54 protein-coding genes (1 of these 54 only partly in view) are annotated in these 56,349 nt (G+C 67.3%); 20 read left to right on the top strand and 34 right to left on the bottom strand.

The window, feature by feature from the left end; translation table 11 throughout:
- Positions 1-396: 396 nt before the first annotated feature.
- Positions 397-813 (bottom strand): ElaB/YgaM/YqjD family protein, encoded by a 417-nt coding sequence (locus AC3FNH_RS21050; RefSeq protein WP_276099145.1) that lies wholly within the window; start codon positions 811-813, stop codon positions 397-399.
- A gap of 42 nt (positions 814-855) precedes the next feature.
- A complete protein-coding gene (locus AC3FNH_RS21055) occupies positions 856-1,020 on the bottom strand; it encodes a DUF1328 domain-containing protein (protein ID WP_211946877.1) in 165 nt (54 codons plus the stop codon).
- Between the two features lie 297 nt (positions 1,021-1,317).
- Between AC3FNH_RS21055 and AC3FNH_RS21060 the strand changes: the two genes are divergently transcribed.
- Positions 1,318-2,724: a sensor histidine kinase gene (locus tag AC3FNH_RS21060; protein ID WP_488721440.1), complete on the top strand. Its 1,407-nt coding sequence runs from the start codon at positions 1,318-1,320 to the stop codon at positions 2,722-2,724.
- 27 nt (positions 2,725-2,751) lie between these two features.
- Here AC3FNH_RS21060 and AC3FNH_RS21065 read toward each other — a convergent pair whose 3' ends face one another.
- The 5 genes from AC3FNH_RS21065 to AC3FNH_RS21085 all read right to left on the bottom strand — a co-directional run bounded on the left by AC3FNH_RS21065 (position 2,752) and on the right by AC3FNH_RS21085 (position 8,610).
- Positions 2,752-3,162, bottom strand: coding sequence for a response regulator (locus AC3FNH_RS21065; protein ID WP_276099143.1), 411 nt, complete (start codon positions 3,160-3,162; stop codon positions 2,752-2,754).
- 69 nt (positions 3,163-3,231) lie between these two features.
- Positions 3,232-3,864: a response regulator gene (locus AC3FNH_RS21070; protein WP_276100871.1), complete on the bottom strand. Its 633-nt coding sequence runs from the start codon at positions 3,862-3,864 to the stop codon at positions 3,232-3,234.
- Positions 3,865-4,169: 305 nt separating this feature from the next.
- On the bottom strand, positions 4,170-4,529 hold the full coding sequence (locus AC3FNH_RS21075; protein WP_488721441.1) for a hypothetical protein: 360 nt from the start codon (positions 4,527-4,529) through the stop codon (positions 4,170-4,172).
- A 260-nt stretch (positions 4,530-4,789) separates the two neighbouring features.
- Positions 4,790-7,537, bottom strand: a complete 2,748-nt coding sequence (metH, locus tag AC3FNH_RS21080) for a methionine synthase (protein ID WP_488721442.1) — start codon at positions 7,535-7,537, stop codon at positions 4,790-4,792.
- A gap of 17 nt (positions 7,538-7,554) precedes the next feature.
- On the bottom strand, positions 7,555-8,610 hold the full coding sequence (locus tag AC3FNH_RS21085; protein ID WP_488721443.1) for a homocysteine S-methyltransferase family protein: 1,056 nt from the start codon (positions 8,608-8,610) through the stop codon (positions 7,555-7,557).
- 165 nt (positions 8,611-8,775) lie between these two features.
- Here AC3FNH_RS21085 and AC3FNH_RS21090 point away from each other — a divergent pair, with 165 nt between their 5' ends.
- A complete protein-coding gene (locus AC3FNH_RS21090) occupies positions 8,776-9,168 on the top strand; it encodes a rhodanese-like domain-containing protein (protein ID WP_276099139.1) in 393 nt (130 codons plus the stop codon).
- Positions 9,169-9,244: 76 nt separating this feature from the next.
- Here AC3FNH_RS21090 and AC3FNH_RS21095 read toward each other — a convergent pair whose 3' ends face one another.
- The 4 genes from AC3FNH_RS21095 to AC3FNH_RS21110 all read right to left on the bottom strand — a co-directional run bounded on the left by AC3FNH_RS21095 (position 9,245) and on the right by AC3FNH_RS21110 (position 12,515).
- Complete coding sequence (locus AC3FNH_RS21095; RefSeq protein WP_011296306.1) at positions 9,245-9,502, bottom strand: BTH_I0359 family protein; 258 nt, start codon at positions 9,500-9,502, stop codon at positions 9,245-9,247.
- Between the two features lie 214 nt (positions 9,503-9,716).
- Positions 9,717-10,565: an alpha/beta fold hydrolase gene (locus tag AC3FNH_RS21100; RefSeq protein WP_488721444.1), complete on the bottom strand. Its 849-nt coding sequence runs from the start codon at positions 10,563-10,565 to the stop codon at positions 9,717-9,719.
- Positions 10,566-10,621: 56 nt separating this feature from the next.
- Positions 10,622-11,596, bottom strand: coding sequence for a DUF3108 domain-containing protein (locus AC3FNH_RS21105; protein ID WP_488721499.1), 975 nt, complete (start codon positions 11,594-11,596; stop codon positions 10,622-10,624).
- Between the two features lie 85 nt (positions 11,597-11,681).
- Entirely contained in the window at positions 11,682-12,515 is an 834-nt protein-coding gene (locus AC3FNH_RS21110) for an IclR family transcriptional regulator (RefSeq protein ID WP_488721445.1), read from the bottom strand.
- Between the two features lie 247 nt (positions 12,516-12,762).
- On the opposite strand from AC3FNH_RS21110, the gene AC3FNH_RS21115 reads away from it, so the two are divergent.
- The 7 genes from AC3FNH_RS21115 (at position 12,763) to rfaE2 (ending at position 19,912) form a co-directional block, all read left to right on the top strand.
- Positions 12,763-13,776, top strand: a complete 1,014-nt coding sequence (locus tag AC3FNH_RS21115) for a Bug family tripartite tricarboxylate transporter substrate binding protein (RefSeq protein ID WP_276099136.1) — start codon at positions 12,763-12,765, stop codon at positions 13,774-13,776.
- Positions 13,777-13,851: 75 nt separating this feature from the next.
- Positions 13,852-14,832, top strand: a complete 981-nt coding sequence (locus tag AC3FNH_RS21120; protein WP_276099135.1) for a fumarylacetoacetate hydrolase family protein — start codon at positions 13,852-13,854, stop codon at positions 14,830-14,832.
- 128 nt (positions 14,833-14,960) lie between these two features.
- Entirely contained in the window at positions 14,961-15,794 is an 834-nt protein-coding gene (locus AC3FNH_RS21125; RefSeq protein WP_488721446.1) for an enoyl-CoA hydratase/isomerase family protein, read from the top strand.
- Between the two features lie 73 nt (positions 15,795-15,867).
- Positions 15,868-16,644, top strand: coding sequence for a PhaM family polyhydroxyalkanoate granule multifunctional regulatory protein (locus AC3FNH_RS21130; RefSeq protein ID WP_276099133.1), 777 nt, complete (start codon positions 15,868-15,870; stop codon positions 16,642-16,644).
- 41 nt (positions 16,645-16,685) lie between these two features.
- Positions 16,686-17,984, top strand: coding sequence for a patatin-like phospholipase family protein (locus tag AC3FNH_RS21135; RefSeq protein ID WP_488721447.1), 1,299 nt, complete (start codon positions 16,686-16,688; stop codon positions 17,982-17,984).
- Between the two features lie 194 nt (positions 17,985-18,178).
- Positions 18,179-19,036 (top strand): ferritin family protein, encoded by an 858-nt coding sequence (locus AC3FNH_RS21140; RefSeq protein ID WP_276099132.1) that lies wholly within the window; start codon positions 18,179-18,181, stop codon positions 19,034-19,036.
- A gap of 381 nt (positions 19,037-19,417) precedes the next feature.
- The gene (gene rfaE2, locus AC3FNH_RS21145) at positions 19,418-19,912 is read left to right on the top strand and encodes a D-glycero-beta-D-manno-heptose 1-phosphate adenylyltransferase (protein ID WP_276099131.1); all 495 of its coding nucleotides are present in this window, start codon (positions 19,418-19,420) and stop codon (positions 19,910-19,912) included.
- A 67-nt stretch (positions 19,913-19,979) separates the two neighbouring features.
- Here rfaE2 and AC3FNH_RS21150 read toward each other — a convergent pair whose 3' ends face one another.
- The 3 genes from AC3FNH_RS21150 to AC3FNH_RS21160 all read right to left on the bottom strand — a co-directional run bounded on the left by AC3FNH_RS21150 (position 19,980) and on the right by AC3FNH_RS21160 (position 22,494).
- Positions 19,980-20,732 (bottom strand): SPOR domain-containing protein, encoded by a 753-nt coding sequence (locus AC3FNH_RS21150; RefSeq protein ID WP_488721448.1) that lies wholly within the window; start codon positions 20,730-20,732, stop codon positions 19,980-19,982.
- A gap of 83 nt (positions 20,733-20,815) precedes the next feature.
- Positions 20,816-21,637 carry a type III pantothenate kinase gene (locus tag AC3FNH_RS21155; RefSeq protein ID WP_488721449.1) on the bottom strand — a complete coding sequence of 274 codons (822 nt, stop codon included), beginning with the start codon at positions 21,635-21,637 and terminating at the stop codon, positions 20,816-20,818.
- Positions 21,634-22,494, bottom strand: coding sequence for a biotin--[acetyl-CoA-carboxylase] ligase (locus AC3FNH_RS21160; protein ID WP_488721450.1), 861 nt, complete (start codon positions 22,492-22,494; stop codon positions 21,634-21,636). The genes AC3FNH_RS21155 and AC3FNH_RS21160 overlap by 4 nt, the downstream gene beginning before the upstream one ends.
- A gap of 188 nt (positions 22,495-22,682) precedes the next feature.
- On the opposite strand from AC3FNH_RS21160, the gene AC3FNH_RS21165 reads away from it, so the two are divergent.
- The 5 genes from AC3FNH_RS21165 to AC3FNH_RS21185 are packed head-to-tail and all read left to right on the top strand — an operon-like array spanning position 22,683 to position 27,547.
- The gene (locus AC3FNH_RS21165) at positions 22,683-23,819 is read left to right on the top strand and encodes an MlaE family ABC transporter permease (protein WP_488721451.1); all 1,137 of its coding nucleotides are present in this window, start codon (positions 22,683-22,685) and stop codon (positions 23,817-23,819) included.
- Positions 23,816-24,685, top strand: a complete 870-nt coding sequence (locus AC3FNH_RS21170; protein ID WP_276099126.1) for an ABC transporter ATP-binding protein — start codon at positions 23,816-23,818, stop codon at positions 24,683-24,685. The genes AC3FNH_RS21165 and AC3FNH_RS21170 overlap by 4 nt, the downstream gene beginning before the upstream one ends.
- The gene (locus AC3FNH_RS21175) at positions 24,682-25,623 is read left to right on the top strand and encodes an MlaD family protein (RefSeq protein WP_276099125.1); all 942 of its coding nucleotides are present in this window, start codon (positions 24,682-24,684) and stop codon (positions 25,621-25,623) included. The genes AC3FNH_RS21170 and AC3FNH_RS21175 overlap by 4 nt, the downstream gene beginning before the upstream one ends.
- 37 nt (positions 25,624-25,660) lie before the next feature.
- Positions 25,661-26,287: an ABC-type transport auxiliary lipoprotein family protein gene (locus tag AC3FNH_RS21180; RefSeq protein WP_488721452.1), complete on the top strand. Its 627-nt coding sequence runs from the start codon at positions 25,661-25,663 to the stop codon at positions 26,285-26,287.
- A 12-nt stretch (positions 26,288-26,299) separates the two neighbouring features.
- On the top strand, positions 26,300-27,547 hold the full coding sequence (locus AC3FNH_RS21185; RefSeq protein WP_276099123.1) for a VanZ family protein: 1,248 nt from the start codon (positions 26,300-26,302) through the stop codon (positions 27,545-27,547).
- A gap of 112 nt (positions 27,548-27,659) precedes the next feature.
- Here the strand turns inward: AC3FNH_RS21185 and pcp are convergent, their stop codons facing one another.
- The 9 genes from pcp to AC3FNH_RS21230 form a co-directional block, all read right to left on the bottom strand.
- Positions 27,660-28,310: a pyroglutamyl-peptidase I gene (pcp, locus tag AC3FNH_RS21190; RefSeq protein WP_488721453.1), complete on the bottom strand. Its 651-nt coding sequence runs from the start codon at positions 28,308-28,310 to the stop codon at positions 27,660-27,662.
- 14 nt (positions 28,311-28,324) lie between these two features.
- Positions 28,325-29,275, bottom strand: coding sequence for a DUF979 domain-containing protein (locus tag AC3FNH_RS21195; RefSeq protein WP_488721454.1), 951 nt, complete (start codon positions 29,273-29,275; stop codon positions 28,325-28,327).
- 3 nt (positions 29,276-29,278) lie between these two features.
- On the bottom strand, positions 29,279-30,007 hold the full coding sequence (locus AC3FNH_RS21200; RefSeq protein WP_276099120.1) for a DUF969 domain-containing protein: 729 nt from the start codon (positions 30,005-30,007) through the stop codon (positions 29,279-29,281).
- Between the two features lie 99 nt (positions 30,008-30,106).
- Positions 30,107-30,847: a 5-oxoprolinase subunit PxpA gene (gene pxpA, locus AC3FNH_RS21205; protein ID WP_276099119.1), complete on the bottom strand. Its 741-nt coding sequence runs from the start codon at positions 30,845-30,847 to the stop codon at positions 30,107-30,109.
- Positions 30,848-30,858: 11 nt separating this feature from the next.
- Positions 30,859-31,884, bottom strand: coding sequence for a 5-oxoprolinase subunit C family protein (locus AC3FNH_RS21210; protein ID WP_488721455.1), 1,026 nt, complete (start codon positions 31,882-31,884; stop codon positions 30,859-30,861).
- Positions 31,881-32,531 (bottom strand): 5-oxoprolinase subunit PxpB, encoded by a 651-nt coding sequence (gene pxpB, locus AC3FNH_RS21215; protein ID WP_488721456.1) that lies wholly within the window; start codon positions 32,529-32,531, stop codon positions 31,881-31,883. Before pxpB ends, AC3FNH_RS21210 begins: the two co-directional genes overlap by 4 nt.
- Positions 32,532-32,742: 211 nt before the next feature.
- Positions 32,743-33,738 carry a lipoyl synthase gene (gene lipA / locus AC3FNH_RS21220; protein WP_224082877.1) on the bottom strand — a complete coding sequence of 332 codons (996 nt, stop codon included), beginning with the start codon at positions 33,736-33,738 and terminating at the stop codon, positions 32,743-32,745.
- Positions 33,739-33,785: 47 nt separating this feature from the next.
- Positions 33,786-34,496: a lipoyl(octanoyl) transferase LipB gene (lipB, locus tag AC3FNH_RS21225; RefSeq protein ID WP_276099116.1), complete on the bottom strand. Its 711-nt coding sequence runs from the start codon at positions 34,494-34,496 to the stop codon at positions 33,786-33,788.
- Positions 34,497-34,659: 163 nt separating this feature from the next.
- Positions 34,660-35,028 (bottom strand): DUF2917 domain-containing protein, encoded by a 369-nt coding sequence (locus tag AC3FNH_RS21230; protein WP_276099115.1) that lies wholly within the window; start codon positions 35,026-35,028, stop codon positions 34,660-34,662.
- A 203-nt stretch (positions 35,029-35,231) separates the two neighbouring features.
- Between AC3FNH_RS21230 and AC3FNH_RS21235 the strand changes: the two genes are divergently transcribed.
- Positions 35,232-36,191 carry a transcriptional regulator GcvA gene (locus AC3FNH_RS21235; protein ID WP_488721457.1) on the top strand — a complete coding sequence of 320 codons (960 nt, stop codon included), beginning with the start codon at positions 35,232-35,234 and terminating at the stop codon, positions 36,189-36,191.
- 4 nt (positions 36,192-36,195) lie between these two features.
- Here the strand turns inward: AC3FNH_RS21235 and xerC are convergent, their stop codons facing one another.
- The 7 genes from xerC to AC3FNH_RS21270 all read right to left on the bottom strand — a co-directional run bounded on the left by xerC (position 36,196) and on the right by AC3FNH_RS21270 (position 44,214).
- Positions 36,196-37,239: a tyrosine recombinase XerC gene (gene xerC, locus AC3FNH_RS21240; protein ID WP_488721458.1), complete on the bottom strand. Its 1,044-nt coding sequence runs from the start codon at positions 37,237-37,239 to the stop codon at positions 36,196-36,198.
- Positions 37,240-37,267: 28 nt separating this feature from the next.
- Positions 37,268-37,939, bottom strand: coding sequence for a DUF484 family protein (locus tag AC3FNH_RS21245; RefSeq protein ID WP_488721459.1), 672 nt, complete (start codon positions 37,937-37,939; stop codon positions 37,268-37,270).
- Between the two features lie 83 nt (positions 37,940-38,022).
- Entirely contained in the window at positions 38,023-39,165 is a 1,143-nt protein-coding gene (gene rodA, locus AC3FNH_RS21250; RefSeq protein ID WP_276099111.1) for a rod shape-determining protein RodA, read from the bottom strand.
- An 11-nt stretch (positions 39,166-39,176) separates the two neighbouring features.
- The gene (gene mrdA, locus AC3FNH_RS21255) at positions 39,177-41,489 is read right to left on the bottom strand and encodes a penicillin-binding protein 2 (RefSeq protein ID WP_488721460.1); all 2,313 of its coding nucleotides are present in this window, start codon (positions 41,487-41,489) and stop codon (positions 39,177-39,179) included.
- Positions 41,490-41,520: 31 nt separating this feature from the next.
- Positions 41,521-42,033: a rod shape-determining protein MreD gene (gene mreD, locus AC3FNH_RS21260; protein ID WP_488721461.1), complete on the bottom strand. Its 513-nt coding sequence runs from the start codon at positions 42,031-42,033 to the stop codon at positions 41,521-41,523.
- The gene (mreC, locus tag AC3FNH_RS21265) at positions 42,030-42,989 is read right to left on the bottom strand and encodes a rod shape-determining protein MreC (protein WP_488721462.1); all 960 of its coding nucleotides are present in this window, start codon (positions 42,987-42,989) and stop codon (positions 42,030-42,032) included. The genes mreD and mreC overlap by 4 nt, the downstream gene beginning before the upstream one ends.
- Before the next feature lie 181 nt (positions 42,990-43,170).
- On the bottom strand, positions 43,171-44,214 hold the full coding sequence (locus AC3FNH_RS21270; RefSeq protein ID WP_011296266.1) for a rod shape-determining protein: 1,044 nt from the start codon (positions 44,212-44,214) through the stop codon (positions 43,171-43,173).
- Between the two features lie 626 nt (positions 44,215-44,840).
- Here AC3FNH_RS21270 and gatC point away from each other — a divergent pair.
- The 5 genes from gatC (at position 44,841) to gatB (ending at position 49,823) form a co-directional block, all read left to right on the top strand.
- Positions 44,841-45,140: an Asp-tRNA(Asn)/Glu-tRNA(Gln) amidotransferase subunit GatC gene (gatC, locus tag AC3FNH_RS21275; RefSeq protein ID WP_488721463.1), complete on the top strand. Its 300-nt coding sequence runs from the start codon at positions 44,841-44,843 to the stop codon at positions 45,138-45,140.
- Positions 45,141-45,223: 83 nt separating this feature from the next.
- Positions 45,224-46,729, top strand: coding sequence for an Asp-tRNA(Asn)/Glu-tRNA(Gln) amidotransferase subunit GatA (gene gatA / locus AC3FNH_RS21280; protein ID WP_276099106.1), 1,506 nt, complete (start codon positions 45,224-45,226; stop codon positions 46,727-46,729).
- Between the two features lie 2 nt (positions 46,730-46,731).
- Positions 46,732-47,196 (top strand): hypothetical protein, encoded by a 465-nt coding sequence (locus tag AC3FNH_RS21285; protein ID WP_276099105.1) that lies wholly within the window; start codon positions 46,732-46,734, stop codon positions 47,194-47,196.
- An 11-nt stretch (positions 47,197-47,207) separates the two neighbouring features.
- Positions 47,208-48,278: a dienelactone hydrolase family protein gene (locus AC3FNH_RS21290; RefSeq protein ID WP_488721464.1), complete on the top strand. Its 1,071-nt coding sequence runs from the start codon at positions 47,208-47,210 to the stop codon at positions 48,276-48,278.
- An 87-nt stretch (positions 48,279-48,365) separates the two neighbouring features.
- Positions 48,366-49,823: an Asp-tRNA(Asn)/Glu-tRNA(Gln) amidotransferase subunit GatB gene (gene gatB, locus AC3FNH_RS21295; protein WP_488721465.1), complete on the top strand. Its 1,458-nt coding sequence runs from the start codon at positions 48,366-48,368 to the stop codon at positions 49,821-49,823.
- Positions 49,824-49,919: 96 nt separating this feature from the next.
- Here the strand turns inward: gatB and AC3FNH_RS21300 are convergent, their stop codons facing one another.
- The 4 genes from AC3FNH_RS21300 to AC3FNH_RS21315 all read right to left on the bottom strand — a co-directional run.
- Positions 49,920-50,846 (bottom strand): alpha-E domain-containing protein, encoded by a 927-nt coding sequence (locus AC3FNH_RS21300; RefSeq protein ID WP_488721466.1) that lies wholly within the window; start codon positions 50,844-50,846, stop codon positions 49,920-49,922.
- Positions 50,847-50,909: 63 nt separating this feature from the next.
- Positions 50,910-51,821: a transglutaminase family protein gene (locus AC3FNH_RS21305; protein ID WP_488721467.1), complete on the bottom strand. Its 912-nt coding sequence runs from the start codon at positions 51,819-51,821 to the stop codon at positions 50,910-50,912.
- Positions 51,818-54,457, bottom strand: coding sequence for a circularly permuted type 2 ATP-grasp protein (locus AC3FNH_RS21310; RefSeq protein WP_488721468.1), 2,640 nt, complete (start codon positions 54,455-54,457; stop codon positions 51,818-51,820). Before AC3FNH_RS21310 ends, AC3FNH_RS21305 begins: the two co-directional genes overlap by 4 nt.
- A gap of 57 nt (positions 54,458-54,514) precedes the next feature.
- Positions 54,515-56,349: the 3' portion of a transglutaminase family protein gene (locus AC3FNH_RS21315; protein ID WP_488721469.1), read on the bottom strand. Its footprint extends 1,618 nt past the window's final position; the window shows 1,835 of its 3,453 coding nt (coding positions 1,619-3,453); its start codon lies beyond the right edge, outside the window — the gene reads right to left on this strand; its stop codon occupies positions 54,515-54,517.

The raw sequence follows: 56,349 nt of genomic DNA on the forward strand, positions 1-56,349 counted from the left end.
CAGCAGGGACCACGGACAGTTTCGGGGCTCGTTCAATCAGCGCTCTAATCCTGCCCACGGACGTGCACCACGCGGCAGGCAGCCAGGCACACTCTGAAGTTCATACCCGTACAACACCCGCAGCACACTACGATCAATATTCGCCCGCTAGGGCAAGTAAACGCGCTTTTTGGTTACTTTTTGTCGCTCGGACAAAAAGTGACTCGCCGGCTACGCCGGCGAAACAGCAGCGCCCGCCAAGCACGACAACCTCATCATTACCCATTCCACCAAACAACCAAAAAAAATGCCCGACACCGCCACAGCGGAGCCAGGCTTCCGGAACGTGAATGCCATCCGGACAAGGGGGGAATGTCACCGTGGCCGTCGCACCTGCCCGCGGACGGCCGCAGCGTGCTACTCCCGGTGACGAGTCGCCAGCAACAAGCCGATCAGCGCACCGATCGCGGCGGCCAGCCCCACTGACTTGAGCGGGGATTCGGCCACCCGCTGCTGCGCCTGCACCACCGCTCCGTCCATGCGTTCGCGCACGTGGGTGACGCTGTCTCCGGCCTGCGCACGCAGGCGGTCGGTCATCTCGGCGGCACGTTCGCGCAGGCGGCGCCCGGCGTTCAGGCTCTGCTCCGATCCTTCGCTCGCCAGCACCTCGATGGTGTGCTGAAGCTGGGCGATCAGGGATCTCACCTCGTCCGAGATCGGTCCTGCCGCTTCGCGCGTGTCGCGCGCCGCGTGCCGGATCCGGCGAATGGTGCTGTCTGCGCTGTCGGCAAGGTGGTTGATTTCCTTCCGGACATTCGGGTTCTGCGTCAGCATAGGACTACTCCTCAGGGCACAGTTAGGGGGCGCGGATGCGCGTCACCGTCTGCGGACCAGACCCATGACGGCCGCGACCAGTGCCACGATCAGGAAGATGAAGAACAGGATCTTTGCGATCTCTACGGCGCCGGCAGCAATACCGCCAAAACCGAAAACCGCGGCGATCAGCGCAATAACGAAAAAGACGAGTGCATATTGCAGCATGACTGGAACTCCCGATGGTGGCGCCTGCCCGCCTGACGGACAGGTCGCCGGTTAGGGCTTGCGCGGTGACGGACAAGCTCATAGCCTCATCGTAGGAAGCCGTCCCCGGCACAGACACCGACAGCGGGCCGATTCCGCTGTCAGCCGAGTCCTACAGTGCCGTCCGGCGGCGGCACGCGCGCATCACGACCGCCCTGCGCGACGTGGCCGTGGTCACAATTGCTGGTTGACCCCACCCCTGGGATGTGATCCCATGACCACACCCCGGCGGCAAGCGCCTCACCGAGGAATTGCCTCATGTTCAAGCAGTTCAAGCAGTCTTTCCTGCCCCATACCCTGCTGCTCGCTGGCGGCATCCTGCTGACCCTGGCGGTACTGGTCGCCTCCGAGACCGGCAATATCCGCCTGCGCGAGAGCTACAACGATGTCATCCGCTCACAGCGCGTGCAGACGCAGCTGGCCGCGCTCAACGGCGAGCTGGTCAATGCCGAGGCCGGCGAACGCGGCTTCCTGCTGACCGGCAAGGACAGCTATCTGGAGCCCTACTACCAGGCGCTGCCGCGCATCAACGACTTGATGGCGCGCATCCGCGCGGACTACGCCAACGATGCCGAAGGTCTCAAGCTGTTCGGCGAGACCTCCAAGCAGATCAGCAGCAAGCTCAATGAAATGGCGCTGACGCTGCTATACGGCAAGCGCGACCTGGCGGTGGCGCTGGACCTGGTGCGCACCGACTATGGCAAGCAGACCATGGACAACGCGCGCCGCGGCCTGGACGCGCTGCAGGCGCGCGAAGCCGAAACCGTCGCGCATCGGCTGGAGGGCGCCGAGCGCGATGTGCAATTGTCGCGTTACGGCATCGCCCTGCTGACCGCCATCAATATCGTGTTACTGATCGCCGTTGGCCTGGGCCATGCCAAGCGCCTGACCTTGTCCGAAGCAGGACGCACGCAGGCCGAGGAGGAAGGCGTCCGGCTGGACCGCAAGGTGCGCGCGCGCACGCGCCAGCTATCGGCGCTCGCGGGCCACCTGCAACGCGTGACGGAAGACGAGAAGACCCGCCTCGCGCGCGAACTGCACGACGAGCTCGGCGCCATCCTCACCGCGATCAAGCTGGACCTGCACTGGGTCCGCCGGCGCGTGCAGGAAAGCCAGCCGGAAGCCGCGGACAAGCTGACGCGGGTCATGCTCCACGTGGACCAGGGCATCCAGATCAAGCGCCGCCTGATCGAAGACCTGCGCCCCACCGTGCTGCTCAATCTCGGCCTGCGGGCCGCGTTGTGCCAGCTCGTCGAGGACGTCGCGGGGCGCAATCACTGGGAGTCCGAAGTCGACGTGCCGGAAGACCTGCCGCGCCTGAGCGACACCGCCGCGATTGCGCTCTATCGCATCGCCCAGGAATCCCTCACCAACGCCAGCAAGTATTCGCAGGCGACCCATATCCGCCTGTCGCTGGGCTGCACGGACGAGCAGCTCACGCTGACGATCCACGACGACGGCAAGGGCCTGCCGCCTGATTTCGATGCCGGCAGCACCGCCGGCCACCATGGCCTGCTGGGCATGGAACAGCGCGTGACGGCGCTTGGCGGCAGCATGGAGATCGTGTCCTCGCCCAACACCGGGGTGAGCATCCGCGTCGAGGTGCCGCTCGCCGCGTCGATCCTGGCACCTGCGGAAGAACCGGCCGAAGTCCAGCCGGAATAGAGGAAAAGGCGGAATAGAGGAAAAGGGTCAGGAACCGGCGGCCGCGCGTTCCTCGATGACGCGGAACACCTGTTCGAGCTCCAGCGACTTGTCGAAGAAGTAGTCGGCCCCGGCGTCGGCGCACTGGCTGCGGTACATCGACACCTGCGCGTGGTTGGTATAAACGATGCGCAGGCCCGGCAAGCCTTCGCGCTGCATCGCGCGCAGCACGTTGATGCCGTTGCCCTGGCGCAGCTGCAGGTCGACGATCACCACGTCATAGGGCATGTCGCCGCTCACCATGCGCAGCGCCATGGCCTCGGTATCGGCCCAGTCGACGCTGCGCACATACGGGAAGTCGCTCAGGTATTCGAGGAGCATGCCCCGCAGCACTGCCGAATCCTCGATCAGCAGAACGCGCAGTGCCCGGTGGGGGGAGTTCGAAGCCTGCTCCGACATTCTTCTACGTTCAGTGGGGTGGTTGCAGCCGGCCCGCCATGCGGTCTGCGCAGCGGGTTCGCCTGTCCGTCATTCGACCAGGCCGTTCTTGATGGCGTAGTAGGTCAGGTCGGCATTGGTCTTCATGCCCATTTTCTCCAGGATGCGCGAACGGTAGGTGCTGACGGTCTTCACGCTCAGGAAAAGCTCATCCGCGATCACCGAGACCGACTGGCCGCGCGACAACTTGCAGAAGATCTGGAATTCACGCTCCGACAGCATCTGGTGCACCGGCTGCTCGGTCGGCTTGTCGAGCCCGCCGATCAGCAAGTCCGCCACGGCCGCGCTGACATAGCGGCGGCCCTGGGCCACGGTGCGGATGGCCTTGACCAGGTCGTCCGGATCGCTTTCCTTGGTGAGGTAGCCCGAAGCCCCCGCGCGAATCAGGTTGATTGCGTACTGGTCTTCGGGATAGGTCGAGAGGATCAGCACAGGCAGGTCCGGCTTGCGCTGGCGGATCAGCTTGAGCACATCGATGCCGTTGCGTTCGGGCATCGAAATGTCGAGGACCAGCACGTCGAACTCGCCGTCGCGCAATTGCGCCATGACTTCGTCGCCACTGCCGGCCTCGCCGGTGACCTGGATATCAGGCTCATCAGCAAGAAACTGGCGCAGCCCTGCGCGAACAATCTCGTGATCATCGGCGATCAGGACGCGGATCATCATGGGCTCCACTGGTAGGGCTTTCGCCCAGTCAACTCGGGTGCAGGCGGAACCGCTTGCTGTGTTTGCATTGTAGTGCCGCAAGCGGCTGCAGACTGTCGGTGTCAGGCTGACATTGATGCGCCGGCGCAAAAGACACCGGCACGAGAGAGGAAGGGACAAGTGCGGCACAGATAGCGCTACTGCCGCGCCGCATGGACGGCCGAGAGCACAAAAGCAAAGCGGGACGGCTGGAGGTCCGTCCCGCTCTGCTGCGATGCATCAGGCCGCATCGGCCCCGTCGGGCCAGATGCGGCCGGCCCGGCTTACTGGGCCTTGGCGCCCGCTTCGGCGCCCGCGCTGGCGCCCAGGCTGGCGTCGGCCTTGTCCTTCTTGTGCGACTTCGCGCTGTGCTTGCTCTTGGCCTTGGTGCCGGCATCTGCACTGGCGGCACTGCCCATGTCGACCGAGGTGGCCGATGTGGCCGCCGCGCCCTTGTCCAGCGAAGTCGATGCGCCCACACCTGCTTGCGCGCCACCTGCAGCCGGAGCCGGCGCGTTCACCGCGGCGCCGACGTCGGCCCTGACCCCGGCGTTGCCCGTGGCGGTGCCAGTGCCTTGCGCCATGGCCAGCGACGAAGCAGCAGCGATCGACAGGGCGGACAGGGAGATCAGCAGTTTCTTCATGGAAAGGCTCCTTTCAGGGTGATCCGCGGCGAAACATTCGCTGCGGCATCCACGCTGTTGTTCACGTGAACTTGGAGCCAGTCTAGGGGCGCGTCCGGCCCCGGTCTGTGAGCGATTGCAATGCAGTGTAAGGAGTTGTGAAGCGGCGCGAACAGCGCTTGCGCCCCTCCATGCTGCGATGCAAGGCGGATTTCCTGCCGCATCAAGGACCTGCGCCACGCGGGCGCCGCGCGATCGCGGCGCTCGGGCGACGCATGCAGTTACAGGTTGGGTGCCAGCGCCCGTGCGACGGCGTTGCGGTCCTCGTGGCGGCGGGCCGCCATGTCGTCGAGCTGGTCCTGGCCGATCTTGCCGATCGTGAAGTAGGTCGAGTCCGGATGCGACAGGTAGAATCCGCTGACCGACGCGGCCGGCGTCATCGCCAGCGATTCGGTGATGCCCATGCCGATCTCGGCCGCATCGAGGAAGCTGAACATCGGGCCCTTGACGGTGTGCTCCGGGCAAGCCGGGTAGCCGGGCGCCGGACGGATGCCACGATACTGCTCGGCGATCAGCTCGTCGTTGGAAAGCTGCTCCGCCGCGTCATAGCCCCACAGGTCCTTGCGCACGCGCTCGTGCAGGCACTCGGCGAAAGCCTCGGCGAGGCGGTCGGCCAGCGCCTTGAGCATGATGGCGCTGTAGTCGTCGTGGTCGGCCTCGAACTGCGCTTCCTTCTTGTCGACGCCGATGCCGGCGGTGACCGCGAACAGGCCGATATAGTCCGCCACCCCAGACGACTTCGGCGCGATGAAGTCGGCCAGGCAGCGGTTCGGACGGCGCACGCCGTCGACCACCGGGCGCTCGCTCTGCTGGCGCACGTTGTGCCAGGTCAGCGCGACCTTGCTGCGGGTTTCGTCGGTATAGATCTCGATATCGTCGTCATTGACGGTATTGGCCGGCAGCAGCGCCATGACGCCGTTGGCGGTCAGCCAGCGGCCCTGGATCAGGCGCGACAGCATGCTCTTGCCGTCCGAGAACACGCGGCGCGCGGACTCGCCGACGATCTCGTCGTTGAGGATGTCCGGGAATTTGCCGGCCAGGTCCCAGGTCTGGAAGAACGGGCCCCAGTCGATGAAGTTGGCCAGTTCCGCCAGGTCATAGTTGCGGAACACGCGCCGGCCGATGAACTTGGGCTTCGGCGGCACATAGGCGCTCCAGTCGATCGGCGTCTTGTTGGCGCGCGCCTCGGCCAGCGTCACCATCGGCGTGGCCTTCTTGCCGGCGTGCTGCGTGCGGATGCGCTCGTAGTCGGTCTTCAGCTCGTCGAGATACTTCGCCGCGCCTTCGTCCGACAGCAGGCTCGACGCCACGCTGACCGAGCGCGAAGCGTCCGGCACGTACACCACCGGGCCTTCATAGTTCGGCGCGATCTTCACCGCCGTATGCACGCGCGAAGTCGTGGCACCGCCGATCAGCAGCGGGATCTTCTTCACGCGGAAATAGTCGTCGCGCTGCATTTCCGAGGCCACGTAGGCCATCTCTTCGAGCGACGGCGTGATCAGCCCCGACAGGCCGACGATGTCCGCGCCCTCGACCTTGGCCTTGGCCAGGATCTCGTTGCACGGAACCATCACGCCCATGTTGACCACTTCGAAGTTATTGCACTGGAGCACCACCGACACGATGTTCTTGCCGATGTCGTGCACATCGCCCTTCACGGTGGCGATCACGATCTTGCCGCGCGAGCGCACATCGCCACCGGCCTCGGCCAGCAGTCGCTTCTCTTCCTCGATGAAGGGCAGCAGGTGAGCCACCGCCTGCTTCATGACGCGCGCGCTCTTGACCACCTGCGGCAGGAACATCTTGCCGGCGCCGAACAGGTCGCCGACGATGTTCATGCCGTCCATCAGCGGGCCTTCGATCACCTCGATCGGACGTCCGCCGCGCGCCGCGATTTCCTGGCGCGCCTCTTCGGTATCGTCGACGATGAAGTTGGTGATGCCGTGCACCAGCGCATGCGCCAGGCGCTGCGCGACCGGCACGGGCTGCTCCGGCGTGCCGCGCCAGGCAAGGTTCTCTTCCTTCTTCGCGCCGCCGCCCTTGAAGCGGTCGGCGATTTCCAGCAGGCGGTCGGTGGCGTCGTCGCGGCGGTTGAGCACCACGTCTTCCACGCGCTCGCGCAGTTCGGGGTCGAGCTGGTCGTACACGCCGAGCTGGCCGGCGTTGACGATGCCCATGTCCATGCCCGCCTCGATGGCGTGATACAGGAACACGGTGTGGATCGCTTCGCGCACCACGTCGTTGCCGCGGAACGAGAACGACACGTTCGACACGCCGCCGCTCACCTTCGCATACGGCAGGTTCTGCTTGATCCAGCGCGTGGCTTCGATGAAGTCCACCGCGTAGTTGTTGTGTTCCTCGATGCCCGTCGCCACCGCGAAGATGTTCGGGTCGAAGATGATGTCCTCGGGCGGGAAGCCGACCTCGTTCACCAGGAAGTCATAGCTGCGCTTGCAGATCTCGGTCTTGCGCGCGAACGTGTCGGCCTGGCCTTTCTCGTCGAAGGCCATCACCACGGAAGCCGCGCCGTAGCGGCGGATCAGCTCGGCGTGGTGGCGGAACTGCTCCTCGCCTTCCTTCAGCGAGATCGAGTTCACCACGGGCTTGCCCTGCACGCACTGCAGGCCGGCCTCGATCACTTCCCACTTGGAGGAGTCGATCATGATCGGCACGCGCGCGATGTCGGGCTCGGAGGCGATCAGGTTCAGGAAGCGGACCATCGCCGCTTTCGAATCCAGCATCGCCTCGTCCATGTTGATGTCGATGATCTGCGCGCCATTCTCGACTTGCTGGCGGGCCACGGCCAGCGCCTCGTCGAACTGGCCGTTCAGGATCATGCGGGCGAAGGCCTTCGAGCCCGTGACGTTGGTACGTTCGCCGACGTTGACGAAGAGCGTGTCGTCGTCGATCGTGAACGGCTCCAGGCCGGACAGGCGCATCGGGCGCGGGGGCAGTTGGTTCGTGCTCATGTTCTTTTCTCGCTGCCTCAGGCGGCTTCGCTGTACTGGCCCGGCCAGGTGCGCGGGGTCTTGTTGGCCACGCGCTGGGCGATCGCGGCAATATGTTCGGGCGTGGTGCCGCAGCAGCCGCCCACCAGGTTCACCAGGCCGGACGCGGCGAATTCCTCCACCAGCGACGAGGTGACTTCCGGCGTTTCATCGAAGCCGGTCTCGCTCATCGGATTGGGCAAGCCGGCGTTCGGGTAGCAGGAAATCGCCACGTCGCACACCTTCGCCAGTTCGGCGATGTACGGACGCATCAGCGTCGCGCCCAGCGCGCAGTTCAGGCCGAAGGTCACAGGCTTCACGTGGCGCAGGCTGTTCCAGAATGCTTCCACGGTCTGGCCCGAGAGAATGCGGCCCGAGGCATCGGTCACGGTGCCCGAGATCATCACGGGCAGGCGCTCGCCGGTGTCCTCGAACAGCTGGTCGATCGCGAACAGCGCGGCCTTGGCGTTGAGCGTATCGAAGATCGTCTCGACCAGGAACACATCGGCACCGCCCTCGAGCAGCCCCTTGCCCTGTTCGTAGTACGACGCGCGCAGCTCCTCGAACGTGATATTGCGCGCGCCCGGGTCGTTAACATCGGGCGAGATGCTGGCGGTCTTCGGCGTCGGGCCGAACGCGCCCGCCACGAAGCGCGGCTTGTCCGGCGTGCTGTACTTGTCGCAGGCCGCGCGCGCGAGTTTTGCCGCTTCGACATTCATCTCGTACGCGAGGTCGGCCATCTTGTAGTCCTCCTGCGCCACGCCCGTGGCACCGAAGGTATTGGTCTCGATGATGTCCGCGCCGGCGGCGAGGTACTGCTCGTGGATCTCGCTGATGACCTGCGGGCGCGTGAGCAGCAGCAGTTCGTTGTTGCCCTTCACGTCCACCTTGTGTTCCGTGAACCGGGCGCCGCGATAGTCGGCTTCGGTGAGCTTGTAGCGCTGGATCATGGTGCCCATGGCGCCATCCAGGATCAGGATGCGCTCGCGCAGCAGCCGGGGCAGGTTGGCAGCCCGGGTATAGGGACGCACGGTGGGTTGGTCAGGGGCACTCATGGCGGGGACGGTGAATAGGCGGGACAAATCGTCAAGAGGCCGATTTTATCAGGTGCATCAAGGCCTTGCGGGTGCCCGAGGTTGCCTGTGCATGGGCGGTGGGCCTACACTGAGAGGCGTAACGATCACCATCGCCGACCTTCCCGCCGGCTCCGCCGCCCTGCCATGGAACACCTCAGCCCCGCCGACGCCCAGAAGCTGCTGCTGGAGTCACCCGACACACTGTTCATCGATTGCCGCAGCGAAATGGAGTACCTGTTCGTCGGCCACCCCAAGAGCGCGCACAACGTGCCGTGGAATGACGGCCCGGACTGGGAGGTGAATCCCCATTTCGTGCAGGTCGTGAAAAAGCTGGCGGGGCACGTCTCGGCGCGGCCCGTGCTGCTGATCTGCCGCAGCGGCAACCGCTCCACGGCCGCGGCGCGGGCCCTGGAAGGCGCCGGGTTCGCGAACGTGTACAACGTGCTGCACGGATTCGAAGGCGATCTCGATTCCGAGCGGCATCGGAATACGGTGAACGGCTGGAGGTTCGAGGGATTGCCGTGGGAGCAATATTGATCCCACGGCTAAAACAACAACGCCCGCGTCACCGCGGGCGTTGCCAGATGCCAGGAAGAGCGGAAAGAGCAGACACTCAATGCATCACCAGCGGATGCGTCATCACCGTATCGAACTTCCCGAGGAAATCATCAACCTCTTCCACCGACGGCTCGCTTTCAATCAACCGTTGCACGTCGGCGCGGAAATTCTCGGCCAGCTTGCCGCCGAGGAAAATCTCGCGCTTCATGTTCTTGTCGACGATTTCGTAACCGCCGAATTCGAGAGGCGCTTGCTCGACATCCGCACCGAATTCGACGATGCAGTAGTTGTCGCTGTTGTAGATCATTTGCATGGCACACCTCCTGGCGTCATGGTTGGGCGGCCGGCCTTTTCATTGTTGCATTGAGAGGGGGCGCCGGGTCGTTACCTCCAAGCTAGGGGCGGCCCCGGCAATTTCAAGTTTTGCGTGCGGGCCGCCGTACGGATACGACGTTACCTGTCTCAGTAAGTTGGGCAACGGCAACATCAACAAGTTTCTTGAGAATAGGACATCACTGCGTTGTGCGTTATGGAACGTCGCATTGGCCGCCGCATGCGGCGTGGCCAAGGAAGCTGTCCAGGGCGGCGTGGAAGCGGTCTGGCTGCTCCACCGGCACCAGATGCGCCGCAGGCAAGACTTCGAGCCGCGCACCGGGAATCGCCGCGGCGATGGACTGCGCCATGGCCACCGTCGCACCCTGGTCGTGCTCGCCCGCCACGACCAGCGTGGGGCAATGGATGCGAGGCAGCGCACTGGCTGCATCGAATGCCATGATGGCCTGCCCCACGCCGACATAGCCGCGCACCGGCGTGGCCAGCAACATGGCGCGGATGCGCGCGACTTCGTCAGCATGCGCATGGCGAAAAGGTTCGGTCAGCCAGCGCTCCAGCGTGGCATCGGCCAGGCCCGACATGCCATGCGCTTCGACCTGCCCGATCCGGTTGTGCCACATCGGGTGTGCGTCGAGCGGTGTATGGCTGATGGTCGCCACCAGCGTCAGCGACAGCAGGCGCTCGGCATGGCGCACGCCCAGCGTCTGGCCGATCATGCCGCCAACCGAAATGCCGCAGAAATGCGCCTGCGGGATCTGCAGCGCGTCCATGATGGCCGCCACGTCGTCGGCCAGCCGCATCATCGCGTAGGGCCCTACCGGGGCACTGCTACTGCCGTGGCCGCGCATGTCCGGACGCACGACGCGATAGCGCGCGCACAGGTGGCGGGCGGTGGCGTCCCAGAGCGTGTGGTTGGCGCCGAGCGCGTGCGCAAGGATCACCCAGGGCCCGTCGGCGCCGTCCACGCGGACGTGCAGGTCGACGCCATCGACGTGGATGCGATGCGTCTCGCTCGGTGCGGTGGCTACGGTGCTGGCGGTCATGGCGAAACTCCTTGAAGGGGTGGCGGGTGAACGCGGGCAGGCCCCCGCAGGTCCGGTTACTGGCCCTCGGTACTGCGATAGACGAGGTCAATTTGCGTACCGTCCGGCTCGGTCTGGCGCAGCCTCACCGGCATCCAGCCAAGCGCCTGCGCGAGCCAGATCTCGACGCGCCGCCGGTCGCCGGCGTGCCGTTGCAGCCGCACGAAATGCTTGGCGCGTACCACGCCGCGGCCGATATCGATCTCCTCCTCTCCAACATACTGCACCTGCATCGGTTGCATGTCGCGCGTATCGGCCACCTGGAAGGTTTCGGTGACGCCCGGCGACGCATAGCGTTGCGGATTGCCGCGTACCCGCCCGACCAGTTGCAGGAAGACGCTGAACCGGTCCTGCGCTCCCGGGGCCAGCGCCGCCTGCGTGCCTGGCGAGAACGCCACCGTGCCGGCGGCCTGGTCGAAGCGCGCGGCTTCGGACTTGCCACGCCGGTTTTCCTCATAGCGCTCCGGCAGAAGGCCGTTCTCGGTCATGGCGCCGCTGCTCTGGAATGCGAAGCGAAACCACAGCACGCGCGTCTCGACCGACAGGCGGTAGCGCTTGCCATCCTGCTCCCAGCGGATCAGCCCATCCGGGTTCTGCACGCCGTTGACGAAGCTGGCGTAGTGCATGGTGGCCGAAGGCGGCGCCACGTATTTCTCGCCGTCCTGCGCGGGTGGGCCCGGGGGGGCCGGCGGGGAAGGCGCAGGCGTGGCGTTCGGCGCGGTACCGCTGCCGCCGGAGCCGGTAACGGTTTCCGTGGTGCCACGTTCGGATGTCGCCACGGCGGGCGCCGGCGGCTCTGGGGGCGTTTCAACCGGCTTGGGCGCGGGCTGCGGCGCCGCCGGGCGTGGCTTTGGCGCGGGCTTTGGCTCGGCGGGGGGCGGGCGCACCGGCTTCGGCGGCGGCAGCAGTACCGCCTCGAGCGCCGGTGTTTCGCTGACATCGAGCGGAATCAGCGGGCCAGGCATGCGCAGGAAGCCGATCACAGCCAGCATGTGCACGAGCAGCACCAGCAAGATGACGAGGATCCAGCGCCGGCGCCGCCACGCGCGCGGGTCGGCGCCGGATCCGGCGCGGGAATCAGGAGTTGCCGGTCCGTCCGGCCGTTTGGGCGGCGCCAAGGTAGCCGAGTTCCGATGAGAGCTGTTGGGCGATCTCACGCACGCGGCGATCGACCGTACCACCCCATTCTGCATCGAATATGCTCTGTGCGCCCAGCACGATCAAACCCATGGCCAGATGGCCGTTGGCATCGAACACGGGCATCGAGAAGGCGTTGATGCCGGGCAGCACGCCGCCGCGCGTACGCGCCGCGCCATGCGCGCGCACGTCGGCACAGATGGCATCGTAGTCGGCAGCGCTGGCCGGAATGTCGGGCACATCGTCCTGCCCGCGCGCGGCCAGTTCGCGCTCGATCAGCGGCTGGGTCTGCTTGCGCGACAGGTAGGCGCCGTACAGGCGGCCAGTGGCGGAGTTCAGCATGGGCATCACGTCGCCGAGCCGCAGGCTGACGGTGACCGGGTGGCTCGACTCCTCCCAGTGCACGATGGTGGGCCCGTGATTGCCCCACACGGCGATGCCCGCGGTCAGGTCGATCTCGTCGCGCAACTGCGACAGGATCGGCCGCGCCTTCTTGACCGGATCGAGCCGGTTCAGGCCCGCCAGCCCGAGTTGCAGGGCGAACGGCCCCAGGTCGTAGCGCCCGCTTACCGGGTCCTGCGCCACGGCCCCCAGCCGCAGGAAGCTGACCAGGTAGCGGTGCGCCTTGGCCGGGTTCATCTCGGCGGCGGCGGCAAGGTCGCGCAGCATCATCGCGCGCGGCGAGGCGGCCAGCGCCTGCAGCAGCTTGAAACCCACCTCGATGGACTGGATACCGGAGCGCAGCTTGGCGTCGTCTTCGTCAAGTTCGGTCATGCAGGGCGAGCGTTGGGGCAGCGTGAGTGGGGGCAGGCGGGAAGCACAGCAGGATTGTGGGGTATTCGCCGCCGCCAGCACAGGGGCTCCGGCGAAATCCCTACGTAAATTTACTATAGCGAAATCGATTTACCAATTTTTAAACGGTGAGTAGACTTTGCCGACAGACCCGGTGCGCCGGCCGGTCCGGTATGGACCACGGCGCCGCAAGCCACGCCGGGCTGAGAACACCAGACGGAGACACCCGATGACGCCTTTCCGCCCCGCGCGCGCCGCGCTGCGCGCCACCTGTACCTTTGCCGCCTTCGCCGCCACTGCTGTGCTTTCGCTCGGCGCCGCCGCACCCGCCAGTGCCACAGACGCATGGCCATCGCAGCCGATCCGCTGGGTGGTGCCTTACCCGGCCGGCGGCGGCACCGACGTGGTGGCGCGCACACTGGGCCAGGCCATTTCCCCGGCGCTGGGCAAGCAGGTGGTGGTCGACAACCGGCCGGGCGCGGCGACCATCGTCGGCGCTGACGCCGTCGCCCACGCCAAGCCGGACGGCTACACGGTACTGACCGCCGACACCGCGACGCTGGCTGCCAATCCGTCCCTGTACAAGAAGCTGCCCTACAACGCCGAGAAGGACTTCGTGCACGTTGGCATGGTGGCGCGCTTCCCGCTGGTGCTGGTGGCCGCGCCCAACTTCCCGGCCAAGACGCTCAAGGAAGTCATCGACTACGCGCAGAAGAACCCCGGCAAGGTCAACTTTGCCTCGCCGGGCGCCGGCAGCCCGCACCACCTGGCCATGGAACTGTTCATGGACCAGGCCCACATCAAGATGACCCACGTGCCCTACAAGGGCGCCGCACCGGCCGTGCAGGACCTGCTGGCCGGACAGGTGGACCTGATGTTCGTGGACCTGGCGTCGGGCCAGCAGAACGTCACCGCCGGCAAGCTGCGCGCCATCGGCGTGGCCACGCCCAGGCGCCTGGCCGTGCTGCCCAATGTGCCGACCGTGGCCGAAGGCGGCGTCGCCGGCTTCGAGGCCTACGCCTGGCAAGGGGTCGTGGCGCCGGCCGGCACGCCCAAGCCAGTTGTGACCCGTCTCAATGCCGAACTGGTCAAGGCGCTGAAGAGTCCCGAGGTGCAGAAACGGATGGAAGGCGTCGGCGTGGAGCCGGTCTCGAGCACGCCGGAAGAGTTCGCGCAATATGCGCACGCCGAAGCCGAGCGCTGGGGCAAGCTCATCAAGGCCAAGGGCATCACGGTAGACTAACGGCCGCCGCATGCGGTGCGCCCGATGTTCCCGCACCGCAAGCACCGACCTGATCAAGCCAAGGCTCTACCGACCATGAAACTCGCCACCCTCAAGGATGGCTCGCGCGACGGCCAGCTGGCGGTCGTCTCGCGCGACCTGAAGACCGCCCACTACGCCGCCGATATCGCCGGCCGCCTGCAGACCGTGCTGGACGACTGGGCCTTCTACGCGCCGCAACTGCAGGACCTGTACGACGCCCTCAATGCGGGCCGCGCGCGTCACCCGTTCCCGTTCGATCCGAAGCACTGCATGGCGCCGCTGCCGCGCGCCTACCAGTGGGCCGACGGCTCGGCCTATGTCAACCACGTGGAGCTCGTGCGCAAGGCGCGCGGCGCCGAGATGCCGCCCGAGTTCTGGACCGACCCCCTGATGTACCAGGGCGGCTCCGACGATTTCCTGGGCCCGTACGACGACATCGTGTGCGCCAGCGAAGCCTTCGGCATCGACTTCGAGGCCGAGGTCGCCGTCATCACCGGCGATGTGAAGATGGGTGCCACGGCCGAGCAGGCCGCCGAGGCCATCCGCCTGGTGATGCTGGCCAACGATGTGTCGCTGCGCAACCTGATCCCGGCGGAACTCGGCAAGGGCTTCGGCTTCTTCCAGAGCAAGCCGGCCACGGCGTTTTCGCCGGTGGCGGTCACGCCCGATGAACTTGGCGAGGCCTGGCGCGAGCGCAAGGTGCACCTGCCGATGACCGTGCACTGGAACAGCAAGAAAGTGGGCCATCCCGACTGCGGCACCGACATGGTGTTCGACTTCGGCCAGCTCATCGCGCATATCTGCAAGACGCGCAACGTGCGCGCCGGCAGCATCGTCGGCTCGGGCACCATCTCCAACGTAGACCGCAAGAAGGGCTACGCCTGCATCGCCGAAAAGCGCATGCTCGAGACCATCGAGGACGGCAAGCCTTCCACCGAGTTCATGAAATTCGGCGACGCGGTGAAGATCGAGATGTTCGACGCACAGGGCCATTCCGTGTTCGGCGCCATCGACCAGCTCGTGGCGCAGCCCTGACAGCAAGACCGCAGGCCGGACAGGGCCGTGCCGGATGTGCATATAATTTACCGACCGACCGGTTTGTGAATTGATCCAAATGGATCCATGCACCCGGCACGGCCCTTTTTCGATTGCGCAGCCCTGCCATGACGATACCGACCCCAGCCCCCACGCCGCTCTCTTCCCGCTACGAACGCTATCGCGCACTCACGCTGCGCCAGCATGGCCCGATCCTTGAAATCATCATGGGCGCGGCCCAATCGGCCAACCAGAAGCTGGCCACCGCGGACGCCAATATGCACCGCGAGCTGGCCGAGATCTGGCGCGACGTGTCGGCCGACCCCGAGGTGCGCGTGGCGCTGATCCGCGGCGAGGGCAAGGGCTTTTCCGCCGGCGGCGACCTGTCGCTGGTGGAGGCCATGGCCAATGACTTCGAGACCCGCACGCGCGTCTGGCACGAGGCGCGCGACCTCGTCTACAACGTCATCAACTGCGACAAGCCGGTGGTCTCGGCCATGCACGGCCCGGCCGTGGGCGCGGGCCTGGTGGCCGGGCTGCTGGCCGATATCTCGATCGCGGCGAAGACCGCGCGCATCGTCGACGGGCACACGCGCCTGGGCGTGGCGGCCGGCGACCATGCTGCGATCGTGTGGCCCCTGCTGTGCGGAATGGCCAAGGCCAAGTACTATCTGATGCTGTGCGAGTCGGTCAGCGGCGAGGAAGCCGAGCGGATCGGCCTGGTCTCGCTGGCGGTGGAAGAGGACGAACTGGTCGCGCGCGCGTTCGACGTGGCAAACCGGCTGGCGGCCGGTTCGCAGACGGCGATCCGCTGGACCAAGTACGCTCTCAACAACTGGCTGCGCATGGCCGGCCCCGCCTTCGATTCCTCGCTGGCGCTCGAATTCATGGGCTTTGCCGGCCCCGACGTGCACGAAGGCATGGCGAGCCTGCGCCAGAAGCGGCCGCCTGAGTTCAAGTAGTCCAACCAGACAGGACGGAGACAGACCGCGGCGCCCCTGCCTGCCCGGCTGCTCCATCCACGGAGCGCATGACATGTTCGGACAGATTCCTGATTTCACCAACGGCTTCGAATTCATGCGCAAGCTGTGGGGCAGCGGCGCGGGCTTGTCCGGCAGCCTGATGCCCGGCCTGCAGGCAGCCATGACGCCCCCCATGGATCTCGAAGACCTCGACAAGCGCATCCACGACCTGAAGGCCGTGGAAAGCTGGCTGCAGCTCAACACCAACCTGCTGCACACCACGATCCAGGGCCTGGAGGTGCAGCGCGCCACGCTGGTCGCGCTGCAGACCTTCGGCAATGCACTGTCGCCCGAGGCCATGCAGAACGCAATGGAAAGCGTCGCGCGCGCCGCCAATGCGCCGAGTGCCTCGCCCTCGCCCTCTGCGCAGCGCCCTGCCGCCAGCGACAAGCCGGCAGATGCAGCGGCGGCCTCTGCGCAGGAAGCGGCGGAACCCGGCGCGCAGGCGGGGTCAGGCAAGAGCGCGGACACGGCCCCGCCGCCCAACGCATCGCTATGGTGGGACATGCTGCAGCAGCAGTTCAACCAGATCGCGAGCGGCGCGGCGGCGGCCAGCATTGCCCCGTTCGGCATGAGCGGCTTTGCTACCGGTACGCCCGCCGCGGCGGCGAAGCCGGACGAAAAGCCCGCCGCCAATCCCGCTGGCACGGACAAGTCCGCGTCCGGCCCCGCGCGCAAGAGTGGCACCGCGCCGAAGGGGGCCACGAAGGACGCAGCCAAGAGCACTGCCGCGCGCAAGAAGCCATCGGGCGCTGGCAAGGCAGCCAAACCCGATAACGGCAACGAATAAGCGCGCCGACGTCCAGCGCCCGGCCGCTTTCAGCCCACCGCATGCATCGAGACAGCCTCCTCCACCATGAGGCCACGCCGCCACGCCACGGGCACCATGGCGGCGTGCAACGCAATGCCACCGCGCTGATCATGATGGGCGGCGGCGCGCGCGCGGCCTACCAGGCCGGCGTGCTCAGCGGCGTGGCGCGCATCGCGGCTCGGCATGGGCATGGCCACGAGCCGATACCGTTCGGCATCATCGCCGGCACCTCGGCAGGCGCCATCAACGGCGCCGGACTGGCGATCCAGGCGGCGGACTTCCAGGCCGCCGCGGATAGCCTGTCGGCACTCTGGCATGGCATCCACACCGACGACGTCTATCGCACCGACGTGCTGCGCGCGGGCGTGTCAGGCGCGCGCTGGTTGTCGGCACTGGCGTTCGGCTGGGTCACGCACCGCCGCGCGCCGCGCGCGCTGCTCGACAACGCGCCGCTTGGCAGCATGCTGGGCGAGCTCTTCGAAGGCCAGCGCGTGCAGGCCAGCCTCGATGCCGGCGTGCTGCAGGCGTTCGCGGTCACGGCGCTGTCCTACAGCACCGGACGGCACGTGACGTTCTACCAGTCGCACCGGCGCATCTACCCATGGCACCGCAGCCAGCGCATTGCGGTGCCCGCGCAGATCACGGTGGACCACCTGCTGGCCTCGTCCTCGATCCCGTTCCTGTTCCCCGCCATGGCGCTTGAACTTGAAGGCCATCACGAGTGGTTCGGCGACGGGACCATGCGCCAGATGTCGCCACTTTCACCGGCCATCCACCTGGGGGCTGCACGCGTGCTTGCCATTGGCTCCGCGTCGCGGCAGCGTCCGGGCTGGTTCGACACCGTGCCGGCCGGCGGCTATCCGTCGCTGGCCCAGGTCGGCGGACAGGCGCTGGCAAGCATCTTCCTGGACGGGCTTTCGGCCGACCTGGAGCGCCTGCTGCACATCAACCGCCTGCTGGCACGCATGCCGGAACTGGCGGGCGATACCGAAGGCTGGCGGCCCGTGCAGGTCATGACGATCTCGCCGAGCGAGCCCATCGAGGCCATTGCCGCCGAGCACCTGCAGCAATTGCCGCGCACCGTGCGCGCGCTGCTGACCCCGCTGGGCGGCACGGAAGCGCGCGGCGCCGCGTTTGCGAGCTACCTGCTGTTCGAGCCCGAGTTCACCCAGGCCCTGATCGCGCTCGGCGAACGCGACGCGGCAACCCAGGCGGATGAACTGGCGGCCTTCCTGTACGGCGTCATCCCGGGCACGCCGGCGACGCGTGGTGCCGACCACACAGGCGCCGCCCAGGTCACCCAGGCACCTGTTGCATAAAGACCGGTCGGCGCGCCGGCAAGCGCCGCCATTGGCACATTGCTGCGCACTTGTACCGCTAATCGCCCAAAATGGCGCCGAATCCGCTCGAACCACGGTGATAGTCGTTGCATTTGCGGCGATCCGCCCTAAAAAAAGGAAATAGAGAATAATTCGCATCTGGTAGAATCCGCCCGTAATTTCAAAGGCTTACCATGCTCTACCCCGAACTGTTCAAATCGTTGGAAGCGGTCCGCTGGCACATGGACAAGGACATCCCCTGGGATAGCTTCGACGCCAGCCTGCTGACCGACGACCAGGCCAAGACCATCCGCATGAACGCCATCACGGAATGGTCGGCCCTGCCGGCGACGGAGATGTTCCTGCGCGACAACCGCCACGACTCCGACTTTTCGGCCTTCATGAGCATCTGGTTCTTCGAGGAGCAGAAGCACTCGCTGGTGCTGATGGAGTACCTGCGTCGCTTCCGTCCGGACCTCGTACCGACCGAGGAAGAACTGCACGCCGTGCGCTTCGAGTTCGACCCGGCCCCGCCGCTGGAAACGCTGATGCTGCATTTCTGCGGCGAAATCCGCCTGAACCACTGGTACCGCCGCGCCGCCGAATGGCACTCGGAACCGGTCATCAAGCATATCTACCGCACGCTGTCGCAGGACGAAGCCCGCCACGGCGGCGCCTACCTGCGCTACATGAAGAAGTACCTGGCGCAGTTCGGCGACAACGCGCGCGCCGCGTTCGCCAAGATCGGCGTGCTGATGGCGTCGGCGCGCCGCACCGAAAAGCCACTGCACCCGACCAACCTGCACGTGAACAAGGCGCTGTTCCCGAACGACACCGTGCAGTCGCGCCTGCCCGATCCGGACTGGCTGGAGAAGTGGCTGGACGAGCAGATCCGTTTTGACGAAGGCTGGGAAAAGAAGGTGATCGAACGGATCCTGCACAATATGTCGCTGCTGTTCGAGCGCACGTTCGAAACCGTGCAGGACCTGAATCGCTATCGCAAGGAACTGAATTCGCGCCTGCAGGCCAGTGGCGGCGCGCAGCCGGCATGAGTTGCGGGATTTTCTGCTGCTGACGAAAAGCTCCATCGGATCGATGGGGCTTTTTTTTGGGGTTCTTCGCTGGATTGCGGGAATCGGGGAGGGGTTGGGGTGGGGTTAGTCATTCCCCATCCCCCATTCACCACGAAATCATTGAAATAAAAACTAAATCACCCCCCTTCGATAACGTGGTAATCAATATCGATTATCCATGCCCACTCCCGCAAACATTGGACGATTTAATCCAGTCCATTTTATAAGCACCGAAATATACGATAAGATGATCTCGCCTCCCACTCCGGCGAGGCCTTGCCCTGGCGGCGTGCAGGCTGAATCGGCTGCCAGGGGTCAAGCCGGGGTACCATTCCGGGGATGAAAAACCTGGCCCCAGACATGTCCGTACCCGATTTCGAATCCAAACTGACCCTGCCCGACGATGCCGCCGCGCTGGCCGCGCGCATCGCGGCGCTGCCGCGCCCGCTGGTATTCACCAACGGCGTCTTCGACATCCTGCACCGTGGCCACGCGACCTACCTGGCCCAGGCGCGGGCGCTGGGCGGCAGCCTGGTCGTGGGCGTCAACAGCGACGCCTCGGTCAGGATGCTGGGCAAGGGCGACGATCGCCCGCTCAACCATGAATCGGACCGCATGGCGCTGCTGGCTGCGCTGGCTTCGGTGGACCTGGTGGCCATGTTCCGCGAGCAGACCCCGGTGGAGCTGATCCGCCAGGTGCGTCCGGATATCTATGTGAAGGGCGGCGACTACGACATCGAGACGCTCGAGGAAACGCGCCTGGTGCGCAGCTGGGGCGGGCAGGCCATCGCCATCCCCTTCCTCCACGACCGCTCCACCACCAAGCTGCTGACCAAGGTCAGGCAGCATCGTTAAGGCAACGCGCCGGGGCCGGGGCCCTGATCCCGGCCCGTTATCCGCTTCTCTTACCGAAGCCGGGTCCTCAGGCGCCGCCGCAGTTCAGCAGCGTTTCCGCGCCGTAGCGCTGGCGCATGGCGTCCAGCCGCGCGCGCGCCGCTTCGTCGGCGCCGCGCACGCGCAGCCACGGGCGCATAAACGGGCGCGGCGCGTCGGCCAGCACGGCGGTGCGCACGCCTTGTCCGCGCAGGGTCTCCAGGTAGTGTTCGGCGTGTTCGCGTTCGCGGAACAGGCCCAGTGACACGGTGAACGACTCTGCTTCCGCTGCGCCGCTGGTCACCACCGAATAGTCGGTCACGTTGCGGCGGCGCAGTTCGGCCAGCTTGCGTTCGAGGTTCTCGCGCGTGGGCTGCGCCGGCAGGTGGATCCACCAGCGCACCTGTTCGCGGCGCTCGAATTGCTCTACCTGCCAGGAACCGCCGGCAAGGTCTTCGGCGGCGCGGCGCACGCCCTGCGCGCTGAACCCGCCGATTTCCACGCACTGGCTGTCGCTGCCCGCGCCCGCTACCGCCAGGACCTTGCCGGCCGGACCGGCGCCGCGCGGCGCCGCTGCGGGGGCCGCGCCGGACGCCGGAGGCGCGGGCTGAAGCTCCATGCGCTCGGTGCGTACCTGCTGGCGCAGCCGCGCCGGTTCTTGTGGCGAGCCGAGCCAGTCCGACAACGGGTCCGGCCCGAACACGCCCAGCACTGTCGCGAGCAAGACAACGTTTGCCAGCAGGAGCAACGGCAGCAGGATCGACAACCAATGCGGCTGGTCGGGCGGGCCTAGGCGGAACATGGGGGCGGTGCGGTGTGAAAAGTCGACGCGTTGACGATTGCGGGGTCGCCGGGATGTGGGCGGCGGTGTGTCCGGCGTGTCGCTCAGGGCGTTGCCATCGCGTGCAGCCCGAGCAGCACGAGATTATCGTGCATCTCGAACGGCACGGCGAGCGCGCCCGCCAGCGCGTGCCGCGCGCCGCCCGACAGCAGGCAGCGCGTGTGGCGGCGCGCGCTCAGCGTACGCCAGGTCCGCTCCACCGCGCCGGCCTGCGCGGCCAGGCAGCCCGCGGCAATGGCGTCATGCGTGTTGTCGGCCCACGGCAGGCGCGTGGCGGCGGCCGTGCCGGTGTCTGCCACATCCAGCGCCGGCAGTTGCGCCGTGTTGCGCGCCAGCGCGCCGAGCATCAGCGCCAGGCCCGGCAGGATCAGCCCGCCTTCAAAGCGCGCCGGGCCACCCGGCTGCGCCGTGACGATATCGAGCGTGGTGGCCGTGCCCGCCGTGACGATCAGCAGGGTCTCGCCGGGCAGCCAGCGGTGCGCGCCGATGCTGCCGACCCAGCGGTCCACGCCGAGCTGCGTGGGTTCGCGATAGCCATTGACGAGATCGCCGTGGGTGGCGGTGCTACGCACCCATTGCACTGCAGGGCATGCGCCGAACGCTGCCACGAGCATCGCGTCGACCTGGGTGGCAATCACCGGTCCCGCGACATTGGCGATCCATACCGACGGCATCGGCCCCTTGCCGCGCAGGTCGCGCAACGCACCGGCCAGCGCGCTCATGGCGCCTTCTTCCGTGTGCGCCACGGCACCGCCGTGCTGCCATGGCGTGGGCAGGTGCCCGGGTTCCGCCGCGGGTCCAGCCTCGCACCAGGCCCATTTCAGGCGGGTATTGCCGATGTCGATCAGCAGCACCGGCGCGCTCATGCCGCGCCTCCTGCGGGCCGCAGCGACAGTTCGCCGCTGGTAATGCGCTCCAGCCCGGCTGGTGTTTCCAGCAGCAGGTGACCGTCGCCATCGACGCCGCGCGCCATGCCTTCGGCCAGCACCTGGCCGTCGTGCAGCAGGCGCACGGGCTGGTCGCGATAGGCGTCCAGTGCGGACCACTGGGCCGCCATGGGCGCGAAGCCCTGCGCCAGGAACAACTCGCGCATCGCACCCAGCCGCGCGAGCACGGCGGCCAGCAGCCCGGTCGCGTCGCGCTGGGCGTCGAAGCCCGGCACGGCCTCGGCCACGCCGGCCAGTTCGCGCCCGAGCGCTACCTCCATCTGCGGATCGCGCACCAGGTTCAGGCCGATGCCGACCACGGCCCATACGCGCTGCGGACCGGCCGGCACGGCCTCGATCAGGATGCCGGCGAGCTTGCGCCCGTCGATCTGCAGGTCGTTCGGCCATTTCAGGCCGACGCGCGCGCCCAGGCCCGCGTCGACATCGCCCAGCGCCTGCGCGAGCGCCAGCCCGACGGCCAGGCTCAGGCCGCTCAGCTGCGACGGCGCCAGCGCCAGCGGCAGCGCCACCGAGAACGTCAGCCCGGCCTGCCCCTGCCAGGGACGGCCTTGCCGGCCGCGGCCGGCGGTCTGTCGGTAGGCCAGGCGCAGGATGGCAGCATCCGACCAGGGCGCCTGGCGGCAGGCCAGCGTCAGGTCGGCGTTGGTGGAACCGGTCTCTTCGACCAGTTCGAGCGCCCACCCTTGCAGTGCCTGGGGCAGCGCGGCGCGCAGGGCGACGGCGTCGATGCGCCAGGGTTGCGCGTTGGCGGGCTGCGGATGGGGGGCGGCGGTCATGGGAAAGCCTGAAAAGGACGTGGCAAGGGCGTGGAAAACCGGCAAGCGGCGCCGGTCTGGCCGGGTTCGGTAACCGCCGTGATGCAAGCGCCGGTTCCAAGGCCGCATTGTAGCCGCGGGCGCCCTTTGCTCGCGCCACCCCGGCCGGTGGCTTAGAATCGGGACTAAGCCATCACATTGCCCAGCCCTTGGAAAGCCAGACGACGCCTGCCTTCAACATCACGCGCCAGGACGGAACCGTCAGCGTGCAGCTGTGTGGCGACTGGACCGCGCTCGCCCTGGCCGGTTGCCACCAGGCGCGCACCATGCGCTCGCGGCTGCACGCGTTGACGGAAACGCCCGAGGACGCCCACTGGTCGCTGGCCGGCGTGGACAAGCTCGACCATGTCGGCGCGCAACTGCTGTGGCAGGCCTGGAACGGCAAGCTGCCGGAGCAGCTCGACGCAAGCGACGGCCAGCGCCGCGTGTTCGAGCGCATTGCCAACCTGCACAGCGACGGCTGGAAGAAACATATTGTCGACCGGTTCAATCCGATCACGGTATTCGGTGGCTCGGTGCTGTCGTTCGGCGAGCAGGCTGCCAACGGCGTCAGCATGCTGGGACAGCTCGCCTTCGACCTGATCCGCTTCGCGCGCATGCCGCAGCGCGGACCGTGGCGCGAGATTTCGGCCAATATCTACAACATTGGCTACAAGGCGCTCGGCATCACGGCACTGGTCGGCTTCCTGATCGGCATCGTGCTGTCGTACCTGTCGGCGAACCAGTTGCGCACGTTCGGTGCGAGCACCTTCATCGTCAACATCCTCGGCATGGCCGTGATCCGCGAGCTTGGCCCGGTCCTGGCCGCGATCCTGGTCGCCGGGCGCTCGGGCTCGGCCATCACCGCGCAGATCGGCGTGATGCGCGTGACCGAGGAGCTCGACGCCATGCGCGTCATGGGCATTTCCCACGGCTTCCGCCTGATCATGCCGCGCGTGGTCGCGCTGGCTGTGTGCATGCCGCTGCTGGTGGCGTGGACGGACGTGCTGGCCCTGACGGGCGGGATCCTCGCCGCACGCATGCAGCTCGGCATCAGCCCGACGTTCTTCCTGCGCGCACTGCCCGACGCCGTGCCCGTGGCCAATCTGTGGCTGGGCCTGGGCAAGGGGGTGGCCTTCGGCATGCTGATCGGACTGGCCGCCTGCCACTTCGGGCTGCGCATCAGGCCCAATACCCAGAGCCTGGGCGAAGGCACCACGGCTTCGGTGGTGGTGTCGATCACCATCGTGATCATTGCCGATGCCATCTTCGCCGTGATGTTCAAGGACGTAGGCCTGAGACTATGACCACCGCAGCCACAACGACCACCCTGCCCGCCCTGCCCGCCGTATCCCCGACCCCGGCCCCCGCCCGCGGCGATGCCGTCATCGAGGTGCACGACCTGGTCAAGCGCTACGGCAAGGCCGTCGTGCACGACGGGGTGAACCTGGACGTGTACCGCGGCGAAGTCCTGTCCATCGTGGGCGGCTCGGGCAGTGGCAAGACGGTGCTGCTGCGGCAGATCGTCGGGTTGGAGCGGCCCACCTCGGGGTCGATCCGTGTCTTTGGCGAAGATCCGACCCGCCTGAAGCCCGCACAGCTGCAGGCACTGCGCAATCGCTGGGGCCTGCAGTTCCAGGGCGGGGCGCTGTTCTCGGCATTGTCGGTCATCGACAACATTGCGCTGCCGCTGCGTGAACTCCGGGCCCTGCCCGACAATCTGATCTGCCAGGCGGCCCTGCTCAAGCTGCAGATGGTGGGCCTGTCGGCGCGCGATGCCGACAAGATGCCCTCGGACCTTTCCGGCGGCATGACCAAGCGCGTGGCGCTGGCGCGCGCGCTGGCGCTGGAGCCGGAACTGCTGTTCCTGGACGAGCCCACCGCCGGCCTGGACCCGATGGCCTCCGACGGTTACGTGGCATTGATCCGCGAGTTGCGCCGCGAACTGGGACTGACCGTGGTGATGATCACGCACGACCTCGACACGCTAGTGGCGCTGTCCGACCGCGTGGCCGTGCTGGCCGACCACAAGGTGCTGGCCGCGGCGCCGATCGAGGAAGTCGTCAAGGTGGACCACCCGTTCATCCACGACTACTTCCTCGGCGAACGGGCGCAGCGCGCGATGCAGGCCCTGCAGCCGGCCTCCGGCGGCGCGCAACCTGGAGAAGCATGATGGAAAACAAGTCACACGCATTCCTTGCCGGACTGTTTACGATCGGCCTGGCCGTGCTGGTGCTGTTCGCGATCTTCTGGTTCAGCAGCGACCACGCCGTGCGCGTGCCGTACGACCTGATCACGCGCTCGACGGTGAACGGCCTGGGGCCTCAGGCGGACGTAAAGTACCGCGGCCTCGAAGTGGGCAAGGTGGTGTCGATCCGCTTCGACCCGCAGGTGCCCGGCCAGATCATCGTGCGCGTCAATGTGAACAAGGACACGCCGATCACGCGCACCACGTACGCCACGCTGGGCTTCCAGGGCGTGACCGGCATCGCCTACGTGCAGCTCGACGACACCGCTGCGGAGGAGGGCGCTGTCACGTCGCCGCCGCTGCAAACCTCGCCCAAGGCCGTGGCGCGCATCGCCATGCGTCCTGGCTTCTTCGAGGAGCTGGAAAAGCGCGGCGACTCGCTGCTCACGCAGGTCGAGACGATCATGACCTCGCTCAACGACATGTTCCAGGCCAACAACCGTGCCGAGCTGATGGCGGCGATCCGCTCGATCCACAAGACCGCTGACGACTACTCGAGGCTGTCGGCTTCGCTCGCGCCCGCGGCGGCGCAGTTCCCGCAGGTGACCGACAACCTCAATGCGACGCTGCAATCGACACGCCGGCTCACGCATGAACTGGCCAACCCGAACGGCACGGTGCTGCGCACGGTCGATACGGTCGGACACGACCTGCAGGGCGCGGCCGAGTCGATCCAGTCCGCCGCCGGTACGCTCAGCCAGGAAACGCTGCCGCAGGTCAACGGCCTGGCGCGCGACGCACGTCAGACCGCGCGCACCTTCGAACGCGCGGCCGGACAGTTCAGTGACAGCCCGAACAGCCTTCTGTTCGGCTCGCCAACGCCGGTGCCGGGTCCGGGCGAGCCCGGCTTCAGCGCCCCGTGACCGGCAGGCCAGCCCTGATGACCCACCGAGGCCAACCGTGACATCGACACCAGACCTGCCCACTGCCCGCCGCGCCGCCAGGACCCTGTTCGCCGCGCTGGCCATTGTGTCCGCCCTTGCCGGCTGCGCGCTGACCCGCTCGTCGCCGCCCGTCACCACCTACGACCTGGGGCCGCCGCTATCCGCGGAGAATTCGGCCGGCACGCTGCCGAAACTGAGAATCGCCCAGACCGACGGTCCGACCTGGATGGAAGGCAATGCGCTGTTTTACCGCCTGCAGTACGCGCAGGCGCAGCGGATGCAGTCCTATGCCACGCAGCGCTGGGTGGTCCCCCCCACGCAACTGTTCGACGGCCGCCTGCGCGAAGCCGTGGCCGCGCGCGGCGCGCTCACATGGTTTGGCGACACCTCCGTGCCCGCGCTCAAGGTCGACATGCTCGAGTTCGAGCAGGTCTTCGACAGCGCCACTGAAAGCCGCGGCGTGGTGCGCGTGCGCGCCACCGTGTACCACCAAGGCATGATTGGCCAGCAGACCTTTACCGCGCGCGAGCCGGCGCCCAGCGCCGACGGCGCGGGTGGCGTCAAGGCGCTGGCGGACAGCACCGACAAGGTGATCGCCGACATGCTGGCGTGGGCCGCCACGCTGCCCTTGCAGGGCAAGTAGGACAACAGCATCATGGTGCCGGCCCCCACGCCGCCTCCCATGCCGCCGCAGGCACCGCCGCCGGAGGCGAACGAGCCCAGGCACTCGCCACTGGCGCGGGTGGGTCTCGTGTGCTTCACGCTGCTGGTGGTCTACGCCAGCCTGTACCCGTTCAGCGGCTGGACCGATAACGGCATCTCGCCGTTTGCGTTCCTGAGCGCGCCCAAGCCGCGCTATATCACCGAGTTCGACCTGCTGACCAATGTGCTCGGCTACTGTCCGTTCGGTGCGCTGGTGGTGCTTGCCTTGCACCCGCGCGTATCGGGCGCGCGCGCCACGCTGATCGCGTTCGTCGCGGGGGCCCTGCTCTCCTGCTGCATGGAGGCGCTGCAGACCTGGCTTCCGAGCCGCATCTCCTCGAACATCGACCTCATCACCAATGCACTGGGCGCGCTGCTAGGCGGCGCCGTCGTGGCACCGTTCACCTCCGCGCTGATCGACCGCGGCACGCTCACGCAACTGCGCACCGCGTGGTTCGAACCGCATGCGAGCTTCGCCATCATCCTGCTGCTGCTGTGGCCGTTCGCGCAGCTCTTTCCGCAGGAGCACCTGTTCGGCATGGGCGGCATCGTGCGCGAATGGCTGACCGACCCTGACTCGTGGCCCATGCAGGTGCTGCAGATGCTGGTGCCGTCGCTGCCGGCGTGGCAGGAAAGCATCGGCCTGCGCCCGGAGGACATGCAGAGCCAGCAGTTGCTCGAAACGCTGGTGACGGCCAGCAGCTGGCTGGGCACCGGGCTGTTCGCATCGATCGCGATGCGCCGGCACGCGCCGATGCTGCGCATCCTGGCCGGTCTGCTGGCCACGGCGCTGCTGATCAAGGCCGCCGTGGCGGAACTGCAATTCCCCGATGGCAACGCCTTCATCTGGTTGTCGGAAGGCGGCCGCTTTGCGCTGCTGACCAGCTCGCTGGCCCTGGCCCTGCTGCTGTATGTGCCGCGCTGGCTGCGCGCGGTGCTTGCCCTGGCCGCGCTGCTCACGCTGGTGGTGCTGACCAATGTGCTGCCGTCCAATCCGTATGCGTGGATCTCCGAACAGGGCTGGCGCATGGGGCGCTTCGTCCATTTCAACAGCCTGGCGCAATGGCTCGGATGGCTGTGGCCGTTCCTGGCGTTCTGCTATGTGATGTGGCGCTTTGAACAGGTGAGCCTGGGGCGGCATGAGCGGCGCAAGGCGGCGGCGGCGCGCAGGGCGGCGGTGAAGAGGGAGAAGGTGACATAGCAGCGCGCGAGGCAACGATGGCGATTGCCACCGGATTCGGCGCTTGCAGAAGGGAGTTCGCGGAGAAGTGGCCGCCGGTCTGGAGACCGGCCGGCTACAGTAGTGGATGGGCTCAGTGCAACTGCCCACCCTGTTCACGTACATCGACCTCCGTTGCCAGCGTTGTGGCAACAGCCTGGCGGATACCGCGGATCATCATCTCCAGGGACATGCTGGGCTGGCCCGGATGACGCGCTGCCTGCTCGGGCAGGTAAGGTATATGGATAAAGCCGCCACGCACGCCTGCGCCGGCAGGCGTCGCGAGGGCGTGCATCAGTCCGTAGAACACGTGATTGCAGACGAACGTTCCTGCCGTTTGCGAGACAGCGGCAGGGACACCGGCCTCGCGCATGTCACGCACGATAGCCTTGATCGGCAGCGTCGAGAAATACGCAGCCGGACCCTGCGCGGCGATCTCGGTATCGATGGGTTGCGCACCGGCGTTGTCGGCGATGCGGGCATCGTCGACGTTGATTGCCACGCGCTCGACCGACATCTCGGCGCGTCCGCCTGCCTGTCCAACCGCGATGGCCACGGCGGGCTTCTGTTCGCGCAGCAGCGCGCCCATGGCGTCGATCGCCGCGCCAAACACGCACGGCAACTGGCGCGCAATGACGATGGCATCGCCAATTCGCTCGCCATCGAGCGCGCGCACCGCTTCCCATGACGGATTGACCGGCTCGTTTTCGAACGGCTCGAAGCCTGTGAGCAATACGGTGCGCATGGCGGGTCTCCGGATTACATGAGGAAGTACAGCAGTGCGATATTGGCGGTCAGGATGGCCAGCGCGGTAGGCACCTGCGCGCGAATCACGGCGTTCTTGTCTTCGAGTTCCAGCAGCGCGGCCGGCACGATGTTGAAGTTCGCCGCCATCGGCGTCATCAGCGTACCGCAATAGCCCGAGAACATGCCGATGGCCGCCATCACCGCCGGGTTGCCGTGGAACATGCCGACCAGGATCGGCACGCCGACGCCGCCGGTCATGACCGGGAACGCGGCAAAGCCGTTGCCCATGATCACCGTGAACAGCGCCATGCCGACGCAGTACACCACCACCGCGACCAGCTTGTAGTCCATGTTGATGTACGCGGTGGTCAGGTACGCCACGGCCTTGCCCACGCCGGCGTCGGCAAACACGAGCCCAAGCATCGCCAGCATCTGCGGCAGCACCAGCGCCCAGCCGAGCGAGTCCGTCAGCCGGCGCGATTCGCGCACGCCCTGCACAACCGAGTCGCGCGTGAGCCAGCACACCACGCCCAGCGAGATCAGGCAGCCGATGCCGAGCGAAACGAAGGTCACGTTCTTCGGATCAAGCAGAGGGATACCCGCGATCTTCACATCCTTGAACAGCACGGTGCCGATCACCGTCACCAGCGGAATCAGCAGCGCGGGCACGAACAGCTTGTTGCCAAGGCGGCGCGCGCTGGCGCGGCGCTCTTCTTCGGGCAGCGTGTCGTGCTTGCCGTGGCCTACGCCGCCAAAGCCGGCAATCAGCGCCATCACCACGGCGCCGATGCCCACTGCCGCGGGCGGCAGGCGGTCACCGATCAGGAAGACGATGGCATACAGCAGCCAGAACAGGCCCGTGCTGAAGCGGCGCGGATGCTCGCGGTCGGCGAAGGTCAGCAGCGCGGTAATGGCAAGGACCAGCCCCGCGAGCCAGTACAGGTATTCGATGGAGATGATCATGGCTTACTCCCCGCTCTTGGCAGCGACATTGACGGCGGGAGCCTTGCCCCCAAGCTCGCGCTCCAGCCACCCATCCAGGCGCTTCAGGCGCACCGCGTGGATCAGGAACGCGCAGATCGCGGTCGGGATGCCCCATGCGGCGATATGCAGCGGCTCCACGTCGATGTTCGACGACAGCAGGAAGGTATGCATCAGCGCAATCGCGCCGAAGGCCACGAAGATATCCTCGCCGAAGAACAGGCCGACGTTGTCGGTGGCCGCGCAGAACGCCAGCACGCGCTGGCGGATCGGTTCCGGCAGGTGGCCGAAGCGGTTCTCCGCCGCGCCTTCCGCCATCGGCGCCAGCAGCGGGCGCACCATCTGCGGATGCCCGCCGAGGCTGGTGAGGCCCACCGCCGCGGTCAGCTCGCGCACGCCGAGGTAGACGATCAGCAGGCGGCCCACCGTGGCCGATGCGATGCGCGCGATCCATGCCTGCGCATGTTCGCGCAGCCCGTGCCGCTCCAGCAGGCCGATCACGGCCAGCGGCAACAGGATGATCAGCGGCAAGTTGCGCGCCTTGACGAAGGCGGTGCCGATCGCGGTGAAGATCTGCATGACCGGCATCGATGCCGCAAGGCCCGTGGCAATGGCGGCGAGCGCCACCACCAGCATGGGATTGAAGCGCAGCACGAAGCCGATGATGATGACGCCGACCCCGATCAGGGGCCAAAGGTTGACTGCCTGTTCCATAAGAGACCCCTGAGAGCGTGATGGAAACGAGCGGCCTTCAGCCGTCGGACGGAATGACGGGGAAGGCCGTGGAAAATACCGGTAGCCGGGCTTGCCGCCTCAGGCTCCGGCGCGGACCGCGATGCCTTCGGCGCCGAGCCGCTCGCGGATGCGGCGCGCGAAGTCGAGCGCGTGGGCGCCGTCGCCGTGCAGGCACACGGTTTCGGCACGGATCGGTACCCAGCTGCCGTCGATGGCGCGCACGCGCTGCTCGCGCACCATGGTCAGGGTCTGGTTCAGGGCGACTTCCTCGTCTTCGTGCAGCGCGCCGGGCGTGCCGCGTTTGACGAGCGAGCCGTCGGGGTTGTAGCCGCGGTCGGCAAAGACTTCTTCCTTGACGCGCAGGCCGGCCTGGCGCGCCACCTCGATCATCTTGCTGCCGGCAAGGCCGAAGAAAACGAGGTCGGAATCGAAATCGCGCACGGCACGGACGATTGCCCCGGCCAGCGCCGGATCGCGCGCGGCCTGGTTGTACAGCGCGCCATGCGGCTTGACGTGATGCAGTTGCCCGCCCTGCGCGCGCACCATGGCGGCGAGCGCGCCGATCTGGTACAGCACGTCCGCGTAGACGGCTTCCGGGTCGCGCTGCATCTCGGTGCGGCCGAAGTTGTCGCGGTCCGGGAAGCTCGGGTGCGCGCCGATGGCGACGCCCCGTTCGATGGCCCACTTCACGGTCTGCAGCATGGTGGCGGCATCGCCCGCATGCCAGCCGCACGCCACGTTGGCGGAACTGATCAGCGCGAGCAGCGCCTGGTCATTGCCACAACCTTCGCCAAGGTCGGCGTTCAAATCGATCTGCATTGCGTTTCTCCTTAGGCTGCGGCGCGCGTACGGGTGCGGCGGCGCGCGGCTATGGTCATGCCATCGCCCTGCCATTGCAGGGCCTGGTCTATCTGGCGCAGGTAGCGATCCACTGCTGCCTGCGCGGCAGCGGCCTCTTCGAGCGTGACGCGCACAAAGCGTACCGGCGCGCCCAGCGGCACCTGCGCCAGGCGCCACAGGTCGGCGCCAATCACGACGCCGATCTTCGGGTAGCCGCCGGTGGTCTGTGCATCGGCCATCAACGCGATCGGCTGGCCGGCCGGTGGCACCTGGATCACGCCGGGCACCACGCCATGCGAGAGCAGGTCGGCACTGCGCTCTGCCTTGCGCGCGAGCGCCGGACCTTGCAGGCGCAGGCCCATGCGGTTGCTGTTCGGCGTGATGGTCCAGTCGGACTCCCACAGCGCGGCCTGCGCGGCGGGCTCGAAATCGTCATACTCGGGGCCGGGCAGCAGGCGGATCGGCATGGCGCCGCCGGCATCGGCGTCGGCAACAGGCAGCGCCCACGACGGCGCCTGTACGCCGAGCCAGCCCGAGTCCCCCGTCACACCGGGGCGTGCCGCAGGCAGGCGATCGCCCTCACGCAGCGCACGGCCGGCATAGCCGCCGAAGCCGGCCTTGAGGTCGGTGCTGCGCGAGCCCATCACCGGTTCCACGTCGATGCCGCCCGCGACGCACAGGTAGGCACGCGTGCCGCCGCGCGTGGCGGGCAGCGTCAGCGTGCTGCCGCGGCGGACGTCGAAGGCATGCCAGGACCAGACCGGCACGCCGTCCAGGTTGGCGCTGCACTCGGCGCCGGCCAGTGCCACGCGCAGATCGTCATGGAAGCGCACGGCCGCACGACCGAGCGTGAATTCGATGGCGGCGCAGCCAGGCGCATTGCCGAGCAGCCGGTTGCCGAGGGTCAGCGCCAGCGGATCCATGGCGCCGGCGCGCCCCACGCCGAAGCGGCGAAAGCCGGTGCGGCCAAGGTCCTGCACCGAGGCCAGCGCTCCGGGCCGGATGATCTCGATCACGCGATGACCTCCTCGACAACAAAACGCACGGTATCGCCGGGGGCGAACAGCGAAGGCGGATCGCGATCGGCCACGAACAGCGCGGCATCGGTACGCCCGATCAATTGCCAGCCGCCCGGGGCGGACGCCGGATAGATGCCGGTCTGCTCGCCGCCAATGCCGACCGAGCCGGCCGGCACCGCCAGCCGTGGCTCGCGACGGCGCGGCGTGGCCAGTTCCGGCGCCAGTCCGCCCATGTAGGCAAAGCCGGGCTGGAAGCCTAGGAAGTAGACCACGTACTCGCCTGCGCTGTGGCGACGCACCACTTCCTGCGGGCTCAGGCCCGTATGCGCGGCCACATCGGCCAGGTCGGGCCCGTGCTCGCCGCCGTAGCGCACGGGGATCTCCACGAGCCGGCCGGCGGCCTGGCTCGCCTCGCCCGACGCCCACGCGAGCTTCAGGTTGCGCTCGAGCGCCGCGATATCGGCCGTCTCGTCGAAGATCACTGTCAGGTTATTCATGCCGGGCACGACGTCGACAACGCCACGCCAGTCGCCGGCACGTGCCGCCATGGCCCAGATGCGCCGCTGGACCTCGAGCGAGGCCGGCGGCGGCACGCTGCAGAGCAGCGCCTGTTCGGCAAGACGGTGGACGGTACAGGAAGTCATGGGCAACACCGGCAGGAACCCTGCTGATCAGTGTAGGCCCGTATGGCACCAGATGTGACTCACCAGCAATTCATCGACAATTTATCGATGAATTCATCATAACGAAACATGGAAGGGCCCGGCACTAAGGATTGACCCTAATAGGGACGAACAAAAGCAAGACGGCCGGGTTTCCCCGGCCGTTTTGCTCATTCCGATGCGATGGCGCCGATCAGGCAAACCCCGCCTGATGCGCCTGCTGGTCGGCGTGGTACGAGCTGCGCACCATCGCGCCCACGGCGGCGTGCGTGAAGCCCATCTTGTAGGCCTCTTCCTCGAACATCTTGAAGGTATCGGGATGGACGTAGCGCAGCACCGGCAGGTGGTGGTTCGACGGCGCGAGGTACTGGCCGATGGTCAGCATGTCGATGTCGTGCGCGCGCATGTCGCGCATGACTTCGAGGATTTCCTCGTCGGTCTCGCCCAGGCCGACCATCAGGCCGGACTTGGTCGGCACGTTCGGGTTGCGGCGCTTGAACTCCTGCAGCAGCTTGAGCGAGTGCGCGTAGTCGGCGCCCGGGCGGGCCTGCTTGTACAGGCGCGGCACGGTTTCCATGTTGTGGTTCATCACATCGGGCGGGCAGGCCTGCAGGATGTCCAGGGCCTTGTCCAGGCGGCCGCGGAAGTCCGGCACCAGCACTTCGATGCGGGTTGCCGGCGACAGCTCGCGGGTCTGGCTGATGCAGTCCACGTAGTGCTGGGCGCCGCCGTCGCGCAGGTCATCGCGGTCGACGCTGGTGATCACCACGTAGTTCAGCTTGAGCTGGGCGATGGTGCGGGCCAGGTTGCCCGGCTCGTTCACGTCGAGCGGATCGGGACGGCCGTGGCCGACATCGCAAAACGGGCAGCGGCGCGTGCACTTGTCGCCCATGATCATGAAGGTGGCGGTGCCCTTGCCGAAGCATTCGCCGATGTTCGGGCAGCTCGCTTCCTCACACACCGTCACCAGGTTGTTCGCGCGCAGGATGTCCTTGATCTCATAGAAGCGCGAGTTGCCGGTTGCGGCCTTCACGCGGATCCAGTCCGGCTTCTTGAGCTTCTCGGCCGGCACGATCTTGATGGGAATGCGCGCGGTCTTGTCGGCAGATTTCTGCTTGCGGGTCGGATCGTACTGCTCCGCGGGGGATTGCGGGGTGTCGCTGGAGGAGGCGATCAGGGCGTCGCTCATAAATATCTCCGCACGCCAGGGCGTGCAATTCGCTTGTCAGCTTGTCACTAAGAGGCCAGGGCCGGCGTGGCGGCAGTCTTGTCTGCCGCCAGCGCACGGGCTTCGCGCGCTGCCAGCACCTCGCACAATGCCGCCGCCAGGCGTCGCGCGATGTCAGGTTGTTGTGCGGCGGTCACGGGCTGGTCCTGCCAGTGTCCACCTGCGGTGGCCATGTCGACTGTTTCCAGGCCGGCATAGCCACAAGGATTGATGCGCAGGAACGGCGCCAGGTCCATCTGCACGTTCAGGCTGACGCCGTGGTAGCTGCAGCCATTGCGGATCTTGAGCCCGAGCGCGGCAATCTTGGCGCCCCGGTGCGGCCCGTCCGACAGGTAGATGCCGGGGGCGCCGGGCTTGCGCTCAGCCGCGAGATTATACGCCGCGAGCGTGTCCAGCACGGCCTGCTCTATGTCGGAAACCAGCTCCCGCACCATCAACTTGCGGCGCTTGAGATCGAGCAGCAGATAAGCCACCACCTGACCGGGGCCGTGATAAGTGATCTGTCCACCACGATCGATCTGCACCATCGGAATGCGCTCGTCCGGTGCCAGCAGGTGCGCGGGATCGCCCGCCTGGCCCAGCGTGTAGACCGGCGGATGCTCGACCAGCCAGAGCTGGTCGGGCGTCTCGGGCGTGCGCGCGGCGGTGAAGGCGCGCATGGCGTCGAAGCAGGGCTGGTAATCCTCGCGGCCCCGCTCGATGACTTGAATCGGATGCATGGCGAGAGTTTAACGAAAAGGGCCGGCTTGCGCCGGCCCCTGCCACGCTCACGCGGGTATCCGTCAGGCCCGCCGCGCGTCCGGGCTGCCTGGTTCATCACCTGGCTTCGACCAGACCAGGCGCAGCTGTGCCGCGCTTGGCGAGGATAGCCTGTTCATTGGCTCAGGCGGCCGTGACGTGATCGTCGCCTGGCGTCCATTCCGTGCCTCGAACCAGGCGCCGCAGTGCGCGGTACACGAGGTGCGGGACATCGGCCAGCGTCGGCACCGGGCGGCGCGCCTCGGCAATCAGCGCCAGGCGCACGGCGCGGCGCGCGCGCGGATCGATGCTCAGCACCACTTCATCGCCACGCCGCAGCAGCAGGCTCGCGCCACAACGCAGCCAGTAGTCCTCGGAATCGCCTTCGCGCGTGATCCACAGGTCGACGCCGGCGGCGTCCTCCACATGAAGACGCTGTGCCGCGTGAATCGACAGCGCGGTGACTTCGCCGGGGCTGAGGGTGAATACTGTCGTTGTGAGCAGGGCTTGCATGTTGGATCTCCTATCCGCCGGCCTCGGCAGGTTTGCCGAGTCTTGCCATCTGACCGGTACTGGCCTGGTTTTTCCGCCAGGCCACTTCAATTCGCAGAGGCAATGGGGCGCCGGTGATCTGAATTCTAGTGATTGCCCGGGCACTGGCAAAACGATATATTTTTGAAGTTCTTGTTAGGCAAATTCACAAAGCGGAGGCTGTCATGGCATGGAAGGGTGCATGGGAAAGGGACATGCCGCGCGGCTGGCACCGTGAACTGCCACGCCTGCCGGCCCTGACGGCGCTGCGCGCGTTCGAAGCGGCGGCACGGCACGAGAGCTTTTCGCGCGCGGCGACCGAGCTGTTCGTCACGCACGGCGCGGTCAGCCACCAGATCCGCGCACTGGAAGACGAGCTGGGCATGCCGCTGTTCGAGCGCCACGGCAAGCGGGTGGCGCTGACGCCGTCCGGGCGGCTGTACGCCGAGCGCATCCGCGATGCCCTGTTGCAGATTGCCGACGCCACGCGCGTGCTGCAATCCGGCAACCGCGACAAGCGGCTGACCATCAGCACCATGCCGTCCTTTGCCGCGCGCTGGCTCACGCCGCGCATCGGCAGCTTTATCGAACGGCATCCGGAACTCGACGTCGAGTTGCTGTCATCGAACACGCTCGTGGATTTCGGCCAGGAAGAGGTCGATATCGCGCTGCGCATGGGAACGGGCGACTACCCGGGACTGTATGTGGAAAAGCTGCTCGATGATGTGTTTTTTCCGGTCTGCAGCCCGGGTTTCAACGGCGGGCGCCTGCCGGAACAGCCAGGTGACCTGGCCGGCCTGAACCTGCTGCGCGGCGAAGGCGACCCATGGAAGCCGTGGTTCGAAGCCGCGGGGCTGGACTGGCCCGAGCCGCGCAAGGGGCTGCTGCTCGAAGATTCGTCCCTGCTGCTGCAGGCAGCGGCCGAAGGCCAGGGCATTGCGCTGATCCGCTCCTCGCTCGCCTACAACGACCTGCTGTCCGGGCGGGTGGTGCGGCTGTTCGATGTCGGCATTCCGTGCCCGTGGCTGCTTTACTTCGTATGCGCACCCGGGGCACTGGATACACCCAAGGTGCAGGCGTTCCGGGGGTGGCTGTTGCCAGAGATAGACCGCTTCCGGGAAGTGCTGGCGCAGTGGGCGGACTGAGGGCTCAATCCTTCAACGGCGGCGCCTCGTCGTCGCCGGCATCGTTCTTCGCCGCAGCGCGCCCGGCCCTTGGATGGGCCTTGTCATAAACCTTCGCCAGATGCTGGAAATCCAGCGACGTGTAGATCTGCGTGGTGGCAATGCTGGCATGTCCGAGCAGCTCCTGCACCGCCCGCAGATCGCCGGACGACTGCAGCATATGCGTGGCGAACGAATGCCTCAGCATATGCGGATGCACGTCGGCGGGCACGCCTGCGCGAATGGCCTGCTCCTTGAGCCGCAACTGCACCACGCGCGTCGACAGCCGTTGTCCGCGCGCGCCAAGGAACAGTGCACACGCATCCTCGGGAGCGGCCCCCGGCTTCAGTAGCTGCTCGCGCACGGCAAGCCACGCGCGCAACGCCTCCATCGCCTTGCTGCCAACTGGTACGGTACGCCGCCTCGAGCCCTTTCCGGTCACGGTCAGTTCCGCACTGGCCAGGTCCAGCCAGCCGGCCGACTCGTAGCCGTCCAGCCTTTCATAGCGCAGGTCAAGCTGCACCAGCTCCGACAAGCGCAATCCGCTGGAGTAGAACAGCTCCCACACGGCCTGGTCGCGCAGTGCCGCGGCATCGGTCCCCGCAGGATGCGATACCAGCGCCACGGCATGTTCGACGGAGAGCGCCTTGGGCAGCCGGTGTCCGGAGCGCGGTGCGCGCACACCCTCCACCGGATTGGCCTGGACGCCAAGGCCGTGCTGCGCCGCCCACAGATAGAAGCCACGCCAGGCCGACAAGGTGCGGGCAATGCTGGTGCCGGCCAGTCCTTCGCCATGCAGGCGCGCGGCAAAGGCGCGGATATGGCGGGTCTCCAGCGCCAGCAACGCAAACCCCGGCGCGTGCCTGGCGGCGTGCGCCTGCAACGCGGTCAGGTCGCGGCGATAACTGCGGATGGTGTGTTCGGCCAGCTTGCGGCTGCCTTGCAGCCATGCCAGATAGCGCGCGATGGCCGGGTCGGCCGCCGGCGGCTCCGCATCAGCCCCTGGGGCATTGGCCGGATCGGTGGTCATCGGCGTGGACTGAGCGACCCGCGGGATGTCAGTCGCGCAGGCGGTTCAGCGCGGCGCCGGCCACTTCGCCGATCTGCGCCAGGTAGGCCGTGCCCATGCCTTCGAGGAAACGACGCGGGTCGGGCGAGCCCAGCACCAGCAGGCCGAAGGCCGCGCCCGGCACCTCGCCGGCGGTTCGCACGGGCGGACGCAAGGCCACCATGGCGATAGAGGCAACTTCATCGAGTTCCAGCAGGCCGGCTGCCTCGAAACCCGCGTTGGCGCCACAGTATGGTGCGCGCAGGCCTTCGGAGAACAGTCGCAGGTCATCGCTGCCACCCTGCGCCACTTCCATATGGGCATACTGCTCGGCCACGTTCCAAAGCTTGAGCGCCACGGCGGGCACGTCGAACACCTGCTGCAGGCCATCCTGTACGGCATAAGGCAGCGCGTGAGAGTCCGGCTCGCCCATCAGGCGCATTTGCCAGGCGTGCATGCGCTGCTGGGTGCGGTCGTTGTCGTGCCCGTGGCGCATCAGGTCGGCCAGGCGCAGTTCCAGCACCTTGTTCTTTTCACGCAGGATTTCCATCTGCCGTTCCTGCAGCGACACCGCGCGGTGGCTGTGCGGGCTGGTCAGCTGCACGGTGGCCAGCAGCTCGGCATGGTCTTCGAAGAAGTCGGGATGGCTCTGCAGGTAGGCGGCAACGTCTTGGGCGTTCATGGGCTTCGAACCGAGAGAATTTTGCATGGCAGTTTAGCAAAGCGGGGCGCATGCGCGCCGCCCCTTGCCATCCGCCCTCTCAATTACGTCTGGATCAGCCGTTTCTGTCGGGAAATCGCCATCAGGATGCCGATGCCCGCGCCCAGCGTCACCAGCGCCGTGCCGCCGTAGCTCATCAGCGGCAGCGGCACGCCCACCACGGGCAGGATGCCGCTCACCATGCCCATGTTGACGAAGGCATAGGTGAAGAAGATCAGCGTGATCGAACCGGCCAGCAGCCGCGAGAACAGCGTCGGCGCATTGGCCGCGATGAACAGCCCGCGGAAGATCAGCAGCAGGTACAGCACCAGCAGCACGGCATTGCCGATCAGGCCGAATTCCTCGGAATACACCGCGAAGATGAAGTCGGTGTGCTTTTCCGGGATGAACTCCAGGTGGGTCTGGGTGCCCTTGAGCCAGCCCTTGCCTTCGACCCCGCCCGAGCCGATCGCGATGATCGACTGGATCGTGTGGAAGCCCTTGCCCAGCGGGTCGGTGGTCGGATCGAGCAGCGTACACACGCGGTGCTGCTGGTAGTCATGCAGGATCGGCCAGTTCACGCCGGGCGCGCAGATATCGTTCTGGAACGTAATCAGCAGCGAGACCGCCACCACCAGCACACCCAGCAACGGCAGGATGATGCGCCACGACAGCCCGGCGAAGTAGATCACGTAGATGCCGGCCGCCATCACCAGCAGCGCGGTGCCCAGGTCAGGCTGCTTGGCGATCAGGCCGACCGGGATCAGCAGCAGCACCAGCGCCACCACGAAGTCGTACCATCGCACCACGCCCTCGCGTTTCTGGAAATACCACGCCAGCATCAGCGGCATCGAGATCTTCATGATCTCGGACGGCTGGATCACCATGCCGACGTTGAGCCAGCGGCGCGCGCCCTTGCGGATCAGGCCGAACATGGCCACCGCGATCAGCAGCGCCACGCCCACGGTATAGATCGGCACCGCTACCCGCATCAGCGTCTGCGTGGGCAGGTAGGCGATCACCAGCATGATCACGTAGGACAACAGGATGTTGCGCAGCTGGTCCTCGACCTTGCCTGGCATGTCGATGGCGGCCGAGTACACGGCCACGATACCGGTGGCGAACAACAGGAACACGATCAGCGCGAGCGGCTTGTCGAAGCCGGTGAACGCCGTCTTGATGAGCGACAGGACGCGACGCTTGTCCATGCGCGTCTCCTTCAGCGGGTGACGTCGGCGCCCGTCGCCGCCGTGGCGGCAACGGGCTTGACGCGTGGTTTGGGCGCGGGCGCCTTGGCGGCGGCCGGCACGGAGGCGGGTGCCGCGGGCCGCGGCTTGCTGTGGCCCAGCGCCTGCAGCATGCGCTCGTCGAGCGTCTGCACCGCCGAAGCCGGCGGGATCGCGGCCGGGTCAAGCGCCGGGGCCGCCGCGGAAGCGCTCGCCACCGCGGCGGCGCTCGCCATCGCGGATGAGGCCGACGCCACGGATGAGGCACCCACCGCGCTGGCCGCCACGGTGCTGGCGCCGCCGGACATGACCGTCGCGCTTGCAATGCTTGCCGTCTGGCCTGTGGTGAATACGCTGGCCGTGTCGACCGGCGGACGCTCGGCCGGCGGCGGTGCCGAAGCCTCGAGTTCGGCGGGCCACTTGCCGAGCAGGTAATAGTCCATCACCTTGCGCGCGATCGGCGCCGCCACCGCGGCGCCGAAGCCCGCGTTCTCGACGATCAGCGCGAGCGCAATCTTCGGGTTGTCGGCCGGCGCAAACGCGGTATAGAGCGAATGGTCGCGCTTGCGTTCATCCAGCGCATGGTGGTTGTACTTCTCGTTCTTGCCGAGCGTGTAGGTCTGGGCCGTGCCGGTCTTGCCGGCGGACTCATAGGCGGCGCCGGCAAATGCCCGCGCGGCCGTGCCGGAGTGCGTCACCGCCACCATCGCTCGCTTGATCACGTCGATGTCGGCCTGCTTGAAGTCCAGGCGGTAGCTTTCCTTGGGCACGGTCAGCGTGCGCTTGCGCGTGACCGAGTCCTCCACGGCCTTGACCAGGTGCGGCTTCATCGCCGCGCCGTTGTTGACGATGATCGAGATCGCATTGGCGAGCTGCAGGATCGTGAAGCTGTTGTAGCCCTGGCCGATGCCCAGCGAGATGGTCTCGCCGTCATACCACTTCTGCTGCTCGGGCTTGCGGTAGGTCTTGCGCTTCCACTCGGGGGACGGCAGGATGCCGCGGCTTTCGCCCTCGATGTCGATGCCCGTGATCTGGCCGAAGCCCAGCGGCTTCATGAAGTCATGGATGGCATTGACGCCCATGTCGCGCGCCAGCGAATAGTAGTAGGTGTCGCACGACTGCACGATCGAGGCCTGCATGTCCACCCAGCCGTGGCCGCCCGGCTTGTCGTCGCGGAAGGTATGGTTGCCCAGCGTGAACGAGCCCGGGTCATGCATGCCCCAGGCGGCGGTGCGCTTGCCGGTGGTGAGCGCCGCCAGCGCCATGAAAGGCTTGTAGGTCGATCCGGGCGGATACGTACCCCGAAGCGGGCGGTTCAGCAGCGGCTTGTCCGGCGAATTGTTGAGCTCGTTCCAGGTGTTGCTGTCGATGCCCTCGACGAACAGGTTCGGGTCGAAGGTCGGCTTGGACACGAAGGCCAGGATGTCGCCCGTCGAAGGCTCGATCGCCACCAGCGCGCCGCGGCGGTCGCCGAACAACTCTTCGGCCAGTTGCTGCAGGCGGATATCGAGCGACAGGATCAGGTTGTTGCCCGGCGTGGCGGGCGAGGTCGACAGCGTGCGGATGGGCCGGCCGCCCGCGCTCACCTCGACCTCCTCGAAGCCGGTGAGCCCGTGCAGTTCGGTTTCGTAGCTCTGCTCCAGGCCGATCTTGCCGATGTAGTTGGAGCCCTTGTAGTTGTCGGCGTCCTTGCGCGGGTCGTACTTCGCGCCGTCCGCATCATTGGCCTCGTCCATGGCCTCGATGCGCTCCTGGTCGCGCTGCGAGATGCGCCCGAGATAGCCGATCACGTGCGAGGCCGACTCGCCCAGCGGATATTGCCGGAACAGGCGCGCGCGCACGTCCACGCCCGGGAAGCGGAAGCGCTGCGCGGAAAAGCGCGCCACTTCCGCGTCGCTGAGCTGGCTGCGGATCGGCAGGCTCTCGAAGCTGCGCGATTCCTCCATCAGGCGCTTGAAGCGGCGCCGGTCGCGCGGCTGGATATCGACCAGCGACGACAGCGCCTCGATGGTGTTGTCCAGCGTATCGGTCAGCTTGGACGGCGTGATCTCGAGCGTGTAGGCGGAGTAGTTGCGCGCCAGCACGATGCCGTTGCGGTCCATGATGATGCCGCGGTTGGGCTCGATCGGCGCCACCGAGATGCGGTTGTCCTCGGCCTTGGCCGAGTACTGGTCGTGCTTGTACCACTGCAGCCACAGGAAGCGCGTGAACAGCAGGCCGAAGCAGATCACCGTGAACAGCGCCGCGGCCGCCACGCGGAGGCGGAAGCGGCCGATTTCCAGTTCGACGTTGCGGATTTCGGTCATGGTACTGCCGGGTTGGATACGTTGGTCGCGGTCAGATCGGACGCGTTTCGTCCACGTCGACCGAACGGCGCTGCGGTGCGAGCAGCACGGCGGTAGCCATCGGCCAGAGCAGGGCTTCGATGCCGGGCGCCAGCAGCAGCGGCCAGCCCGGCAGCGGTGCGCCCATGGCCAGGCGGATCAACACGGGCACCGCGTGCGCGACGAACAGCAGCGGCAGCACGTGCAGCGCCTGCGTATAGACCGTGAACCACAGCACGCGGCGGTGGATGGTGATGGCGAAATAGGCCAGCAGCGTATAGGCCACCGCATGCTCGCCGAGCAGGCGCGCGTCATGCACGTCCATCAGCAGGCCCAGTGCGAACGCCACGCCCATGCCGACCTTGCGCGGCTGGTGGATATTCCAGAACACCAGCACCAGCGCCACCATGTCGGGAATCCACAGGATGGTGCCCCACGGCATCAGGTTGAACAGGAAGGCGATGACAAAGCTGAATGCGATGAACGCGGGGTTCACCGGGCGCAGCAGGTACTGAGGATTGGTCACTGTTGAGCCTCCTTGGCGGCGGGTGCGGAGGCGGACTTTGCCGCCGCGGCACGGGCCGCGGCCGACCGGGCGCCCTTGGCGGGTGCCTCTGGCTTGCCCTCGGTGGTCTCGCGCGGCGGCATGGCCGAGTCGTAGCGCACTACCAGCAGCTGCCGGTGCGCACGCACGCCCGCCACCGGTTCGCACCACACGCGCGAGAAAGCGGTATCGGCCTTGCGCTCGATATGCGAGATCTTCGCCACCGGCAGGCCGGGCGGATACGTGCCGTCGAGCCCCGACGTCACCAGCAGGTCGCCCTGCTGCAGGTCGGCCGCCGCGGCCATGAAGCGCAGGTCGAGCTGGCCGGCGCGCGCGCCGCCGAAGGCAACGCTGCGCAAGCCGTTGCGCACCACCTGCACGGGAATCGCCTGGTCCTTGTCGGTCAGCAGCGTGACTTCGGACTGGAACGGCGAGACCCGCGTCACCTGCCCCACCACGCCGCGCTCGTCGATCACCGGATAGCCTGCGCGCAGTCCGTGCTGGCTGCCCTTGTCGATAACGATGCGCTGCGAGTACGGATCGCGCGCGTCATAGAGGATTTCCGCCGCCGTGACCGGCGTGGCCGACTCCTGTTGCAGGCTCAGCAGCTTGCGCAACTGGTTGTTCTCCGCCTCGAGCTGCGCCTGGCGCACCGAGGCTTCAGCCTGCTGCACGGCGCTCAGGCGCAGTTCGCGGTTCTCGCTGGCCAGCGTGGCGGACGACTGCGCGTAGTCGAACACCGCGCGCAGCGCGTCGCGCGGCACCAGCACGACACGTTCGACTGGCATCAGGACCGTGGCGGCCACCTGGCGCACGATGCTGAGCGCATTGAAGCGCGCATCGACGATCAGCAGCGCCAGCGCGATGGCCACGTACAGGACCAGGCGCGCGACGGCCGAAGTCCCTTGCTTGAAAAGCGGCGGTGGAGAGTAATCCATTTAGCCGGGCGCGGGCGTTGACGGGAGGGAAGACGGAAGCGATGACGCAAAGACATTGCCGCCCCGGCGTGCCGGGGCGGCAATCGGTGCCGCGGGAGCGCTCCCGCGGGCGCGGCGTTGCCCCGCAGCCCTGATCGCGAGATCCGGCAGGCGGCGCATCGTCGCGTGCAGTCCTGTGCGCTTACTCGTACGAGAAGATGCTGCCCAGCTTGTCCATGCGTTCCAGCGCCATGCCGGAGCCGCGCACCACGCAGGTCAGCGGGTCTTCGGCGACCAGCACCGGCAGGCCGGTTTCCTCGGCCAGCAGGCGGTCCAGGTCGCGCAGCAGCGCGCCGCCGCCGGTCAGCATCATGCCGCGCTCGGCAATGTCGGCGCCCAGTTCCGGCGGCGTCTGTTCCAGCGCGATCTTGACAGCCGACACGATCTGGTTGAGCGGATCGGTCAGCGCTTCCAGGATTTCGTTGGACGATACCGTGAAGGCACGCGGAATGCCTTCGGACAGGTTGCGGCCCTTGACTTCCATCTCGCGGACCTCGGAACCCGGGAAGGCCGAGCCGATTTCCTTCTTGATGGCCTCGGCGGTCTGTTCGCCGATCAGCATGCCGTAGTTGCGGCGGATGTAGTTGACGATGGCCTCGTCGAACTTGTCGCCGCCGACGCGCACCGAACCCTTGTAGACCATGCCGCCCAGCGAAATGATGCCCACCTCGGTGGTGCCGCCGCCGATGTCCACCACCATCGAGCCCGACGGCTCCGACACCGGCAGGCCGGCGCCGATCGCGGCCGACATCGGCTCCTCGATCAGGTACACCTGGCTGGCACCGGCGCCCAGCGCCGATTCGCGGATGGCGCGGCGCTCGACCTGGGTCGAACCGCACGGCACGCAGATGATGATGCGCGGGCTCGGACGCAGCAGCTTCGAGTCATGCACCATCTTGATGAACTGCTTGAGCATCTGCTCGGTGACGGTGAAGTCGGCGATCACGCCGTCCTTCATCGGGCGGATGGCTTCTATATTCCCGGGCACCTTGCCGAGCATCTGCTTGGCTTCCTTGCCCACCGCCTGGATGGTCTTCTTGGCGTTGGGGCCGCCTTCCTGGCGGATGGCCACGACCGAAGGCTCGTCCAGGACGATGCCCTTGTCGCGCATATAGATCAGCGTGTTGGCGGTGCCGAGGTCGATGGCCAGGTCGTTGGAAAAATAGCTGCGGAGAAATCCGAACATCAGGAATCCTGTTTCTGTTGGGTTCGCGGGTAGGCGAAGTGGCCGGCACCGCCTGCGGGCCGGCCACAAAATAGGTTCATGCGGGTAAGGTCGAGGCTTCCCGGGCGCCGGAAGTCCGTCATCCGCCCCCTGGGGAGGATGACGCCGGCAGACCGCCGCAGTGCACTCCCGCGCACCGCTCTACGGGAACCTTTGATTAGACCTCACGAAAAAGTTCGCGAAAAGACTACGTCGGTGCCACTTTGCGGAAGATCAGCAAAGCAACGGAGGGCTAATCAGAGGAACCCAGACCATCGTGCTTTGGACACCACCCCCACAGTGTGGCGGCCAGTGCAGCCCGAAGCACGTTTCATGACAGCGAAGCCCACCGCCGCAAAAGTGACAAATCGTGCACTCATGCAGCCGTGCCGGCGGAGATGTGGCGAGGACGCTGCCAAAGGTCGGGAGCACGGAATGATACCTTATAATTCCTGCTGATTCGGGCGGTTACGACCTGAAAACCACAGCTAATCCGATGACCCGGGGCGCCCCTCCGGCACCCCGCCCCGGCGGCGCGACGCACCCGCCGCATGCCTCGGGCGCCTGTGCTGCAAGCGCCTTTTTGCACCCGACATATTCACCTCGCCATGGCCCTCGACCTTTCCGACGTCAAGCGCATCGCCCATCTGGCCCGCATCGAAACCAGCGATGAAGAGGCGTCCCAGACGCTTGCGCAGCTCAATAATTTCTTCTCGCTGGTCGAGCAGATGCAAGCGGTCGACACCACGGGCATCGAACCCCTGGCCCACCCGCTGGCAACCGTGCGCGACATCGCCCAGCGCCTGCGCGAAGACGCCGTGACCGAAAGCGACCGGCGCGAGGACTACCAGCGCCCCGCGCCCGCCACCCGGAATGGCCTCTACCTGGTGCCCAAGGTCATCGAATGACCTCGGCCGAATGATCCGAGAATGATCCGACATTCCGCCGCACCCGCACCGACGCACGCCACCCCTGATGCCAACCGACTGTCATGCCCTTTTCCGCTGATTCCGTGACCTCCCTGCGCCAGCTTGCCGATGCCCTGGCCGCGCGCACCGTCTCCGCCGAGGAACTCGCCCGCACCTACCTGGCCCGCATCGAGCAGGCCGGCGCCCTGAACGCCTTCACCCATGTCGACGCCGAACGCACGCTGGCCCAGGCACGTGAAGCCGACGCGCGCCGCGCGCGCGGCGAGGCGACGCTGCTCACGGGCGTGCCCGTGGCCCACAAGGACGTATTCGTCACGCGCGGCTGGCGCTCGACGGCCGGCTCGAAGATGCTGGCCAACTATGAAAGCCCGTTCGATGCCACCGTGGTCGAGCGCATGGCCGCCGCCGGCATGGTCACGCTGGGCAAGACCAATATGGACGAGTTTGCGATGGGCTCGTCCAACGAGAACTCCTTCTTCGGCGCGGTGCGCAACCCGTGGGACACCGACCGCGTGCCGGGCGGCTCGTCGGGCGGCTCGGCCGCCGCCGTGGCCGCGGGCCTGGCGCCGGCCGCCACCGGCACCGACACTGGCGGCTCGATCCGCCAGCCGTCGTCTTTCTCGGGCATCACCGGCATCAAGCCGACCTATGGCCGCGTGTCGCGCTACGGCATGATCGCGTTCGCGTCGTCGCTGGACCAGGCTGGCCCGATGGCTCACACCGCCGAGGACTGCGCCCTGCTGCTCAACGCCATGGCCGGCTTCGACCCGAAGGATTCGACCAGCATTCCGCCCGAGCAGGGCGGCGTTGACGAGGACTTCACGCGCCACCTGGGCCGTGCCCGCGCCGGCGCCACCGAAAGCCAGCCCCTGGCCGGCCTGCGCATCGGCCTGCCGCGCGAATACTTCGGCAAGGGCCTGTCGCCCGACGTGGAAGAGACCGTGCGCGCCGCGCTGCGCCAGTACGAGCAGCTCGGCGCCACGCTGGTGGAGGTGTCGCTGCCCAAGACCGAGCTGTCGATCCCCGTTTATTACGTGATTGCACCGGCCGAGGCTTCGTCGAACCTGTCGCGCTTTGACGGCGTGCGCTACGGCCACCGCGCGGCCGAGTACCGCGACCTGCTCGACATGTACAAGAAGTCCCGCGCCGAAGGCTTCGGCGCCGAGGTCAAGCGCCGCATCATGGTGGGCACCTACGTGCTGTCGCATGGCTACTACGACGCCTACTACCTGCAGGCCCAGAAGATCCGCCGCATCATTGCCGACGACTTCCAGCGCGCCTTCGCCCAGTGCGACGTGATCATGGGCCCGGTGGCACCGACGGTGGCATGGAAGCTCGGCGAGAAGAGCTCGGACCCGGTGCAGATGTACCTGGCCGACATCTTCACGCTGTCGACCAGCCTGGCCGGCCTGCCTGGCATGAGCGTGCCGTGCGGCTTCGGCGAGGGCAATATGCCGGTCGGCCTGCAGCTGATCGGCAACTACTTCGACGAAGCGCAGCTGCTGCAGACCGCGCACGCGTTTCAGCAGGCCACCGACTGGCACCTGCGCCGTCCCGCCAAGGGGTGAGCATGAATCGGCTTGCGCAAGGCTTCCGCCTGATCCTCGCCGCGGCACTGGCCGCGGTGGTGGCCGGCTGCATCCAGTTGCCGATCATCGGCAAGCCGACGCCCATCGCCAGCCGCGATATCGACGTCGTCGGCGACTGCCGCCGCACCGAGGAAGACGGCTTCCGCGAGGACGCCCAGCTGCGCGTGTCGGACAACAGCGTGCAGCAGCTCTCGTGGAAGCTGTGGGTCGGCAAGCGCGGCTCGTGCACCTTCAACCTGGCCGATTTCCGCCAGGTCCAGAAGAAGCCGCACATCGAGCTGCGCGCCAATGACGGCAGCGGCTGCAAGCTGATGGTCTGGCAGGATCCGCGCCGCATCACGCTCGCGCACGCCAACTGCGCGCAACGCTGCACGCCGGGGATCTACGAACAGGCCTGGCCGGTGATGTTCGAGCCGGGCAGCGGCGCCTGCGCGCAAACCCGCTGAGGCCACCCGCGATGACCGCCAGGCCCGCCAGCAACTGCCCGCATTGTCTGCACCGGCTCGCCACGCGCGTTGCCGGCGCGGCCGGCATGCTGCTGGCTGGGACCGTGCTCGCGCACACGCCCGCGCCGCCGACACCGGCACTCGTACAGCCGGCCAATACCGCCCCGCTCACCGCGCTCGCCCCCGGCGCCACCACGCGCACGGCGCCGGCCGTGCGACCGGCTACGCCGGCACTGCGCGTGCAGCTCCCCGGCGAACAGGGCGCGCCGGCGCTGAATGCCTACTGGTTCGTGCCGCGCGAAGCCAGCACGCCGCGTACCCAGACTCTGCCCGTGGTGATCGCACTGCACGGCTGCAACGGCCTGACGGCCTCGCGCCCCGAGGCCACGCGGGTGGAAGCCGGCCACGCCGGCGACGGCGATGCCGCGTCCGCGCTGCAGCCGCGTTATCGCGAGTACGCCCAGTGGCTGGCCGAGCGCGGCTACGCCGTGCTGATGCCCGACAGCCTGTCCGCGCATGGCAGGCTGCAAGGCTGCGGCGATTCGCCCGAGGCGCGTGGCCTGGACGATCGCCTGCGCCGCGCCGATGCGCTGGCGGCGCTGCGCTGGGTGGCGCGTCAGCCCGGCATCGATGCCGCGCGCATCGTGCTGCTCGGCTGGTCCAACGGTGCGCAGGCGGTGCTGGCCACCGTCGATGCGAGCCGGCCGTGGCCGGCCAACACGCCGCAAGTGGAACGCGCCGTGGCGTTCTATCCCGCTTGCAAGCGGGCCGTGCAGCAGCACAATTTCCGCTTGCGCGCACCGGTGCTGCTGATGATCGGCGGCGCCGACGACTGGACCCCCGCCACGCGCTGCGCCATGTTGCAGAGCGCGGTGCTGGCGCGCCAGCCGAACGCACGTTTCCGGCTGGAGATCTACCCTGGCGCGTATCACGGCTTTGACGGCACCAGCGAATTGCAGGTGCGCCGCGACGGGCCGGGCGGATCGCGCGCCGGCCGCGGCGTGACGATCGGCGGCGATGCCGTGGCCCGCGTGGCCGCCATGGCCCAGCTAGACTCCTGGCTCGCCAGTCCCGACCCCTGAGCGCGCGCCAACACAGATACATGGGCCCGGCGCCTGCGCCGGCCCTTTGCAACAGACAGAACCCAAGAACCGAACAGGAATACCGCCATGCAATGGGAAGTGGTGATCGGCCTCGAAACGCACACGCAGCTCTCGACGGCCTCCAAGATTTTCTCCGGGACCTCCACCGCCTTCGGCGCCGAGCCCAATACACAGGCCTCGCCGGTTGACCTCGCGCTGCCGGGCGTGTTGCCCGTGCTCAACAAGGGCGCGGTGGAACGCGCCATCCAGTTCGGGCTGGCGATCGGCGCCACCATCGCGCCGCGCAGCATCTTCGCGCGCAAGAACTACTTCTACCCCGACCTGCCCAAGGGCTACCAGATCAGCCAGTACGAGATCCCCGTGGTGCAGGGCGGCAGCATCACGATCCAGGTCGAAGGCAAGAAGGGCGAGGTGTACGAGAAGACCGTGCAACTGACGCGCGCCCACCTGGAAGAAGATGCGGGCAAGTCGCTGCACGAGGACTTTGCCGGCATGACCGGCATCGACCTGAACCGCGCCGGCACGCCGCTGCTCGAAATCGTGACCGAGCCCGACATGCGCAGCTCGGCCGAAGCCGTGGCCTACGCCAAGGCGCTGCACTCGCTCGTGGTGTGGCTGGGCATCTGCGACGGCAACATGCAGGAAGGCAGCTTCCGCTGCGACGCCAACGTCTCGGTGCGCCCGGTCGGCCAGAAGGAATTCGGCACGCGCCGCGAGATCAAGAACCTGAACTCGTTCCGCTTCCTGCAGCAGGCCATCGACTACGAAGTGCAGTGGCAGATCAACGAGATCGAAGATGGCCGCAAGATCCAGCAGGCCACGGTGCTGTTCGACCCGGACACTGGCGAAACGCGCGCCATGCGCACCAAGGAAGACGCGCACGACTACCGCTACTTCCCCGATCCCGACCTGATGCCGCTGGAGATTGACGCAGCCTGGGTCGAGCGCGTGCGCGGCGAGCTGCCGGAACTGCCGGCCGCCATGCAGGCGCGTTTTGTTTCGCAATACGGCCTGTCGGCCTATGACGCCAGCATGCTGACCGCCACCAAGGCGCTGGCCGGCTACTACGAAGCCGTCGTCACCGACGCCGGCGCGGCCAACGCCAAGCCCGCGGCCAACTGGCTGATGGGGGATGTGGCTTCGCAGCTGAACCGCGAAGGCATCAGCATCGATGCGGCGCCGGTCAAGCCGGCGCAGCTCGCCAGGCTGCTTGCACGCATTGCCGACGGCACGGTATCGAACAACACCGCCAAGAAGGATGTCTTCCCGGCAATGTGGGCTGGCGAATCCGACGGTGACGCCGATGCGATCATCGCCGCCAAGGGACTGAAGCAGATGTCCGATACCGGTGAACTTGAAAAGTTCATCGACGATGTGCTGGCGGCCAACGCCAAGTCGGTGGAAGAGTTCCGGGCCGGGAAGGAGAAGGCCTTTAATGCGCTGGTCGGGCAGGCTATGAAGGCGACCAAGGGGAAGGCTAATCCGGCGCAGGTGAATGAGTTGTTGAAGAAGAAGTTGGGGTGATCCCCCCGTGGTTTGATTGCCGCCTCGTGCTTTGGCAGATGCTGCTGTTCCGGCGGAACAGCAGCATCTGGAAGCACACCTCCCCCATCCGACAAATCAGGCCAACAAAAAGTCCCCCCGGATCCCCTCCCCCACCTCCCTGACCTTCCCAAGAAAATCCCCAAGCCACCCGTGGATTCCCACGGCAAGGATGTCATCGATACGCACGAACTTCAGTTCAGCATGGAGCCGTCCCGCCCGCCTCTCGGTGTTGGTCGAATGCCGGTTCCGAATCTGCGCGAGGATCGCCACCACCTCCTGCATGCTCGCCGCCAGTGAGCGCGGCATGGCCGGATTCATGATCAGCAGTTGCGCCACCCGCTCCGGCGTAATGGCGGAACGATAGACCTTGCGATACGTTTCCAGCCCCGACAGCGCGCGCAGCACCGCCGCCCAGTAGTAGGAATCCTCCTCCTGCGGCACACCGCCGGCGGTGTGGAATTTCACGTCGAGCAGCCGCGCGGTGTTGTCGGCACGCTCCAGGAATGTCCCTAGCCGCAGGAAACAGAAGGCTTCGTCCTTGAGCATCGTGCCGACTTCGACGCCGCGCGCGAGGTGCGAGCGGAATTTGACCCATTCGAAGAATCCGGAAGGATCGTGCACCGGCATGCCGTCGCCGACCCGTTGGTTCGCTTCGAGCCATGTGGCGTTGATGGTTTCCCACAATGGCGTGGTGAGCGCGCCCCGCACCGCACGCGCGTTCTCGCGCGCGGCGCGCAGGCAGGAGAGGATCGATGCGGGATGGCTCTGATCGCCCGACATGAAGGCGATCATGGCCTCATGCCCGAGACCGCCATGGCGCGCGGCATAGCAGGGCGTGAGTTCGGTGATGTCGAGCATGGCGCGCCAGCCCTGCTCGGCCGCGTCCGCGCCTTGCGGCAGCAGCGCGGTCTGGTAGTTGACGTCCAGCATGCGCGCGGTGTTTTCCGCGCGTTCGGTGTAGCGGGCCATCCAGTACAGGTGGTCGGCGGTGCGACTCAGCATGGCGGCTCCCGTGGTATTGCCCATCATCGGTCAAGCAATTGCCTTGCCAGCCTGCGGGATCGCTCAGTCCACCGGCACCACCGTCACGCCGACGTCCACGCCGTGCGCGCCGCCGCCGACGATCACGCCATGCAGCAGCGGCACGTCGCTGTAGTCGCGGCCCAGCGCCAGCGTCACGTGGCGCGTATCCGCCAGCACATTGTTGGTCGGGTCGAGGTCGACCCAGCCCGCGACCGGGCAATACACCGACACCCACGCGTGCGAGGCGTCGGCGCCGACCAGGCGCGGCTCGCCGGGCGGCGGCTCGGTGCACAGGTAGCCGCTGACGTAGCGGGCCGCCAGCCCCACGGATCGCAGGCAACCGATCATCACCTGGGCAAAATCCTGACACACGCCGCTGCGCTGCGCGAATGCCTGCATGGCCGGCGTGTCCACTTCGGTGGATTCGCTGTGATATTCGAAATCGGCATGGATGCGCCCCATCAAATCCATTGCGCCGGCCACGACCGGTACGCCTGCGCCAAAGCTGGGCAGCGCGTACTCGCGCAGGCTCGGATGCAGGGCAATGTTGGGCGAGGCAAAGACGAACTGCGTGGCAGGCTCGAACGGCTGGCCCGCGTGGAAGCGCAGCGATTGCGCCACCGTCTCCCACGGCGCGGACGCGGCCGGGTCCAGCGCCTGCCACCGCGGCGTGAGCACCACGGTGCTGGTACAGGTCAGCTGCATCTGCGTATGCGGTACGTCGAGCATGAAGTGCAGTACGCGGTTGCCGAACGCATCGGTACGCACATGCTGGTGAGTGGGCGCGGGCTCGATGCGGGTGTCGTGCTCGGTCACGGCCTGCCACGGCAGGTCCGGCGGCGTGGCCACGGCACGCTGTTGGGCATGTTCGACCGGCTGCGAATAGCGGTAGGCGGTGGTATGCAGCACGTGGAGCGTGCTGCCGCCGGCGGGAGATATCACGGCGTCGGTCACGGCTGGTCGGCTTCCGGGTTGGCGCCGGCATGGCTGAAATAGCGTGCGCTGATCTCGTCGGACACGCGTGCCATGCGCTCGAGGAACTGGCCGCACAGCGCCGACAGCGCGCCCGCATCGCCGCCCGCAGCGTTTAGCGCCTCGCACAGCGCCGCGCGCGTTGGCAGGGCGCTGGCCGCAGGCAGCAGTTCCGCGAGCGGCACACGTGCCTGCGCGCTGCCTCCGGGCGCAAGCTGCTCGAGCTTGCTGCGCAGCCGTTCCAGCAACCCATAGAGGCCGCGAGGGTTGGTCGGCTCCAGCACGAGCAGGTCGACCAGCGCGGCCAGGTCGCTGCGGCCCGGATAGAGCGAGCGATAGGTCAGGGTGCAGTCGAACAGGTGCAGCAGCAGCTCGAAGCCACTGCGCGAGCGCAACGCGCCCGTGTCGATCGCGGTCAGCAGGAAGCTGCTCATGGTAGCCAGGCGCTCGATATGGCGCCCGATGAATACCAGGCGCCACGCTTCGTCGCGCGACATGCGGTCGCCCTGCGCGCCGTTGATGGCGCCAAGCTGCATGGCCAGGTGCTCGAGCGCGGCCAGCACGCGCGCGCGGTCGTAGCTGGCGGTACCGCCGTCGTCGAGAGACAGCGTGGCCTCCATCATGGCGTCGCCAAAATCGTTGCGCGCGGCGAGGATGGTGCGCCAGTGGTCGTTGGACAGGCGGTTGCGGATCTCATTGGCCGCGGCGGCATGCGCGGCAAGGTTCTGCACAAGGCCAGTGCTGCCGCGAACGTCGGCCAGCGTGGCAACCAGGCTGCGCTCGAACAGGCGCAGCGACATTTTTGGCGACGGCGCCTCGGCGGGCACCAGGCCCGCCATCTGCGCGAGCTGGCCGAGCATCGATAGCGTGCCGTCATCGGTATCGTCGCTGCTTTCGATGGAACCGAGGATCTGCCGGCACAGCCTCACATTGTTCTCGGCGCGCTCGGCATAGCGCCCGGCCCAGAACAGGTTCTCGGCAGCGCGGCTCGACACCACCAGCGCCCGCGCCGGTGTCGGCGCCGCGAGCCCCGCGCGCCCGGCCAGCGGCGCGGCCGGCACCGGCTGGCTGGACATCACCCAGGTATCCGCGCTGGTGCCGCCGAGCTGCATCGATACCGACTCGAGCTGCGGCGCCGCGAGCCGGCTGAAGCCGCCCGCCATGACCTGCCAGCCGCCATTGCCATCCGCCACCGCGAATACGCGCAGCATGGCCGCGCGCGAACCGATCCGGTCCCCTTCCCAGCATGGCGTGTGCGACAGCGGCAGGGGCGGCTGCAGCGTGTAGCGGTCGGGCATGCGGGCGATGCGCTCGCGCCAGCCGTCTAGCGCCTGCAGGCCCAGCTCCATGCCCACCGCGGGCTCGTCGCTCAGGTCGGCGCGGCGCGGGTAGGTCGGCATCACGAAGGCTTCGGGCAGCGTGGCCAGCGCCTGCTCGCGCGCGGCGTCCTCCCCGCACCACCAGCTGGGCACGCCTGGCAGCAGCAGCGGCTCGCCCAGCAGCGCTTCGGCAATGCCGGGCAGGAAGCCGTGCATGGCCGGGGATTCCAGGAAGCCGGCGCCGGGCACGTTGGACACCATGACATTGCCCGCGCGCATCGCCTCCAGCAGCCCGGGCACGCCCAGCGTGGAGTCGTGGCGCAGCTCGAGCGGGTCGCAGAAGACATCGTCCAGGCGCCGCAGCACCACGTCCACGCGTTCGAGTCCGCCGAAGGTCTTGAGGTAGACCACGTCATTGCGCACGGTCAGGTCCTTGCCCTCGACCAGCGTGATGCCAAGGTAGCGTGCGAGAAACGTGTGCTCGAAGTAGGTCTCGTTGTAAGGACCAGGCGTGAGCAGCACGATGTGGTGGCCGGTAGCGGACGCAGCCGTCCCGTCGCGCCCGCTGCCAGCCTCGGTCGCGGCGGCCAGTGGCGCATGCGCGAGCGTGGACACCAGTTGCGCGAACGCCGGCGGCAGGCGGCGCACATGCAGGTCGCGGAAAGCATCGGTGAACAGGCTGGAGATGATCAGCCGGTTCTCGAGCGCGTAGCCCATGCCCGAAGGCGTATCGGTACGGTGCGCCATGACGGTCCAGCCGTCTTCGGTGTGCACCAGGTCCACCGCGACGATCTGCAGGAAGCTGCCGCCCGGCGGCTGGTAGCCCCGCAGCGGATGCAGGTAGCCCGGATGCCCATACACCAGCCCGGGCGGCAGCAGCCCGCGCGCGAGCAGCGTCTGTTCGCCATAGATGTCGGCCAGGATCGCATTGGCCAGCGTCGCGCGCTGCGCGGCGCCGCGCTCGATGACCTGCCAGTCCTGTTCGGTGACCAGGAACGGAAACAGCTCCAGTGGCCACGCGCGCGCCGCGCCCTGGTCGGCATAGACGTTGTAGGTCACGCCGTTGTCGCGGATCTGCCGCGCCATGGCCGCCGCGCGCGGGGCCAGCTCCACGGCGCCGGGCTCGCCTACCACGGCGAAGAAGCGCGCCCACGCCTCGCGCAGCGTGCCGGCCGGCAAACGCAATTCATCCAGGTGTCCGGCAGGCACCGGCTGCGCGAGGCGGGCAGCGGCGGCAATGGCCGCCGTGGCGTGAGGGGCGTCGGTGTCGTCGGCGGGCCGCGACAGGGGCTGGGCCAAGGTCTGGTCTCCGGTTGGCGGCTGCGCCGGTCCCGGCGCAGCCGCGCTGCTGCATGTCTACCCCTGGCGCAGGTCTAGCGTGAAGGGAAACTCGAGGCTGCGCCGCGGCGCCTGCGCAACGGTGCGCCCCGGCGTGTGCCCGTAGGCCGAAAAGCGTGCCAGGCGCCGGCTTTCCGCCTCATAGGCGTTGACGGGGAAGGTCTGGTAATTGCGCCCACCCGGATGCGCCACATGATACTGGCAGCCACCGATACTGCGCTCGCTCCAGGTATCGACCACGTCGATGGTCAGCGGCGCGTGCGGCGCAATGGTCGGATGCAGCGACGACGCCGGCGCCCATGCGCGGTAACGCACGCCCGCGACGAACTCGCCCGCGCGCCCGGTGGGTTGCAGCGGCACGGCCTGGCCATTCACGGTGACCACATGGCGGCTGTCATTCATGCCGAGCACGTGCACCTCGAGGCGTTCCACCGACGAATCCACGAAGCGCACCGTGGTGCCGGCCGCGCCTTCCTCGCCCATTACATGCCACGGCTCCAGCGCGCCGCGCAGCGTGAGTGCCAGGCCACCGGCGGCAAGTTCGCCAATGCGCGGGAAGCGGAATTCGAAATGCGGGGCAAACCAGCCGGCATCGAAGGCAAAGCCGGCAGCGCGCATGTCGGCCAGCACGTCGTCGAAATCCATCTGCACGAAGGTTCCCAGCATGAAGCGGTCGTGCAGCGCCGTACCCCAGCGCGTGAGCGGCGCCTGGTACGGCTCGCGCCAGAAGCGTGCCACCAGCGCGCGCAGCAGCAACTGCTGCACCAGGCTCATGCGCGCATGCGGCGGCATCTCGAAGGCGCGCAGTTCCAGCAGGCCGAGCCGGCCGGTCGGGCCGTCCGGAGAGTAGAGCTTGTCGATGCAGAACTCGGCGCGATGCGTGTTGCCGGTGACGTCGATCAGCAGGTTGCGCAGCACGCGATCGACCAGCCACGGCGGCACATAGCCGTTCGTGCCGTCCAGTTCGCGCCCGGCAAGCTGGCGGCGCAGTTCGGCGAACGCGATCTCCAGCTCGTAGAGCTGGTCGTTGCGTGCCTCGTCCACACGCGGGGCCTGGCTGGTCGGCCCGATGAAGAGCCCGGAGAACAGGTAGGACAGCGACGGATGGTTGTGCCAGTACGCAATCAGGCTGGCCAGCAGGTCCGGCCTGCGCAGGAACGGGCTGTCGGCCGGCGTGGCCCCGCCCAGCACGAAGTGGTTGCCACCGCCGGTGCCGGTATGCCGGCCGTCGAGCATGAACTTCTCGGTCGACAGGAAGCACTCGTGCGTGGCCTGGTAGAGGAACTCGGTGTGGTCGACCAGTTGTTCCCAGTTGGCGGCGGGATGGATGTTCACCTCGATCACGCCGGGATCGGGCGTGACCTGCAGCACCTTGAGCCGCGCATCGCGCGGCGGCGGATAGCCTTCCAGCACGATCTGCACGCCAAGGGAGGCGGCAGTGGCCTCCACTGCCTGCAGCAGAGCGAGGTAATCTTCGAGCCGGGGTAGCGGTGGCATGAAGACGTAGATGACGCCGCGCTTGTCGTCCGCCTGTTCGGCCTCGACACGCGGGCCTGCCGCGCGCGCCGGATGGCGGACCTCGACGCACAGTGCCGTGCGCACGACGCCGGTCGCGGATTGCCCGCGTGCGGGCTCGACCTGCGCTGTGCCACTGGTGCCGCTGCCCGTACCCATTGCAGCGGTAGTGGTGGCGGCGTGCCGCGCCGGCGCCGCCGATGTCGCGGACAAAGGTGCTGGTGACTGTCGGCGCAGACCCGCTGCCGCCGGCAGCGGCGCGCGCGGCGCGAAGGGATCCTGCTCGAACTGCTGCTCCCGGTCGGCCGGACTCGACCACGGGAGGGCATCGAGCGGCA

Source organism: Cupriavidus sp. 22TCCZM01-5, assembly GCF_057798915.1.

Coding starts and splice junctions, on each gene's coding strand:
- AC3FNH_RS21230 (WP_276099115.1), bottom strand. CDS start 35,028: ATGCAAGCCCTGCTCACAACGACAGTATTCACCCTCAGCCCCGGCGAA.
- AC3FNH_RS21085 (WP_488721443.1), bottom strand. CDS start 8,610: ATGAGTGCCCCTGACCAACCCACCGTGCGTCCCTATACCCGGGCTGCC.
- AC3FNH_RS21125 (WP_488721446.1), top strand. CDS start 14,961: ATGACGATACCGACCCCAGCCCCCACGCCGCTCTCTTCCCGCTACGAA.
- AC3FNH_RS21140 (WP_276099132.1), top strand. CDS start 18,179: ATGCTCTACCCCGAACTGTTCAAATCGTTGGAAGCGGTCCGCTGGCAC.
- AC3FNH_RS21060 (WP_488721440.1), top strand. CDS start 1,318: ATGTTCAAGCAGTTCAAGCAGTCTTTCCTGCCCCATACCCTGCTGCTC.
- AC3FNH_RS21150 (WP_488721448.1), bottom strand. CDS start 20,732: ATGTTCCGCCTAGGCCCGCCCGACCAGCCGCATTGGTTGTCGATCCTG.
- AC3FNH_RS21095 (WP_011296306.1), bottom strand. CDS start 9,502: ATGCAAATGATCTACAACAGCGACAACTACTGCATCGTCGAATTCGGT.
- AC3FNH_RS21135 (WP_488721447.1), top strand. CDS start 16,686: ATGCATCGAGACAGCCTCCTCCACCATGAGGCCACGCCGCCACGCCAC.
- lipA (WP_224082877.1), bottom strand. CDS start 33,738: ATGAGCGACGCCCTGATCGCCTCCTCCAGCGACACCCCGCAATCCCCC.
- AC3FNH_RS21200 (WP_276099120.1), bottom strand. CDS start 30,007: ATGGAACAGGCAGTCAACCTTTGGCCCCTGATCGGGGTCGGCGTCATC.
- AC3FNH_RS21100 (WP_488721444.1), bottom strand. CDS start 10,565: ATGACCGCCAGCACCGTAGCCACCGCACCGAGCGAGACGCATCGCATC.
- gatB (WP_488721465.1), top strand. CDS start 48,366: ATGCAATGGGAAGTGGTGATCGGCCTCGAAACGCACACGCAGCTCTCG.
- AC3FNH_RS21185 (WP_276099123.1), top strand. CDS start 26,300: ATGGTGCCGGCCCCCACGCCGCCTCCCATGCCGCCGCAGGCACCGCCG.
- xerC (WP_488721458.1), bottom strand. CDS start 37,239: ATGACCACCGATCCGGCCAATGCCCCAGGGGCTGATGCGGAGCCGCCG.
- mreC (WP_488721462.1), bottom strand. CDS start 42,989: ATGGATTACTCTCCACCGCCGCTTTTCAAGCAAGGGACTTCGGCCGTC.
- AC3FNH_RS21065 (WP_276099143.1), bottom strand. CDS start 3,162: ATGTCGGAGCAGGCTTCGAACTCCCCCCACCGGGCACTGCGCGTTCTG.
- AC3FNH_RS21120 (WP_276099135.1), top strand. CDS start 13,852: ATGAAACTCGCCACCCTCAAGGATGGCTCGCGCGACGGCCAGCTGGCG.
- pxpB (WP_488721456.1), bottom strand. CDS start 32,531: ATGACTTCCTGTACCGTCCACCGTCTTGCCGAACAGGCGCTGCTCTGC.
- AC3FNH_RS21105 (WP_488721499.1), bottom strand. CDS start 11,596: ATGCTGGCTGTGATCGGCTTCCTGCGCATGCCTGGCCCGCTGATTCCG.
- AC3FNH_RS21075 (WP_488721441.1), bottom strand. CDS start 4,529: ATGAAGAAACTGCTGATCTCCCTGTCCGCCCTGTCGATCGCTGCTGCT.
- AC3FNH_RS21300 (WP_488721466.1), bottom strand. CDS start 50,846: ATGCTGAGTCGCACCGCCGACCACCTGTACTGGATGGCCCGCTACACC.
- AC3FNH_RS21195 (WP_488721454.1), bottom strand. CDS start 29,275: ATGATCATCTCCATCGAATACCTGTACTGGCTCGCGGGGCTGGTCCTT.
- AC3FNH_RS21055 (WP_211946877.1), bottom strand. CDS start 1,020: ATGCTGCAATATGCACTCGTCTTTTTCGTTATTGCGCTGATCGCCGCG.
- AC3FNH_RS21050 (WP_276099145.1), bottom strand. CDS start 813: ATGCTGACGCAGAACCCGAATGTCCGGAAGGAAATCAACCACCTTGCC.
- AC3FNH_RS21160 (WP_488721450.1), bottom strand. CDS start 22,494: ATGACCGCCGCCCCCCATCCGCAGCCCGCCAACGCGCAACCCTGGCGC.
- AC3FNH_RS21290 (WP_488721464.1), top strand. CDS start 47,208: ATGACCGCCAGGCCCGCCAGCAACTGCCCGCATTGTCTGCACCGGCTC.
- metH (WP_488721442.1), bottom strand. CDS start 7,537: ATGAGCACGAACCAACTGCCCCCGCGCCCGATGCGCCTGTCCGGCCTG.
- AC3FNH_RS21285 (WP_276099105.1), top strand. CDS start 46,732: ATGAATCGGCTTGCGCAAGGCTTCCGCCTGATCCTCGCCGCGGCACTG.
- AC3FNH_RS21175 (WP_276099125.1), top strand. CDS start 24,682: ATGATGGAAAACAAGTCACACGCATTCCTTGCCGGACTGTTTACGATC.
- rfaE2 (WP_276099131.1), top strand. CDS start 19,418: ATGTCCGTACCCGATTTCGAATCCAAACTGACCCTGCCCGACGATGCC.
- gatC (WP_488721463.1), top strand. CDS start 44,841: ATGGCCCTCGACCTTTCCGACGTCAAGCGCATCGCCCATCTGGCCCGC.
- AC3FNH_RS21110 (WP_488721445.1), bottom strand. CDS start 12,515: ATGACCGAACTTGACGAAGACGACGCCAAGCTGCGCTCCGGTATCCAG.
- pcp (WP_488721453.1), bottom strand. CDS start 28,310: ATGCGCACCGTATTGCTCACAGGCTTCGAGCCGTTCGAAAACGAGCCG.
- AC3FNH_RS21090 (WP_276099139.1), top strand. CDS start 8,776: ATGGAACACCTCAGCCCCGCCGACGCCCAGAAGCTGCTGCTGGAGTCA.
- gatA (WP_276099106.1), top strand. CDS start 45,224: ATGCCCTTTTCCGCTGATTCCGTGACCTCCCTGCGCCAGCTTGCCGAT.
- AC3FNH_RS21070 (WP_276100871.1), bottom strand. CDS start 3,864: ATGATCCGCGTCCTGATCGCCGATGATCACGAGATTGTTCGCGCAGGG.
- AC3FNH_RS21245 (WP_488721459.1), bottom strand. CDS start 37,939: ATGAACGCCCAAGACGTTGCCGCCTACCTGCAGAGCCATCCCGACTTC.
- lipB (WP_276099116.1), bottom strand. CDS start 34,496: ATGCATCCGATTCAAGTCATCGAGCGGGGCCGCGAGGATTACCAGCCC.
- pxpA (WP_276099119.1), bottom strand. CDS start 30,847: ATGCAGATCGATTTGAACGCCGACCTTGGCGAAGGTTGTGGCAATGAC.
- AC3FNH_RS21270 (WP_011296266.1), bottom strand. CDS start 44,214: ATGTTCGGATTTCTCCGCAGCTATTTTTCCAACGACCTGGCCATCGAC.
- AC3FNH_RS21235 (WP_488721457.1), top strand. CDS start 35,232: ATGGCATGGAAGGGTGCATGGGAAAGGGACATGCCGCGCGGCTGGCAC.
- AC3FNH_RS21130 (WP_276099133.1), top strand. CDS start 15,868: ATGTTCGGACAGATTCCTGATTTCACCAACGGCTTCGAATTCATGCGC.
- rodA (WP_276099111.1), bottom strand. CDS start 39,165: ATGGACAAGCGTCGCGTCCTGTCGCTCATCAAGACGGCGTTCACCGGC.
- mrdA (WP_488721460.1), bottom strand. CDS start 41,489: ATGACCGAAATCCGCAACGTCGAACTGGAAATCGGCCGCTTCCGCCTC.
- AC3FNH_RS21155 (WP_488721449.1), bottom strand. CDS start 21,637: ATGAGCGCGCCGGTGCTGCTGATCGACATCGGCAATACCCGCCTGAAA.
- AC3FNH_RS21170 (WP_276099126.1), top strand. CDS start 23,816: ATGACCACCGCAGCCACAACGACCACCCTGCCCGCCCTGCCCGCCGTA.
- AC3FNH_RS21115 (WP_276099136.1), top strand. CDS start 12,763: ATGACGCCTTTCCGCCCCGCGCGCGCCGCGCTGCGCGCCACCTGTACC.